Below are 41,180 nucleotides of genomic sequence, written 5' to 3' on the forward strand. Positions count from 1 at the left end.
GAGCAGCGGCCCGACCAGCATCGACAGCGCCATGCCGGCCGGCATGAACGTGCTCCACAGCCCGAACGCGAGATTACGCCGCTCGGGCGGCGTCACGCGATTCAGCACGGCCGGCGCGGCGACCACCACGATCACGAAACCGAGCCCCTCGGCGAAGCGCGTGGCGAGCAGCAGCGCGAAACTGCCGGCCGATGCGCCGGCGACACTCGACAGGCCGAGGATCACCAGGCCCGCGATCAGCATCCGCCGGTCGCCCCAGCGCCGTACCAGCAGCCCGGCCGCGATGCCGCCGAACACGCCGACGAACGGAAACACCGACATGATCCCGCTCAGCGAAGCGAGCGAGCCGCCGAACTCGTGCTGCAGCGACGGCAACGCGATCGTCGCCTTGCCGACGTGCAGCGCGGACACGATGCTCGCCAGCACGACGTTCGCGACGGCGGCCCGGTAGCTGCGCGACGGCAGCGTCGCGGCATCGGCCGCGACAGGCGATTCGGTCATCTCCACCTCCGTTGGAGCGGCCGCGTGCAACGGGGTGCGTCACGCGTCCGCGATCGGACTGGCGCACATGATACAAATTGAAGTTAACTTCAAGTAAAGGGGTATCGCGCGCAACGATCCGTTTCGCCGATCGCGGCAATGGCCCCGCGCGGCGGCGAGCGGCCGCCTGATTTAAGCTGTCGGCTTCGCCCCGACCACGTTGCGCCCGCATGCCGACCGCCTATCCCGCTCCCGACGCTCCGCTTCCGCTCGACGCAGCCTGGTCGACCTTCCCCCGCCGCAAGGCCGCCGTGCGCATCTTCGTCGCCGGCTACTGCGCCGCACGCGACCGGCGCGATGCGCCGCTGCACGACGGCCCGGACGGCCAGGTCGTGCGGTTCGACGCCGGCATGGGGCGGCCTTTCGAGCACTTCGTGATCGAGGGCGCGCCCGCGTATGGCGACGGCCCGTTCACCGTCGGCGCGTGGATCACGCGCTACGGCGCCGCGCCGCTGCCGCCCGCACTGGAAGGCAGGACACGCCAGTTGTCGGACGAGCATTTCATGGCTGCGAACATCGACACGCTGTCCGGCGACGATGCACTCGCGCAGGCGCTCGGATGCCACACGCCGCGCGACATCGAAGCGTTCAATGCGGACGCCCCGTTCCCCCCATTCCAGCCGAATCCGGCCGCGTTCCTGTTCGCGCATCGCCTGGACGGGCAGATCGCCGCCACCGCACGCTACGGATTTGCGTCGGCGCACGATATCGTCGTCGACCGCGTCGCGACGGCAGATGCGTACCGCCGCCGGGGGCTCGCGATGCAGTTGCTCGCCGCGATCGTCGCGCACGCACGGCAGCGCGGCGCACAGCGCGTGTGGCTCGTGTCGACCGAGGCCGGGCTGCCGCTGTACCGCGCCGCCGGATTCACGCGGCTCGCACCGGTCGCCGTGGACGAAATCGTCGCCTGACCGCGCGTCGAACGGCGCCGCGCGTCTCGGGATTCGTCTCATTGCACTGAGACGAACGTCCCAGCGTCTCACCGGCGTGCCGTTCAGCAGTTGCAGCAAATTTCTGCGCATTTCCCCCGTCGAATCGTTTTCTGTCAACGGAACAAGCGAATGGTGCATCGCATCACGCGCGATTCGTTGAATCGCCATCAGGCGTACCCGCTCGAGCTGGCCCCGTTCCTGCATACCGGTCGATCGCGCAATCGCGCAACGGGCGCACCGGCCAATCATGCCGCGTGCCCGACGACAACCTGACGGAGACAGCAACGTGAGTACACCGGCATCGACCACCGCCCCCAGCATGAAGGCCGCCGTCTGGCACGGCCGCCACGACATCCGCGTCGAACAGGTTCCCGTTCCGGCGCGCCCGCCGGCCGGCTGGGTCACGATTCGCGTGCACTGGTGCGGGATCTGCGGCTCCGACCTGCACGAATACGTCGCCGGCCCCGTCTTCATCCCGGTCGACGCGCCACATCCGCTGACGGGCCTGAAGGGCCAGTGCATCCTCGGCCACGAGTTCAGCGGCGAGATCGCCGAGCTCGGCGCGGGCGTGACCGGCTTCGCGGTCGGCGACCGCGTGACGGCCGACGCATGCCAGCATTGCGGCACCTGCTGGTATTGCCGGCACGGGCTGTACAACATCTGCGAGAACCTCGCGTTCACCGGGCTGATGAACAACGGTGCGTTCGCCGAATACGTGAACGTGCCGGCCGAGTTGCTGTACAAGCTGCCCGACGGTTTCCCGACCGAGGCCGGCGCGCTGATCGAGCCGCTCGCGGTCGGGCTGCATGCGGTCAAGAAGGCCGGCAACATCGTCGGGCAGACCGTCGTCGTGGTCGGCGCGGGCACGATCGGCCTGTGCACGATCATGTGCGCGAAGGCCGCGGGCGCCGGGCGCGTGATCGCGCTGGAGATGTCGGCCGCGCGCAAGCAGAAGGCGCTTGAGGTCGGCGCGAGCGTCGTCATCGATCCGAAGACGTCCGACGCGATCGCCGAAGTCAAGGCGCTGACCGACGGCTACGGCGCCGACGTGTCCTTCGAGTGCATCGGGCACACGGCCACGGCGAAGCTCGCGATCGACGTGATCCGCAAGGCCGGCAAGTCGGTGATGGTCGGCATCTTCGAGGAGCCGGCACCGTTCAACTTCTTCGACATCGTGTCGACCGAAAAGGAAGTGATCGGCTCGCTCGCGTACAACGGCGAGTTCGCAGACGTGATCCGCTTCATCGCGGACGGCCGCATCGACGTGCAGCCGCTCATCACCGGGCGCATCGCGCTCGGCGACATCGTCTCGCACGGCTTCGAGGAACTGGTCAATCACAAGGACCGTAATGTGAAGATCATCGTTCGGCCCGCCGTCGCCTGACCGCTCGCGCGGCCGCGGCACCGATTCGCGCCGCGGCACGCCTGCTGCAGCATCGTCCTGAAGCGTCGCCCGTACACGGGCGGCGCACCTGCCTGCCATTCCCGTCCAGCCCCCTCTTTGCCGCCGTCGTCCGAAGCGGACTTGATGCCGCACTTCACGACAGACGCGCGGATCAAGAATATTCGTAATCCAAACCATCTGCCGTAGCGCGCCACGGGTTCGATACGCGATCAGGGTTTCTCCGGATCAAGCGCGATTCGCCCGATGTCGACAGGGCACTGACGCAAGGCGATCCTGTGCAACGCGAGATCCGGCCTCCCGGCCGGGATCGCGGCCGCCCCGTGAAGGTGGCCGCCCCCCCACAAAACCTTACGGCGTCACGGCGCCGACAGGCCGAGAATACGGGCCCACCCGGGACAGCTTGCAAACATGGTGTGTCATGAATCGTTCATTCTCGTTTAGCCGGGACCACGCATACAACATTCGATCGCTGACGATCCTGCAGAAGACGCATATCGGCTTCGCGCTCGTCACCACGCTGCTGGCCTTGCTCTGCGGCACCATCATCTGGGGGAGTTTCCGGCAATACAGGCAGGAAAACGCCGACCTGCAGAGCTTCGAATTCGTCCGCGGCGCGATGAGCGCCGCCAACGTGATCTCGGCCGAACGCGGCCCGACGAACGACCTGCTGGTACGCCTGCAGGACGACGGCGCCGCCGAGATCCGCAACCTGCTCGCCGCGCGCGCGCGTTCCGACAACGCGCTCGAACGTTTTCGCGCCGGCATCGCGCAGGCGGCCGTGCTCGACGACCGCGAGCGCGGCAACCTGCTGCATGCACTCGACTCCGTCCGGATGACGCTTGCCGATGCGCGTGCCGAAGTCGATGCGCTCGACGCGCGGCCGCTCGCGTCACGCAGCGTTCACGATATCCAGCACGCGCAGGCGCGCCTGTTCCGGATTGTCGACACGCTGTCGCTGCTGATCGACGGCGCGATGACCGACACGGCGATGCGCGACCCGCGCACGTCCGGTGCGATCCTGCTCGCGCGGCTCCTCGGCGATCTCCGGGAATACGCGGGGCGCACGGGTTCGCTGCTGATCGCGCCGATGTTCGCGCGGCAAGCGCTCGATCGCGCGCAGCTCGCGGACATCATGCGGATGCGCGGCCGCATCGAGCAATTGCGTGCGCTGATCGACGGCGCGATCGGCACGCAGCTCGACGCCCCCGACGTCGCACGCGAATATGCGCAGCTCAACGCGGCCTTCGACGCGAACATCCTGCCGCTCGTCGACGCGACCGTCGCCGGCGGCCGGGACGGCGCGTATGCCATGAGCGCCGCCGATTTTTCCCGCGCGATCGTGCCGCATTTCCGGCCGAGCGAGCTGCTGCGCGACCGCGTGATCGACCTTGCCCGGCATCGCGCGATCGGCGACCGGAACGCCGCCCGGATCAGGGTCGGGGTGTCGGCGTTCGCCACGACGCTGTGCATCGCGATCCTGGCCTCGCTCGCGCGCGGCATGCAGCGGCTGCTGTCGAAGCCGCTCGATGTGCTCGGCCGCCGGATCGTCGCGCTCAGCGAAGGCGATACATCGCACGTCGCGTTGCCGCGCGGCGTCGGGCCCGAGATCGCGCGGATCCACGCGTCGCTGGAAACGTTGCGCAACGCGACCGTCCGCCGCGACATGCTCGAGCGCCAGCGCAACGACATGCTGACGCTGTTTTCGCACGACATGCGCGCCCCGCTGACATCGCTGATCATCCTGATCGACACGCAGGCGCAGCGGGCGGGCGACGCGCAGATGAAGCAGCAGTTCGCGAGAATCGCCAGGCTGGCGCGGCACACGCTGGCGATGGCCGACGGTTTCGCGCAGCTGTCGCGTGCGGAGGCGAGCGAATACGAACGCGTGCCGGTCAACCTCGCCGACCTGATGAACGAGGCACGCGATGCGGTGTGGCCGCTCGCGCACCGGAAATCCATGTCGATCGACGACGTGCCGCGGCGCGACGACACGATCGTGCCGGGCGACCCGGCGCTGCTGTCGCGCGCGCTGATCAACCTGCTGGACAACGCCGTCAAGTACAGCGCGCCGCTGACGAGCGTCGAATGCAAGGTCGAGCCGGGCGCCGACGGCAAGACCGTTCGCTGCACGATCCGCGACAGCGGGTGCGGAATCAGCAGCGCGGACCAGACGCGGCTGTTCGAGCGCTACCGGCGCTTCCGCACCGCCGGCCAGCCGGAAACCAGCGGCGTCGGGCTCGGCATGGCGTTCGTCAAGGCCGTCGTCGAACGGCACGGAGGCCACATCCACGTGCACAGCGTCGTGCTGCAGGGCACCACCATCACGATCACGCTGCCGGCCGCGGCGGCGCCGTGACGATGGTGCCGCCGCGGCCGGCGGAAAGCGGCCGAAGCCGTGCCGCAACCCCGCGCGATTCTTCGATATACTGGACCGAACCCTTTTCGGGGCAACCGGTGGCCACCACACCCATTGCGCGTTCGCCCCAACCTGCGTGGAATTGCTCACCGTGAAACCGCGAGCCGGACTCATTCTCGAACTCTTCGTCAACCTGGTGCTGCCCTGGGTTGCCTACCGGGCCGCGCAGCCGTATTTCGGCGAAACCGGCGCGCTGTACGCGTCGGCGGTCCCGCCGGTCATCTGGTCGATCGTCGAATTCATTCGCTCGCGCCGCGTCGATGCAGTGGCGGCCATCGTGCTGCTCGGCATCGCGCTGTCGATCATCGGGATGGCGTTCGGCGGCAGCGCACGCACGCTGCTGATGCGCGAATCGCTCGCGTCGGGCACGATCGGCGTCGTGTTCCTGCTGTCGCTGTTCCGCGAACGCCCGCTGATCTTCTATCTCGCGCGCGCCACCATCGCCCGCGAGATGAATGGCGGTGCCGCGCATTTCGAAGCGGTCTGGAACGCGCAGCCGGGGCTGCGGCAGATGCTCCGGCGCATGACCTTCGTCTGGGGCGGGTTCATGACGCTGGAAATGCTGCTGCGCTGCTGGATGGTCGTGACCTGGCCGGTCGAACGCGTGCTGGTCGTGTCGCCGATCATCGGCTATACCGTGTTCGGCTGTCTGCTGACGTGGACGTTCTGGTACCGGCGGCGGATGCGCGTGCGCAACAGCGTCCACATCCCGGGCCGCGACGGCGTCACCGAAACCGCCGGCCGCTGACGGCTCCCGGCCGGCATGACCGGAAGGCTGCTGTATGATGCGCGGCGTCTCGTCCGACGAATGCCGCTCCTGTCATGTCCCTCTCGCTCCTTCCATCCGCCACGATCTGGCTCGCCCTGTTCGCGGCCGCCGCGTTTGCGTGGCATCGCCCGCAGCACGGGCTGAGCGTCGGCCTTGCCGCGCTCGCTTACGCGTGCGCGCTGGCGTTCGGCAAGCTCGCGCCGCTCGCGCTGGCGCCGCTCGCGTTGCTGGCCGCGGCCGCCTGGGGCGTGATGCCCGGGCGCCCGCGCGCGGTGCGCATCGCCGCGCACGCCGTCTTCACCGCACTCGCGATCGCGCTCAGCCTGCACCTGATTCCCGGCTTCCACAATCCCCTCGTGATCGCCCCGACGCGCTTCACGCCGGATGCCGTCCCGTTCACGATGTACCTGAACCTGGACAAGCCGCTCGTCGGCCTGTGGCTGGTGTGGGTACTGCCGTGGGTCGCCCCGGACGTCCCGCTGTCGCGCGCGCTGCGCACCGGCGCGGTGGCGGCCGTCGCCACGGCGGCCGCGTGCCTGGCCGGCGCGCTCGCGTTCGGCATGGTCGGCTGGGCGCCCAAGTGGCCGGCGTCGGGCTGGCTGTGGCTCGTCAATAACCTGCTGCTCGTGACGCTCGCCGAGGAGGCGCTGTTCCGCGGCTACGTGCAGGGCGGGCTGACGCGCGCGTTCGGTGCGTTCGCGTGGGGGCCATGGGTCGCGCTGGCGATCGGCGCGGTGCTGTTCGGCGCCGCGCATGCGGCCGGCGGCTGGTCATGGATCGTGCTCGGCACGGTGGCCGGCGTCGGCTACGGCCTCGCATGGCGGCGCGGCGGACTGCTCGCGTCCGCGCTCGCGCATGCGGGGCTCAACGTCGTCCACTTCGGACTGTTCACCTACCCGATGCTCGCCGCCGCGCGCTGACGGCCGCGCGGCGCCGCTCAGTCGAACCCGGCGACCGCGTGCGGCACGTACGGGCGTTCGAGCGTGGCGATCTCGTCGTCGGTCAGCTTCAGCTCGAGCGCGGCCAGTGCGTCGTCCAGTTGCCGCGGCTTCGAAATACCGACGATCGGCGCGGTGACCCCGGCCTTCTGCGCGACCCACGCGAGCGCCACCTGCGCACGCGGCACGTTTCGTGCGGCCGCGATCGTCGCAACGGCGTCGACGACCGCCCTGTCCGACTCCGCCGTCGCGTCGTAAAGCCGCTGGCCGACCGCGTCGCTCTGCTGCCGCTCGGTCGACTCGTCCCAGTTGCGCGTCAGGCGGCCGCGCGCGAGCGGGCTCCATGGAATCACCGCGATCCCCTCGTCTGCGCACAGCGGCAGCATTTCCCGCTCTTCTTCCCGATACAGCAGGTTCAGGTGGTTCTGCATGCTGACGAAGCGGGTCCAGCCGTGCTGCTTCGACGTATGCAGCGCCTTCGCGAATTGCCACGCGGACATCGACGACGCGCCGATATAACGCGCCTTGCCGGCCTTCACGACGTCGTGCAGCGCCTCGAGTGTCTCCTCGATCGGCGTACCGTAATCCCAGCGGTGAATCTGGTAGAGATCGACGTAATCGGTGCCGAGCCGCTTCAGGCTCTGGTCGATGTCGGTCATGATCGCCTTGCGCGACAACCCCGCGCCGTTCGGCCCCGGCCGCATCCGGTAGAACACCTTGGTCGCGATCACGATCTCGTCGCGTTTCGCGAAATCGCGCAGCGCGCGGCCGACGATCTCCTCCGACGTGCCGTCCGAATAGATGTTCGCGGTATCGAAGAAGTTGATGCCGGCTTCGACCGCCCGCTGGATGATCGGGCGGCTCTCCGCTTCCGGCAGCGTCCACGGGTGCGAGCCGCGCGACGGTTCGCCGAACGTCATGCAACCCAGCACCAGGCTGGACACTTCCAGCCCTGTCGATCCGAATTTCACGTATTCCATTGCACGCCTCGCCATTGAAGTTGAGCTGACGGCCGGATGCGCGCCGCGCATCGGCCGGACCGTCGCATGGTATCCCGGGCGGCAAAAAGACGTGCGGCGGCGTCGCATCGGACGAAGGGACGTGCGCCGCGGCGCGGGCCGCTTACTTGGCCTGGTCGGCGATCGGCTGCAGGAACGCGGAAAAGCCGGTCAGCATGATCTGCACGCCGATGCACAGCAGCAGGAACGCCGACACGCGCTTCGCGACCTTCGTGCCTTCGCTGCCGAGGTAGCGCGACAGCAGCGCGGAGCGGCTGTAGACCTGCCAGATCACGACCGCGACCAGCACGGACACGGCGATCGACACGATGCTCGACAGCATGAACTCCGACAGCTTGTGCGTGCGGTTCGCGTTCAGCGCGATCGCGGTCGCGATCGAGCCGGGGCCGACCGTCAGCGGCACGGTCAGCGGGAAGAACGCGCGCGTCATGATCGCGTTCGCGTCGATCGGCTTGACCGGCGTGTCGCCGCCGCCCGGCCCGTCGGGTTCGTTCAGCATCTGCCAGCCGGCCACGGCAACCGCGAAGCCGCCGCCGATCCGCAGCGCTTCCATCGAAATCCCGAAGAAATGCAGCACCGGCGTGCCGGCGAAAAACGCGACCAGCAGCACGATGAACGAGTTGAACGCGACCTTCCGGGCGAGCAGGTCCCGCTCGTGTTCGGTGAGCGCCTCGGTCCGTTCGAGAAACAGGAACGCGATGCCGATCGGGTTGATGATGCCGATCAGGCCGGTGAAGCCGAACAGGATCTCGGAGATAAGGCGGTTGACGATCATCGGATGAAGAATCGGTCGGGGCTGGGCCGGCGGGGCGCCGGGGGTCACGCATTGTAGAGCAAGCGCCCGCGGCGCAAAATGCGGGCTCGCCCGTTGCGCCGCCGATCGTCTCCGCTTGCGCTTATTCGGCGCCCGCCTCCCATGCCGGCGGCCGCTTCGCGAAGAACGCGGCGAAGCCTTCCTTCGCTTCCGGCGTCGCCCGCACGCGGGAGATCGTCTGCGCGGTGAACGCCGCGCGCTCGTCGGACGACGGATACTCGCCGATCGTGTCGAAGAAGCGCTTGATCTCCATCAGCGCGTTCGGGCCGTTCCGGCCGAGTTCGGCGAGCGTCCGGTCGAGCGCTTCGTCGAGCGACTCGAGCGGCACGGCCTGGTGGATCAGGCCGATCGCGACCGCCTCGCCGGCGGCGAGCTGCGTCGCGGTGAGCGCGAGCCGCCGCGCCTGGCGCTGGCCGACCGCCTCGACCAGATACGGCCCGATCACGGCCGGCAGGATCCCGAAGCGTGCCTCGCTGACCGAGAAGCGTGCGTGATCGCTCGCAATCACGATGTCGCACGCCGCGCACAGGCCGACGCCGCCGCCGAACGCGTGACCTTGCACGCGCGCCACCGTCGGCTTCGGGCATTGCCGGATCGCGCGCATCATCGCGGCGAACCGCTCCGCATCGCGCAGGTTCGCGGCCGCGTCGTTCGCGCTCGCGCGCTGCATCCACTGCAGGTCGGCGCCGGCGCAGAACGCACGGCCGTCCGAACGCAGCACGATCGCGCGCACGTCGTCGCGTGAGCCGAGCGTGGTGAACGCGCCGGTCAGTTCGGCGATCATCGTCTCGTCGAACGCGTTGAGCACGTCGCCGCGCTGCAACGCGACGGTTGCGATGCCGCGCGCATCGACCGTGACGGCCAGGGTCTTCAATCCATCCATCGAACAGGTTTCCTCGGGTAGAACGGCAAACATCGGAATTACGCGGCCTGGCGGCGGTCGATCACGCGCCGGGCCTTGCCGGTCGCGGTCGCGGGAATGCCGCCCGCCGCCAGCACCGTCACGCCGGACGACACGCCGATCATCGTCTTGATCCGGTGCTGCAGCTCGCGCGCGAGCGCCGCGCGATCGCTTTCGGTGACGGACGCGGCCGCTTCGGAGCGCAGTTCGACCGCGAGGTCGAGCCGGTCCATGTGACCGTCGCGCGACAGCGTGATCTGGAACTGGCCCGACAGCTGCGGCAGCGCGACGACGATCTCCTCGATCTGGCTCGGGAACACGTTCACGCCGCGCACGATCAGCATGTCGTCGGAGCGGCCGGTGATCTTCGCGAGACGGCGCATCGCGCGCGCGGTCGGCGGCAGCAGCGCAGTGAGGTCGCGCGTGCGGTAGCGGATCACCGGCATCGCTTCCTTCGTCAGCGACGTGAACACGAGCTCGCCCTGGCTGCCGTCGGGCAGCACTTCGCCCGTGACGGGATCGATGATCTCCGGATAGAAATGGTCTTCCCAGATTACCGGGCCGTCCTTCGTCTCGACGCATTCGCACGCGACGCCCGGGCCCATCACTTCCGACAGCCCGTAGATGTCCAGCGCGTCGATGCCCACGCGCGTCTCCACTTCCTCGCGCAGCGCCTGCGTCCACGGCTCGGCGCCAAAGATGCCGATCTTCAGCGACGACTCGGCCGGGTCCATCCCCTGCCGCACCATCTCGTCGATCAGGTTCAGCATGTACGACGGCGTGACGAGGATGATCTTCGGCTCGAAGTCGCGGATCAGTTGCACCTGCTTCTCGGTCTGCCCGCCCGACATCGGCACGACCATGCAGCCGAGCCGTTCCGCACCATAGTGAATCCCGAGGCCGCCCGTGAAGAGGCCATAGCCGAACGCGTTGTGCAGCGTGTCGCCCGGGCGGCCGCCGGCCGCGCGGATCGAGCGCGCGGTCACGTTCGCCCAGGTATCGATGTCGCGCGCGGTGTAGCCGACCACCGTCGGCTTGCCCGTCGTGCCGCTCGACGCGTGCACGCGCACGACCTGCTCGCGCGGCACCGCGAACAGCCCGAACGGATAGTTGTCGCGCAAATCGTTCTTGGTCGAGAACGGAAACTTCGCGAGATCGGCGAGCGACTTCAGGTCGTCCGGGTGCACGCCGGCCGCATCGAACGTGCGGCGATAGTGCGGGACGTTGTCGTACGCGTGGCGCAGCGACCACTTCATGCGCTCGAGCTGCAGTGCCTGCAGTTCGTCGCGGCTGGCGGTCTCGATCGGCTCGAGGGCGGCGGCGGGATGCGTCGGGTGGGTCATCGGGGTGCTCCTCCAATGGAGTGATGTCGTTATCGTGTTCGAGGTGACGAAGCCGGCGTTACGACCGGAACGTGCGGCCGGCCGCATTCAGTGCGGCGATGCGCGGCGACACGCGATAGCGGTCCTCGCCGTAGCTCGCCGCCAGGTTCGACAGCACGCGAAACACGCGGCCGATGCCGATCGCATCGGCCCACGCGAGCGGGCCGCACGGGTAGTTCACGCCCTTCTCCATCGCGAGATCGAGATCGGCGGGCGAGCACACGCCCTGGTTCACCGTGTCGGCCGCCTCGTTCGCGAGCATCGCAACGGTGCGCATCGCGACCATGCCCGGCACGTCCGCGATGCCGACGACGCGAAAACCCGCCTGCTGGAACAGGCCGACCGCGTCCGCATAGGCCGCGTCGCTGCACTGGAGCGCACGCGTCAGCGCGACGAGCCCGGCCTGCGTGTAATCGCGCGCCAGGTCGACCAGCACGAGATCGGCCACGCCCGTCTGCGCGGCGCGCGCGGTCGCGGTGCGGCCGTCGGTCAGCGCGATCGACGCGCAGCCGGCCGTCGCGAGCAGGTCGTCGGCATGCGCGCCGGCCTGCCGGGCGCCCGCGATGCGTTCGGTGAAGCGCGTATGCAGCGCGGCGGCCGGGCCGTCCTGCGCAAACAGTGCGACGTCGGCCGGCGCGGCGCGCGGGGCTTCGAGATCGGGCGCGGGCGGCGTCGCGCCGTCCGCATACGAGTAGAAACCGCGCCCCGACTTGCGCCCGAGGAAACCCGCGTTCACGAGTTCCTGCTGGATCAGCGACGGCGTGTAGCGCGGGTCGTTGAAGTACGCGCGGAACACCGATTCGGTCACCGCGAAGTTCACGTCGTGACCGATCAGGTCCATCAGCTCGAACGGCCCCATCCGGAAGCCGCCGGCCTCGCGCATCACCGCGTCGATCGACGCCGGCGCACCACCCTGTTCGTTCAGCACGCGCAGCGCCTCCGCGTAATACGGCCGCGCGACGCGGTTCACGATGAAGCCCGGCGTCGATTTGGCCATCACGGGCTGCTTGCCCCACGCGGCGGCGGTCGCAACCAGCACCTGTGCGACTTCGGGCGCGGTCGCGAGCCCGCTGACCACCTCGACGAGCGCCATCAACGGCGCCGGGTTGAAGAAATGCAGGCCGGCGACGCGCTGCGGCGCGCGCAGCCCGGCCGCGATGGACGTAATCGAAATCGACGACGTGTTGGTCGCCAGCAGGCACGCGTCGTCGACATGGCGCTCGAGCGTCGCGAAGATCTCGCGCTTCACGTCGAGCCGCTCGGCGGCCGCCTCGACGATCAGCGCGGCACCCGCGAAATCGGCCAGCGCACGCACCGCGCGGAGCCGGCTGCCTGCCGCATCGGCCTGTGCCGGTTCGAGCCGCCCCTTCTCCGCGAGCCGCGCGAACTGCGCGCGGATGCCGGCCAGTGCCTTGTCGCAAGCGGCTTCGTTCAGGTCGTACAGCAGCACCGTATGGCCGGCCGCCGCCGCGACCTGCGCAATGCCCGCGCCCATCGCGCCGGCGCCGATCACGCCGACGACTGCCGACGGCGCCAGCGCGCCCGGGTTCACCGAATGTGCAGAAGAAACAGCCATCGCTTGCGATCCGTCATGAAGTGGAAGTGCGAGCGATTATAAACCGACCGGTCGGTAGATTTATGTCAGGGCGTGCCCGAATTTGTCGTGCAAGAGACCGTTACGGAAACTGCAAAGACAAAAAATTCGAACGTTCGGGGCACTTTTTGCAAACCGAAAGGTCAATGAAAGCGTTCGAATATGAGATAGCGACCCCCGAACGCCTGATAAAATCCGGCAAACCACCGGATTTCAGGGGGAAACCGCGTGTCACGCCGCCACTGCCGTCCATTGCCGGCCGCCCTTCCGGGGTCGGAACCGAGCCTCCGGCACGCGCGTCGTCTCACGCGCCCGCCTCGCGGTTTGCGGCGGGCGCATCGAATCGTTTCATCCCGCGACGGGCTCCGGCCCGCCCGCGCCCCTCGCTGCCTCGCGGCGGCGAACCCAGGGCAACACCGTTGCGTGCTGCCATCTTTCGGTTTCATCATCCTCGTTCGGCGGATAGTACGGCCGGGCTTCGTCAACCCGTGACGGCGCGTCGCGCGCCGCCACTCGCATAAGGAAACCCTCCATGCCGCTCTCGTCCAACCAGCTCCCGCGCTGGACCCTCGTGGCCCCGCTTGCCGCATGGCTGGTCCTCGCGCTGTCGCGCGTCGTGCCGGCCGAAGGCCTCGTCATCGCGGTGTTCGCCGCCGCACTCGCCGGCGCCGTGTTCGCCGCCGTCCACCACGCCGAAGTCGTCGCCCATCGGGTCGGCGAACCGTTCGGCACGCTCGTGCTCGCAGTCGCCGTGACCGTCATCGAAGTCGCGCTGATCGTGTCGGTGATGCTCGGCGCCGGCCCCGAGAAATCGGGCCTCGCACGCGACACCGTGTTCGCCGCCGTGATGATCATCTGCAACGGTATCGTCGGCATCTGCCTGCTGGTCGGCGCATGGAAGCACGGCGAGCAGGACTTCCAGGGGCGCGGCGCGAGCAAGGCGCTCGCGGTGCTGGCTTCCCTGTCCGTGCTGTCGCTCGTGATGCCGAACTACCTGAACGCCGCACCGGGCCCGTTCTTTTCGAAATCGCAGCTCGCGTTCGCCGGCGTGTCGTCGCTCGTGCTGTACGGCGCATTCGTGTTCGTGCAGACCGTGCGTCACCGCGACTACTTCCTCACCGCGCACGACAGCGCGAACGAATCGGTTCACGCGGCGCCGCCGAGCAGCCGCACCGCGCTGATCAGCCTGCTGCTGCTGTTCGCGAGCCTCGTCGCGGTCGTGCTGCTCGCGAAGCTGCTGTCGCCGGCCGTCGAGCATGCCGTATTGCGGCTCGGTGCGCCCGAAGCCGCGGTCGGTATCGTGATCGCCGCGCTCGTGCTGCTGCCGGAAGGGCTCGCGGCCGTCACCGCCGCACGCGCGAATCGCCTGCAGACCAGCATGAACCTTGCGCTCGGGTCGGCGCTCGCGAGTATCGGGCTCACGATCCCGACCGTCGCGGCCGTGTTCATCTGGGTCGGCCAGCCGCTCACGCTCGGCATCGGCCCGATGGAAACCGTGCTGCTGGCACTGACGCTGCTCGTCAGCACGCTGACGCTCAGCCAGGGCCGCACGACGGTGCTGCACGGCGTCGTGCACCTGTCGCTGTTCGCCGCCTACCTGTTCCTGTCGATCACCCACTGACGCCCACCTGCGCGCGGCCCGGCGAATCACCTCCGCCGGGCCGCGCGCCGTCCTTCACGTCCCTTCCTTTTCGTTCACTTCACGCCGCCGTCAGCGCACCGGAATCACCAGACGCTGGCCCGCCAGGATCAGGTTCGGGTTCGCGAGGTTGTTGCGGCGTTGAATCTCGCGATAGCGCTGGCCGCTGCCGAGCTTGCTCGCCGCGATCATGTTCAGCGTGTCGCCCGCCTTCACCACGTACGTGTGTTCGCCCGACGCGGCCGCGGTCGTCACCGCCTGGTCGCTGACGAAATACTTGCGCAGCAGCTCGAGATACTGCGGCGACTGCTTGAGCTTCGCGATCGCGGCGTTCAGGTAGATCAGCAGATCCTGGTCATCCGCGCGCACGCCGATCTTGTACGCGATGTTCGAGCCGTCGAGCTTGGTCACCGCGAATTTCAGGTCGGTGCCCTTGATCGAGCTGACCGCGAACGGATAGTCGTAGATGAACGCATCGACCGTGTGGCCGTCGATGCTCTTCGCGATGAACGCCGGATCGGAATCGTCGACTTCGACGAACTTCACGTTCGGATACTGGCGCGTGACGAACGCACGCACGTCCGGGTCGCCCTTCAGGATGCCGACCGTCTTGCCCGTGAGATCGTCGATCGAGCGGATGGCGGAGCCTTGCCGCACGATCAGCGAATAGCCGAAATCGTCGACGTACGGCACCGAATAGACGACGCCTGCCGGCGTGTTGTCCGGGAACGTCAGCCCGTCCATCGCCACGTCGACCACGTGGTTTCCCTTCGCGTCCGTATCGAGCAGTTGTTTCGGCACGCCGGGGTACGTGTCGACCTCGTGGCGCGTATCGACGACGACCGGCTTGCCCCCGTGCGAGAACGACGGGTCCGCGAACAGCAGCCGCGCGAACTCGACGTTGAAGCCGTGCGGCGAGCCCTTGTCCTCGCCGAAGAACGGTTCGCTCGGGTTCTGCACCGAGATCCGCACGATGCCGTTTTCGGCGATCGATTTCAGCGTGCTGGCCTGCGGCGTGAAACCGGCCGGCAGCACGCTGGCCGACGGCGGCGTCTGCGCCGACTGGCCGCTGTCGCCGTTTTGCGCGGATGTCGAGGCCGGGGCCGCGTCATGCGCGGGAATCAGCGTCGACAGGCCGCCCTGATGAACGATCCATACGCCGACGAGCACTACCAGAAACGCGATGGCGCCAAGCAGTTTTTTCATGGTTGCGTGCCTGCAGGAAGTTATTGTTGTTTCGACGGCAGCTGCGCGGGGTTCGCCGCGTCGAGCCCGGGCGCGTGCGGGGCATTCGCCACCGCCTGCTGCTGCGCCTGCTTGACCTCGGGGTTATCCATCAGCGACGTCTCCATTTCGGAGAACGCCTTGTTGACCGAGCGCATCACCGAATCGACGGCCACGTCGGTCTTGATCTGCTCGAACGTGTCGGACGCCTGCCGGCCCGCGAGCTTGTTCATCTGCTGCGCCGCCTGCGACATGTCCCACATCGCCTTCGCGCGGTCGATCGCCGACGCGAAGTTCTTCAGCTCGGCCTGCACCTGCTTGTAGCGCCCCTCGCGGAACGAGAGCAGTTGCTTCATCGTGTCGAGCTGCTGCCTGAAGCGCGGCGCGTCGTCCGGATACTGCTTCTCGAACAGTTCCGTCTTGTTCTCGAAGTTCTTCACCTCGGTACGGAACGCGGTGATGCTGTCCGCGAATTTCTGTGCCGCCTGGCGCTTTTCCGCGAGCTGGTTGATCAGCGTCTCGATCGGATTCGCCTGCGCCTCCTCGACGATCATCTTCACCTTCTGGTTCGCGAACTTCATCGCGATGACCGGCGCCAAGTAGATCGCGCCGAGACCGATCACGCCCGCCGTGACCAGCGCGATCACTCCCTTCAGGATGAACAGCGCGGCCGGTGCCGCGATCGCGACGCCGGCGATGATGATCGCCCACTTGACCAGCTTGACCTTGCCACTCCCCGAACTGCCGTTTGCTTCTTCATTCGAAAGCTGCGACATGAGTTTTTCTCCTTGAACCTCGAACCGAACTGCTTGCGTGTGCTCTTTCAAGCTCAATCGAAATGCTTCGGACTTCGGTGCCGCCGGGCAGCCAGGTAAAGCCGGCGGCGCAATACAAGGACGGGCGCGACGGGCGTCACGAGACGCCGGTGTAGGCGCCGTTCAGGATGCGGTAATGAAGGATGGCGGACGGTGCCGCGATGCGGCGCGCCGGACGGGCGCCGTTCATCGTCGCGGCTCGCGCGCGAACGGGAAAGCGTACCGAGGCACGGTACGAAACGGGATGACGGATACGTGACGCGGCGGGCGTCGGGAGAAGCGTGGTTCCGGCGGGCCGACAGACGCGGGGCCGGTATTCCGGTACGAGTGCGTAAAGGCTCATCGTTGTTCTTCTGCATATCGCGGGTGCAGGAACCGCGCGGCCGGCGCGTCCCGCTCCAAATGCACGGACGTATCCTGCGCCGACCGGCATGCAGCGTCAAGCAGTTGTCGCAGTGCAGCGAAGCGCTGCGTTCCTCCGCTGGAACACCGGCAGCGAAACGGCTTTCAGTACGGTAAGGATTCGCAGGACTGCGACCCGTCGTGCTCGGTCAGGATTGCTTGTCATCGCATGCGCCCCCTTCCGGACTGAAAGCTTGTCACATCGCCCGGGCGGATTCCCCGGCGCATCACGTCACGCGCCGCCCTGCTCCTGCGCGAGAAACCGCTCGACCATCGCGTTGAACACCGGCAACGCAGGATTGTCGTTGTCCGTGCGCCATGCGAGATACAGCTCGGCCGCCACGTCGGTGCCCGCCAGCGGCCGGAACACCACGCCGTCGACATGCAGTTCGCGCGCCGACGCCGGCACGAGTGCGGCACCCAGGCCCGCGCGCACGAGGCCCAGGATCGTATGCGTCTGCCCGACGTAATGCAGGTAGTTCGGCAGCCGCCCCGCGTTCGCGAACAGGCCCGAGATCAGGTCGTGGAAGTATTTCCCCTCGTTCGGCGAATACGCGATGAACGGCTGCCGGTCGAGATCGTCGGGGCCGATGCGCTCGCACGCGGCGAGCGGCGCCCCCTCCGCGACCGCGACCAGCATCGGTTCGCGCTGCACGAGCCGGTATTCGAGCGGCTGGCGGGCGGCCCGCTGACGCACGAAGCCCGCGTCGAGCATCCGTGACGCCAGCGCGTCGATCTGCACGGTCGACACCATCTCTCGCAATTCGACGTCGACGTCCGGCAGCGCGTGCGCGGCATGCGCCAGCAGCATCGGGATCATCCGGTACGCGCTGACCGCCGTGAAGCCGAGCGTGATGCGGCCGGCGCCGCCATGCGCGACGCGCTGCGCGGCCTGCTCGGCCCGAGCGGAGAATTCGAGAATGTGCCGCGCGTCGCGCAGGAACCGCTCGCCGGCCGCGGTCAGGCTGACCTGCCGGCTGCTGCGTTCGAGCAGCGCGATGCCGAGCGCATGCTCGAGCAGCTGGATCTGCCGGCTGAGCGGCGGCTGGGTCATGAAGAGCCGCCGGGCCGCGCGACCGAAATGCAGCTCCTCGGCGACCGCGACGAAGCAGCGAAGCTGGTGCAGTTCAATCATGCAATTCTTGAATCGATCGATAGTCTCTGGACGTTAGACCGATATCGATACGATTTCCATACTCGATTGCACCCGATGCACGGCCCGGGCCTAGCAGGACGTCAAGCGCGCTTGCGGCCGCCGGGCGACTGTTCGGTGGTCAGCCGGTCGAGTTCGCGCAGGTCGTCCTCCAGCGCGGGCGTGAGCGTCGTGCGCAGGTGGTCGAGGAACGTGCGGATCTTCGCATCGAGATAACGACGCGTCGCGTAGACGGCATACACGCTCACCGTCTGCAGCCGATACTCGGGCAGCACGCGGATCAGCCGCCCTTCGCGGATGTCGTCGAGCACCGTATACAGCGCGACGCACGCGATCCCGCGCCCGGCGCGCACCGCGACACACAGGGCGTCCGGCACGTTGACCTGGAACGGCGCGGGCTGCAGCTCGTAAATGGCCTCCTCGCCATCGCTGCGCTCGAGCCGCCATTCGCCGGCCGGCGATGCGGGCGTGTCGAGGCGCAGGCACACGTGGTTCGGCAATTCGTCGGGCGTCTGCGGCGTGCCGTGGCGCGCCAGGTATTCGCGCGACGCGACGAGCACGCTGCAGCTCGTGCCGCAGGTCTGCGCGACGTAGCCCGAATCGGGCAGTTGCGACGCCGTCACGATCGATACGTCATAACCCTCCTCGACGAGATTCGGCATCCGCTGCGCGAGCGTCAGCTCGACCGACACGTCGGGGTTGTCCTCCTGGTAGCGGACGATCGACGACACGACATGACTCTGCCCGAGCCCCGTCATCGCGTGGATGCGCATCTTGCCGCTCGGCCGCAGCAGTGCGTTGCGCGCCTCCGCGTTCGCGTAGTCGATTTCCGCGAGGATCGATTTCGCGCGCTCGAAATAGCGTTCGCCGCTTTCGGTGAGGCCGAGATGGCGCGTCGTGCGATGCAGCAGGCGCGTCTGTACGTGCGCTTCGAGGTTCGAAACCGCGCGCGACACCTGCGCGGTGGTCGCGTCGATTTCCTTCGCGACCGCAGTAAAACTGCCGGCTTCGACAACGCGCACGAACAGGCGCATGTTTTCGAGCATGTCCATTGAATTAGCTTGGGGAGAGTCAGTGGGGAGGCGTCGGCAGCGCTCGCGTCAGGTGGGGAACGGAACGCAGCCGCGAACCACGTCGAATCGATCACCGTGCCGGGAGAAAGGCGGGAGAGCGGGCATCGCGTACGTGGTTCTGGCATGAAGGGGGGATTCAGTGGCCCGAATTGTACGCCGCTACAGACAAATTTGCGCTATTGCCACGACCATAAACTTTCATCGGATGAAAGGTTTTTGCAAGACATGCGTGTCACGCACATGCACCGCCTTGATGCGGCGCGACAATTTATATCACAACACGATATAATTCGCGGCTCGTCGCTGCGCGCGCCCGCGCTGTCATCTTTACCGCTTACCGTCCATGTCGTCAGGCTCCCCTTCGTCGCGCCGCACGTTGCGGCAATGGCTGCACAGCTTCATTCCCCAGCCGATGTCGCTGGGCTGGCGCGAGCGCCTGCGTTCGTGCACGGGCGCGCTCGTCGGCATCGCGACCGTCGGCGTGACCATGCGCGTGCTGCCTGGCGTACCGGGCCTCGTGCCGCTGCTCGTCGCGCCGATGGGCGCATCGGCCGTGCTGCTGTTCGCGGTGCCGGCGAGTCCGCTCGCGCAGCCGTGGTCGATCATCGGCGGCAATCTCGTCGCGGCGACGGTCGGTGTCGCCTGCGCACAATGGATCGCCGATCCGATCACGGCCGCCGCGGTCGCGATCGCGTGCGCGATCGGCGGCATGTTCGCGCTGCGCTGCGTGCACCCGCCGTCGGGCGCCGTCGCGCTCACGGCCGTGGTCGGCGGCCCCGCGATCCATTCGCTCGGGTTCAGCTTCGTGCTGGAGCCGATCGCGCTGCAATCGGCCATCCTGCTGTCCGCCGCACTCGCCTATCACACGCTGACCGGGCACCGCTACCCGCACGGCGGCGTGCGCCCCGAAGCGAAACCGCAGGCGGGCGCCGCCGCACCGGCGCGCGGCCGCTTCACACGCGGCGACCTCGACGCGGTGCTCAAGCGCCGCAGCGAATGGCTCGACGTCGATCCGGACGACCTGGAAGCGCTGCTGCGCGAAACCGAGATGCAGGCCTACACACGCACGTTCGGCCAGCTCTCGTGCGCCGACCTGATGACGAAGGATGCGATCGAAGTCGCGCCGTCGACATCGGTAATGACCGCGCTCACGCTGCTCGACCGCCATCGCGTGAAGGCGCTGCCCGTCGTCGACGGCGAAGGCCGCCTGACCGGCATCGTCACGCGCGCCGACCTCACGCGCCCGCTGCGCCGCCCGACCCCGTGGTGGCAACGCCTGTCCGCGCGGCTGCCGCAATCGTTCGGCGGCCAGCCGGCGAGCGTCGCCTCGGTGATGACACGCGACGTCGCGTGCGTGCCGGAAACGATGCCGATCACCGCGCTCGTCCCGCTGTTGACGCATTCGGGCCACCACCACATTCCGGTCGTCGATGAATCGCACCGGCTCGCCGGGATCATTACCCAGACGGATCTCGTCACGGGCCTTTATCGGCAGACGCAAATGCTCGAGGCTGCCTGACGTATGCCGCGCTCGTAACGCCATGTAGCGGCCGGTGCTACGAGGCGTGCATCCTATCCGCACGAATTCGGCCATTTATATCATGTTGTGATATATTTCACGCTACCGTAACCGACTGACCGACCGCCCCCGATGAACGATACCCGACGCGCGCTGACGAAAAGCGATTTCCAGCAACTGTCCGAGTTCCGCTACCAGATGCGCCGCTTCGAGCGCTTCTCCGAGCGCGCCGCGCAAAGCGAAGGCGTGACGCCGCTGCAATACCTGCTGTTGCTGCACATCAAGGGCTACCCGCATCGCGAATGGGCGACCATCGGCGAACTCGCGGAACGCCTGCAGGCGCAGCATCACGGAGTCGTCGCGCTGGTCACGCGCTGCGAAGCGCTCGGCCTCGTGAAGCGCAAGACGAGCGAAGCGGATCGCCGGCAGGTCGAGGTTCACCTCGAGCCGGCCGGCGAGACGCTGCTCGCCCGCCTCGCGGCCATGCATCGCGCCGAGCTGAAGTCGCTCAAGGACGCGTTCCAGGTTCCACAGATCGATTACTGACCCATGCTTTTTCCATGCCGATGAACGCACCACACAAACGCGATTTCTCGACCAACGAACGCCTGCCCGGGATCGCGTTGCTTGCCGCCGGGATCGGCCTGCTCGGCACGCTTGCCGCGTTCGTGCTGTTGAGCCTGATCCATCTGTTCACGAACCTGTTCTTCTTTCAGCAGTTCTCGTTCGTCGACCGCTCGCCCGCGAACAACACGCTCGGCGCGTGGGTGATCGTGGTGCCGGTGATCGGCGGGCTGATCGTGGGGTTGATGGCGCGCTTCGGTTCGGAAAAGATCCGCGGCCACGGCATTCCTGAAGCGATCGAGGCGATCCTGTTCGGCAAGAGCCGCATGTCGCTGAAGGTCGCGATCCTCAAGCCGCTGTCGTCCGGCGTCGTGATCGGCAGCGGCGGCCCGTTCGGCGCCGAAGGCCCGATCATCATGACGGGCGGCGCGCTCGGCTCGCTGATCGCGCAGTGCGTGCACGTCACTGCCGCCGAGCGCAAGACGCTGCTCGTCGCCGGTGCGGCCGCCGGCATGACGGCCGTGTTCGGCACGCCGGTCGCCGCCGTGCTGCTCGCGGTCGAACTGCTGCTGTTCGAATGGCGTCCGCGCAGTTTCCTGCCGGTCGCACTGGCATGCGCGGTGGCGGGTTTCGCCCGCGCCGTGTTCTTCGGCGTCGATCCGCTGTTTCCGCTGACGACGGCCGCGCCGACGCCCGTCGCGCTGCTGTCGTGCATCGTCGCGGGCCTGCTGTCGGGCTTGCTCGCATGCGGGCTGTCGGCCGCGCTGTACCGCGTCGAGGACACCTTCGCGAAGCTGCCGGTGCACTGGATGTGGTGGCCCGCGCTCGGCGCGATCGTGATCGGCATCGGCGGCTGGCTCGAGCCGCGCGCGCTCGGCGTCGGCTACGACGTGATCGGCGACCTGCTGCACCAGCACATCGCCTTGAAGATCGCGCTCGCGCTGCTGCTCGTGAAAGCCGTGATGTGGGTGATCGCACTCGGCTCGGGCACGTCGGGCGGCGTGCTCGCTCCGCTGCTGATGCTCGGCGCCGGCCTCGGCACCGTGCTGTCGCCGATACTGCCGGGCGGCGACCCGACACTGTGGCCGCTCGTGTGCATGGCCGCGACCCTCGGCGCAACGCTCGGCGCCCCGCTCACCGCGATCGTGTTCGCGTTCGGCCTCACGCATGACGCGAACGCGTTGCTGCCGCTGCTCGCGGCGACGCTCGTCGCGCACGGCTTCGCGACCATCGCGATGAAACGCTCGATCATGACGGAAAAGATCGCACGCCGCGGCTATCACATCTATCGCGAATACGGCGTCGATCCGCTCGAGCGGCACGACATCGGCGAAGTGATGACGTCCGCCGACTTGCTCGTCACGATCGACGGCGCGGCGACGCTCGATGCCGTCGAATCGCGGTACTTCTGCGCGAAGCAGACGCACCGTGCGTACCCGGTCGTGCAGAACGGGCGCCTGCTCGGTCTCGTCGATCGCGCGACGCTCGATGCACAGCGCGCACAGGCTGCACCCGACACGCCGATCTCGCGCGCGTTCGCCAATCGTGCGCCGGCGGTTGCCCAAGCGCACGAATCGTGCCGCGTCGTCGCATCGCGACTCGCGATGCTCGGGCTCGAGCGCCTGCCCGTCGTCGCCGACGAGCAATCGATGCGCATCACGGGCATCGTATCGCGCAGCGACCTCATCAAGCCCGCGTTGCAGCACTTCGACGACGAACAGAAACGCGAGCGCTTCCGCCCGATCGTCCCGGCCAACCTGCGCGACATCGGCACGCGCAAGGCCGGCTGACCCATCGCGCCGCGCGGCACCCTCGCCGCGCACGACCCGCTCGCGTCACCTCTGCGCACGACGCGGCACGCCCGTCGCGTGCCGCCTCGCATTCCGTCGCTTTCCCTGTTTAAAGTTGGTTAACAATTCGACGGCCGAAAGTTTGTCATCATGGTGCTCATGCGACGGGGCCATCAATCAGCCATTCCACTGCGCGATCAAATAAAGAGTTGCGGCACGGCATGCACATGCATGCCGCTCGCCGCGACCATCACTTCACCACACGACCGGGCAGCGCGCCGACCACGCCGCGCATGACGTCGAACCGCACACGATGCATGCCGTGCCGCAGCAAAGTGCACAGCATCGGAGTCGCCATTTGGCAAGCGCGTTAACAACTTGTTTCGGAATAGCCGGAACCGTGCTTGTTCGATGCGATCTCACTTGCACGCAGTCCTGCTGCGCATCCCACTCAATCAATCACGACTCGAGGGAGATAACGTGAACGCGAAATACTTACCGCTCATCGCATTGACCGTGGCATTTTCTGCTCATGCAGCCGATTCTGCCCTCCAAAACGTGGGACAAAGCCAGAAGCCCGCCGACCAGGTCGCGCAATGCATCGCCAAGACCTGGGCCGACAAGTCGCAGCAACAAGTGACGTCGCAGTATGAACTCGCGAACGGCCTCGCCATGGCCGTGTATGCGCCGGGCCAGCAGCCGCCGAACGGCGCCGCGGCCGTCGTGCGCCCGGCCAACGCCGCGAATGCAAAGACGTGGGTTGGCTTCCGCGGCGGAGACGCATCGTCGGCCGGCGACATCAACGCCTGCCTGTAAGAGAACAGGCGCTCCGGATGGCCTTGCGCCATCCGCTTGTGACAGGCCCCGCTTCGGCGGGGCTTTTCTTTTACTGCGCGCGTCTTACAGGTAGCTGCAGACGTAATCGAGCGTCTCGAGCACTTCGATGTCGAAACGGCTCTTGCCCGGCACCGAGAACGATTCGCCGGCGCCGTAGGTCTGCCATTCGCTGCTGCCGTCGAGCTTCACGCGGCACTTGCCGGCCTGCACTTCCATCAATTCGGGCGCATCGGTGCCGAAGTTGAGCGCGCACGGCAGGATCACGCCGAGCGTCTTGCGCGTGCCGTCCGGGAAGAGCACGGTATGCGACACGCACTTGCCGTCGAAATAGACGTTCGCGCGCTTGACGACCGATACGTTGTCGAATTGGGTTGCACTGGTCATGAAATGCCTCTGATTGCTGGATGCCGGATGGCGATGTGGTTGGAGGCCGGCCGGAGCGGCGGGCCGGCCGCTATGATACCGGCTCGCGCGGCAGACGCCGCAATGACGTGGCCGCTGCGCAAGCCACGTACCCGCCGGGCGACGGCAACGCCGCACGCCAGATCATCAGGATAACGACGCAACGACGGTCGCTGCCCGCGGGTGCAGGTTCACATCAGCCCCTTGCGCCTCGCGGAATCGCGCAGGCAATCGAGCAACATCGCCGCTGCCGGCGTCAGCGGGCTGTCGCGACGCGTGATGACCTGCACCGAGACGGCCGGCAACCGCTCGCGGATCGGCAGGACCGCGAACTGGTCGCGCGCCCACTCGCCCTGCAGCAGCTGCTCGGGCATCGAGGCAATCAGGTCGCAGCCCATCATCAGGCTGCGCGCGAGCCCGAAGCTCGGGCATTCGACGACGCGCGCCGGCACCGGCAACCCGTAGGCGACGAACGAATTGAACAACACCTGCGTCGAACTTTCGGGCGACGGATTCATCAGCCAGTCGGCTTCGACGAGATCGGCGAGCGACGTGGCCGATGCGAGCGGATGCCCCTTGCGCGCGACGATCAGCGAACGGCTCGAATACAGTTCGGCGTGATCGAACTCGGCGGCCAGCAGTTCGGGCACGACGACGGCCACCGCGAAATCGAGCGAGCCGTCGTGCAGCCGCGGCAGCGCGACGCCCGGAAACCCTTCGACGATACTGACGCGCGCCACCGGAAAACGCCGCCGGAACGCGCGAAACGCATCGGGCAGGATCGTCACCGCGGCGGCCGGCGTGACCGCCGCCGCGACGGAGCCCGTCATCGCCCCTTGCGCCTGCTCGATGTCGTCGCGGGCGCGCTGCATTTCGGCGACGATCAGCCGCGCGCGCACCTGCAACTGCTGGCCGAACGCGGTGAGCTGGACGCCGCGCGCGGTGCGCACGACGAGCGACACGCCGAGCGCGATCTCCAGCTCCTTGACCGCCTTCGTCAGTGCCGCCGGCGACACGTTCAGGCGCCGCGCGGCCGCGCGAATGCTCCCCTCTTCCGCGACGGTGACGAACGCTTTCAGCTGATGGTATTTCATGGCGGCGACGCATGATCCGTGGAAACCCTGTGCTGCACGGCACACACCGGCTCAGGGTATTCCCGAGCGGCAACCGGTGGTGAGCACCAAAGCAATTTATCAGCTTCTGGTACGCAAAAGAAATTTATATGCTTGCTCGTCATATGTGCGTCAAACGCCCCAGCCGCCCCACAGGAGAGACCATGCTGCAAGCCGTGAACCCCGTCATCCCCGGTATCGCCGCGATCGCGCCCGAGCTGGTCGAGGTGCGTCGTCGCATCCACGCTCACCCCGAACTCGCATTCGAGGAAACGCTCACGAGCGACCTCGTCGCCGAGCTGCTCGCCGGCTGGGGTTACGACGTGCATCGCGGCATCGGCAAGACGGGCGTGGTCGGCGTGCTGCGCGAAGGGCAAGGCATACGCACGGTCGGGCTGCGTGCCGACATGGATGCACTGCCGCTCGCGGAAGCCACCGGCCTGCCGTACGCGAGCCGCCATGCGAACAAGATGCATGCATGCGGCCACGACGGCCACACCGCGATGCTGCTGTGCGCGGCGCGCCACCTCGCGGCAACGCGCCAGTTCTCCGGCACGCTGAACCTGATCTTCCAGCCGGCCGAGGAAAACTTCGGCGGCGCGAAGGCGATGATGGACGACGGCCTGTTCGACCGTTTCCCGTGCGACGCGATCTTCGCGATCCACAACATGCCGGGCCGCGCGGCCGGCGACATGGCCTTCCGCACCGGCGCCGCGATGGCATCGGCCGACCGCGTGACGATCACGCTGCGCGGTGTCGGCGGCCACGGCGCGATGCCGCATTTCGCGCGCGATCCGATGTCGGCCGCGGGCAGCATCATGGTCGCGCTGCAGACGATCGTCGCGCGCGAGGTCGATGCGCAGCATGCGGCCGTGATCACGGTCGGCAGCGTGCAGGCCGGCGAGACCTTCAACATCATTCCCGAAACCGTCGTGATGAAGCTGTCGGTGCGCGCACTGAACGCCGACGTGCGCGCACTGCTCGCGCGCCGCATCGAAGGGCTCGCGAAAGGCCAGGCGGAGAGCTTCGGCGTCACGGCGGAAGTCGACTACGACTACGGCTACCCGGTGCTCGTCAATCACGCGGAGCCGACTGCATTCGCGGCCGACATCGCACGCCAGATGCTCGGCGCCGAGCGTGTCGAAACCGACGCCGCGCCGCTGATGGGCAGCGAGGATTTCGCGTTCATGCTCGAAGCGCGCCCCGGCTGCTACGCATTCATCGGCAACGGGACCGGCAGCAAGGGCGGCTGCATGGTGCACAACCCCGGCTACGACTTCAACGACGACATTCTCGCGATCGGCGCGAGCTACTGGGTTCGCATCGCCGAAGCCTGGCTCGCGGCCTGACGGCCCTTCATCCCATCGTTTCGCGCCAACCGGGGGAACCCCACATGGAAACGTCCGCCCTTTCGCTCGCCGGCACGCCGGTCGATGCTCGCGCCGCCGCGAAGAAACGCCGGCTGATCGCGGCCGCCGCCGTCGGCAACGCGCTCGAGTTCTACGACTTCACGGTCTACAGCTTCTTCGCGATCCTGATCGGCAAGCTGTTCTTTCCCGTGCATTCGTCGTTCGGGCAATTGATGCTCGCGGTCGCGAGCTTCGGTGTCGGCTTCGTCACGCGCCCGCTCGGCGGGCTCGTGATCGGCATGTATGCCGACCGCGCCGGCCGCAAGAAGGCGATGATCCTCACGCTGTTGCTGATGGCGCTCGGCACCGCGACGATCGCCGTCGCGCCGACCTTCGCGCAGATCGGCCTCGCCGCCCCGCTGCTGCTCGTGCTCGCGCGCCTGCTGCAAGGGTTCGCGTCGGGCGGCGAAGTCGGCGCGTCGACCACGCTGCTGCTCGAACAGGCGCCGCAGCATCGTCGCGGTTTCTACGCATCGTTCCAATTCTCGAGCCAGGGACTCGCCGCGCTCGCCGGTGCGCTGACCGGCGTCGCGCTGACGTCGACGCTCAATGCCGCGCAGCTCGAAAGCTGGGGCTGGCGCGTCCCGTTCATCATCGGCACGCTGTTCGTGCCGCTCGGCTACTGGCTGCGCCGCACCGTCGAGGAAGTGCCGGCCGCCGCGCCCGCCGCCACGCATGACGAGCCGGTCGCATCGCTGCCGCTCGCCGACGTGCTGCGCCATCACGGCAAGGCCGTGTTCGCGGGCCTCGGCGTAACGATCGGCGGCACGTCGATCCACTACATCATCGTGTTCTACATGGCGATCTACGGCGTGCAGGTGTTGCATCTGCCGACCTGGCTGTCGATGACGGCCGGCTGCGTCGCGGGCGCGATCCTGATGCTCGTGACGCCGATCGGCGGCCACCTGTCCGACGTCTACGGGCGCAACCGGATCGTCTGGTGGACGCGCATCGCGCTGATGGCCGCGATCTACCCGGCGTTCATCGCGCTGAACCGCTGGCCGGGCGCCGCATCGCTACTGTCGATCATCGCCGCGCTGTCGATCGTGCACGCGATCAACATCGGCGCGACGGGTGCGATGCTCGGCGAGCTGTTCCCGCGTGCGGTGCGTGCGACGGGCGGCGCACTCGTGTACAGCGTGGGCGTCGCGATCTTCGGCGGCTTCGCGCAGTTTTTCGTCACGTGGCTGATCGCGGCAACCGGGAATCCGAATGCGCCGGCGTGGTATGCGATTGGTTGCGGTGCTTTCACGCTGCTCGCGATTCGCTGCATGGACGAAAAAGCAGGGAAGGCACTCGACTGACCGGTGGGCGATGCCGGATGCACGATTGACGCATTGCGTGCGTATCGGGCATGATCGCTCCATGCGCCACACCACGACCACCTCCTCGACCACGACACGCACGACCGCCTTCGGCTGGCTCGTGCGGCGAGTGCGCGCAAGGTCGTAGCGCCACGATTCCTCACAGGCCCCGCCGGTTCCGGACGGGGTCTTGTCGTTTCTCCGTCCATATCGGTCACTCAGGAGAAACGCCATGCCCGAAGTCTCTTCCCCGAAACGCGCCCTGCTCGTCGTCGACATGCAGGTCGGCCTGTATCACGGCCCCGAGCGTCCGTACGACGGCGAACGCGTGCTCGCGAACATCAACCGGTTGATCAATCGCGCGCATGAAGCCGGTGCACCGGTATTCGCGGTGCGGCACACCGGCCCCGCCGGTTCGCCGATCGCGCCCGACTCGCCGCTGACCGCACTGCTGCCTGAACTCGCAATCGATGCCGCACGCGATACCGTGTTCGCCAAGACGCAGTCGAGCTGCTTCACCGGCACGCCGCTCGCCGCATGGCTGCATGCGGCCGGCATCGGCGAGATCGTGATTGCGGGGATGAAGACGCAGTACTGCGTCGATACGACGTGTCGCGCGGCCGGCGATCTCGGTTTTCGCGCGGTGCTCGTGACCGATGCGCACACCTGCATGGATACGCCCGAACTGCCGGCCGAGCGGATCATTGCGCATCACAATGCGACGCTTGGGGGCCCGTTCGCGACGCTCACCACGACCGACGCATGCGTGTTCTGACCGGCACCGGTCACACCGTCAACGCAACAACGCAACAACGCAACAACGCACGGACGGCAACCGCCCGTGCGTTGTTGCGTGCAAGGCGTCTACCTTCGCCGCTCAGAACGTATGCATCATCCCCACATACGCCCCTGTCTGCGACTCGCCCGTCATCGGGCTCGTACCCGACGTCGCGTCGCGCGGCGTCGCGAGCAGCGAGAAGTTCGAGTTGCCGCCGTTGCGCACATACGCGACCGTGCCGTACAGGAACGTGCGCTTCGACAGGTTGTACGTGGTGCCGAGCACGTACATCATCGCGTGCCCCGACGGATCGTGCGACGCGTCGCCGCCGCCGTCGCCCACCTTCACGTAGTAACCGCCGCCCGTCACGGCCCATTGCGGCGTCGCAGTGTAGGTCGCACCGAGCCAATAGTGATCGGCGCGATCGGCCACCCCGGCCGGGCTGTCCGGCGCCTGGTAGTGCGTATACGCGCCCTGGATCTTGAACTTCGACACCTTGACGTTCGCACCGACGAAATATTCGCGCGACGCGGTGAAGATGTTGCTGAACTTGCCGTTGTTGTCGCGCAGTTCATCGTAGATGCCACGTACGTCGAGCAACGGCGAGTGGTACGAGATCATGATCCCGTCCGAGCGGCCGAAGTCGTCGGCCGCTCCATAGTTGAAGCCGCGCGACTGGTTGCCGAACGCATATTGCGCCTGCACGTCGAAGCCGCCGATCACGGGGCTGTGATATTCGATGTTGTTGCTGGTCTGCTGCCAGTTGCGGCCGCGCACGAGCGATGCCGACGAAAACGCCTGCTGGACGAACGGGTCGAATTCCCACACCCCGTCGCTGTCGATGAACAGGTTTCGGCCGGCCTGCAGCTGGCCCCACGTGTCGCTCTTCAGCCCGACATACGCGCGCCGCGACCACATGCGCCCGCCGCCCGTCGTGCCGTTCATCACCTGGAACGCGGTCTCCAGGTTGAAGACCGTCGACAGCCCGCCGCCGAGATCCTCGAAGCCCTTCAAGCCGAACATGCTGGTGCCCCAGTCGCCGCCTTCGGCACTCCAGCGGGTCGCGCTGCCGCCGTTCGGCTGCGCGATGTGGTTCAGGTATTCGATGCCGCCGTCGATGCGGCCGTACAGCATCACGCTCGTCTGAGCAAAAGCGGCCGCCGGTGTGGCGGCCGCGATCAGCCATGCGAAATGTTTGAGTCGCAAAATGATGCCCCCTCGGAGTCTCGACCTTCCAGCGCGCGCCCCATGCGCGCGCCCCGGGTCCGTTTATCCGCGATCGATCGAGAAACGTCCGGGGCCCGCCGCGCAAAGCGCCAGCAGGCCGCCGGAGATCGCGATGTTCTTGTAGAAATGAATCATGTTGTTGATCTGCTCGCCGCCCGTCATCGTCCAGTAGTGATGGCCGATGATGCCGGTGCCGATCGTATAGAGCGCCAGCAGCAGCGCGAGCGCGCGCGTCTGGAAGCCGACCAGGATCGCGACCCCGACGAACAGCTCCATCACGACGGAGATCGCGGCGGAAATGATCGGCGCGGGCGCGCCTTCCGAACCCATGAACGCGATGGTACCGGGGAAGTCGACGATCTTCTTCCAGCCGAACATCACGAACAGGATCACGAGCAGGATCCGGGCAAGCAGCAGCAGCACATCGCGCTGGGACGCGAGAAACGGTTGATTCGGTGTCATGGTGTCGATCAACGAAAGCGATGCGCAAGGCGCAAATACGCCCGGCGCACCGGATTGCGAATGAACCAGGACGGGCGGCCGCCTGCGCCGCCCGTCCCGCTCTGCAACAACCGGCATCGGGCAACAACCCGATGTGCTGTGCTCCTCCTCTTGTCAGTTATCGCCCTGCTTCGTCGCGCGCCGCATCAGCGCAGCTTCGCGACGTCCTGCTCGGTCACCTTCGCGGCCGGATTGCCGAACTGCCCGGTCAGGTAGTTCGTCAGCGCGGCGATCTGCGCATCCGACAACTCGTGGCGGAACGCCGGCATCCCGACGTCCTCGCTGCCGGCCTTGCGCTGCACGCCGTTCAGGATCACCTGCACGAGGTTGGTCGGATTCGGTGCGCCCACCGTCGAGTTGTGGAACAGCGGCGGGTAATAACCGTCCGGCGTGCCCTTGCCCTGCATCTGGTGGCAAGTCGCGCAGTTGCCGAGATACAGCCGCGCCGGATCGATGCCCGACGACGCGAGTGCGGCGCCGCGCAGCGTCAGGCCGTCCTCGGCCGGCTTGCCCCACGACGAGCGCGACTGCTTCGCGTCGCCGCTGGCAACCGCCGGCACCGTGCGAATGTACGTCGAGATCGCACCGATGTCGGCTTCGGTCATCTTCGAGAAGCTGTGCTCGATCGCCTCGGCCATCGGCCCGGCCGCCTGCGCGAGACCCGGCACGGTGCCGGTGCGCAGGTACTGGACGAGCTGCTGCTGCGTCCAGCCGCCGATCCCCGCGTTCGGGTCGGACGTGATGTTGTAGCCGTCCCAGCCCGCCAGCACCGAACCCGACAGGAAGCTGCCGCCCGTCTCGTCGAGCGACTTCTCCTGCATCGCGATGCCGCGCGGCGTGTGGCACGTGCTGCAGTGCGCGAGGCCCTGCACGAGATACGCGCCGCGGTTCCACTCGGCGCTCTGCGCCGGCTTCGGCTCGTACGCGCCGTCCTTCAGGAACAGCCAGTTCCAGATCTTCAGCGGCCAGCGCATGCTCAGCAGCGCGGGAATCTCGTTCTTCGGCGGCGCCTGCTTGACCGGCTCGACGCCGTGCATGAAGTACGCATACAGCGCCTGCACGTCGTCGTCGTTGATCTTCGCGTACGACACGTACGGCATCGCCGGATACAGGTTGTCGCCGTTCTTCGACACCCCGTGGCGCACCGCGCGCTCGAAGTCCTCGGCCGACCAGTTGCCGATGCCCGTCTCGGGATCGGGCGTGATGTTGCTCGTATAGATCTTGCCGAGCATCGGGATCGGCATGCCGAGACCGCCCGCGAACGGCTTGCCGCCCTTCGCGGTGTGGCAGGCCATGCAGTCGCCCGCGACCGCGAGGTATTCGCCGCGCTTGACCAGCGCCGGATCGGCCGCATCGGCCGCGCTTGCGAGGCCCGGCAGCGCGAGGCAGCCGGCGAGGAGGAAGGTGAGAGTAGATTTCCGCACGGTCAGACTTCCTTCTTCAGCGTGTCCGACATCCGCAGCGCAAGCGCCGCGATCGTCAGCGTCACGTTCACCGTACCGACGGTCGGCATCGTCGAGCTGCTCGAGATGAACAGGTTCGGATGGTCGAACGTGCGGCAGTCCTTGTCGACGACCGAGTCGCGTGCATCCGCGCCCATGATCGTCGCGCCCGTGATGTGGTTGTTCGGCGCGAACTCGTCGTTGAAGACGACTTCGGTGCCGCCCAGCACCTTCGCGGCCGTCGCGTAGACTTCGCGCGTGTGGACGGCGCCGCGCTTCACGTAGTCGTCGATCGCATAGGTGATCTCCGGGCGCGGGATGCCGACCGCGTCGGTGGCCGTCTTGCTCGGCACGATGCGGTTCTCGGGCTGCGGCAGGATTTCGTGGAAGCAGTCGAACTGCACGTAGCGCGCGGAACGATCGCGGATCTGCGCGTCGAGCTCCTCGGGCTTCATCAGCTTGCCGGCCTTGAAGATCTTCTGCGTCTCCTGGTTGATGCGCGACATGTTCGACAGGTGGATCTTCTTCGCGGCTTCGGTCGCGCGGAACGGGCCGTCGCGGAAGCCGATCAGCGACGTCATCTCCTGCGGGCCGCGGCCCGGCCACAGCTTCTCGTTCGCGTAGAACGACACGCCGGTGCCCGGGTGGTCCATCAGGTTGCGGCCGACCATGTCCGAGCTGTTCGCGACACCGTTCGGGAAATCGCGGTTCGCGGACATCAGCAGGATCTTCGGCGTCTCGATGCCGTTCGCGGCAATCACGAAGTACTTGCCTTCGACGCGATGGTCGGCACCGGTCTTGTCCTTGTAGACCGCGGCGGTGATGCGCTTGTCCGGCCCGGTCTCGAGCTTGTAGACGACCGCGCTGTCGATCAGCTTCGCGCCGGCCTGCTCGGCCTTCTCGACGTGCACGATGCCGTTGTACATCGCGCCGATCGGGCAGATCGGCATGCAGTTGTTGTTCCCGCAACAAGTGGGCCGGCCGTCGTACGGGCGGCTGTTGCGCGCGACCGGCTCGGTCACCACGTGGAACTTCGGGTCATAGCCGTTGAGCGCGCTCTTGATCGTCTGCTCGTTGAACGACAACGGCAGCGGCGGCATCGGGTACGGCTCCTTGCGCGGCGAGTACAGGTCTTCCTCGGGGCCCGGGCCCCACACGCCGAGTTCCTCCTCGGCGCGCTGGTACCAATGCTCGATGTCGTCGTACTGGATCGGCCAGTCGCGGCCGACACCGTACACGGTCTTCATCTTGAAGTCGTTCGGGATGAAGCGCCACGCCGACGCGGCCCAGTGCCACGTCGTGCCGCCCACCGCACGGATGTACTGCGAGTTGAACTTGTGCTCGCCCTTCAGGATCAGGTAGTCGTTCGGCGGGCCGTATTCCGGATGCGGCGCCCACGCGCTCGACGGGTACGGGGCCATGAAGTCGGTCTTGTCGACCTGGTTGCGGAAGCGCTCGACGATTTCCCAGCGCGGCATGCGCGGGCCGGCTTCCAGCAGGATCACGGACTTGCCCGCCATCGCGAGCTGGTGCGCGACGATCGCGCCTGCGACACCCGAGCCGACGACGACGACGTCGGCCTTTTGCGTATCGGTATCGGCCATCAGGCTTGCCTCTCGATCGGTTTGTCGGCCCAGAAGCCGGGTTTGTTGGGGCAATACGACGGGATCACGAGCGTATCGGACACGACGCTGAACATTAATGCTTCTTCGTAGGTAATCACGACGTTGTCGACGATGCCGAGATACCACGCTTCAAGAATCTTCAGCGCGAGTGTTTCCTGGTCGGGATTCAGCGAACCGGACGCGAGTGCGCCGGCGAGTTGCGGCAGGCTGTCGGCGGTCTTGAACGAACCCTTCTGCAAGGCCTGCAGGAAGCGCTGGCCGAGCACGCGGCTCAGCCCCTTCTTGCCTGTCAATGCTTCGGAGAGCGTCATGAACGTATCGAGCGGCGCGGTGCCGGGATCGTCGGCGAGGGCCCGCAACGCCAGCGAGCCCGTGAGGCCCGCCGCCGTCAGCGCCAGTGCGCCCTGCAGCCATTGACGCCGAGTGATGCCTGTTACGGCTGCGTCGCCAGTGCGACGCGAGTGGGGAGTGTTGTCGTTGTGCATGTTTCCTTTTCTCTCGAACACCGGATTCGGGAAAACCACGCTTGATATTTCTCAAACATTGGCGCGGACCTGAAATGTACGCGCACAAATCGGATCGAACAATCTTTTTATAGTCCATTAAATGTTCCGCAATCCGAGACAATCGACATTTCGCTGCTTTTTTGTATCGTCGGCGCGACAAAGTTGCGGCCGACGCACCCATGTCGTACACCGGCGACACACTGACTGCGCGCGACGATGCAGGCGCATGTCGGTCGGTTAGAATCGCGTGCAATCAAACAGAAAGCTTCCCTCCGAGGGCGATCGAGCGATGAAGCAGCACGACAAACAGAACAAAACGGAACGCATCCACCACACCACCCGGCTGCTCTGGCGCCTTGGCGCCGTCGCGGCGCTCGGCGGCGCCACGGCACTGTCGCTGCATGCCGGCGCGGCCCGCACGGTGAGCGTCTCGCCGCAAGGCACCGTCACCGAAGTCCGGCAGAGCGTCGTCAAGTTCGACGAACCGATGGTCGCGTTCGGCTCGGCGTCCGCGCCGAATCCCGCGCGCGTCACCTGCAACGATTCCGCGGCCGCGCGCGGCCAGGGTCACTGGCTCGACGACAAGACCTGGGTTTACGATTTCGAAAACGACCTGCCGCCCGGCGTGCGCTGCTCGGTCGCGCTCAACGACGCGTTGCGTTCGGTCGCCGGCAATGCGGCCAGCGGCCCGCGCCGCTTCACGTTCCAGACGGGCGGCCCGTTCCCGGTGAACGTCCGCCCCGGCTCGCGCGAGATCGAGGAACACCAGGTATTCGTGCTGAAGCTGAACGGCCCGGCCGAACCGCGTTCGGCGCTCGCGAACATCTGGTGCGAAGCGGCCGGCATCGGCAACCGCATTCCCGTCACGGCCGCCGACGACGATGCGCGCAACGCGCTGCTCGATCACTTCGGGCTGAAGAAGGATGCCGCGCGCGTGCTGACGCTGTCGTGCGCGCAGGCGCTGCCCGCGAGCGCGAAGATGCAGCTCGTGTACGGCAAGGGCGTCACGAGCCCGAGCGGGATCCCGAACGAAACGGAACGGCGCTTCGATTTCACCGTGCGCGCACCGTTCGCCGCGAGCTTCTCGTGCGAACGCGAGAACGCGAAGGCGCCCTGCACGCCGCTGCGCCCGCTCACGCTGTCGTTCAACGCGCCGATCTCGCGCAAGAACGCCGAGGCGATCAAGCTGCGCGGCCCTGACGGTTCGCTGTCGCCGACCTTCGCGGCCGACGACAAGAGCGAGGAAGTCACCACTGTCACGTTCAACCCGCCGCTGCCCGAGCAGGCCGGCCTGACGGTCGAATTGCCGTCGGGCCTGCGCGACGTGACCGACCGGCCGCTGTCGAACGCCGACCTGTTCCCGCTCGCGACGCGCACCGCGCCGATGCCGCCGCTCGCGAAGTTCTCGTCGGGCACCTTCGGGATCGTCGAGCGCTTCGCCGAACCCGATACGCCCGCGCTCGTGCCCGTCACGCTGCGCAACGTCGAGGCCGACCTGCATATCGACGGCCTCAACACCCAGGGCGCGCAGTTCTCGAACCTGAAGGTCGACGACGACACCTCGATTCGTCAGTGGATGCGCACCGTCGACCGCTTCGACAACTGGTCGATGACGGCCGGCTCGATCGACAGCCAGATTCCCGGCCTGCTCGAACGCAAGGGCCAGCACCCCGTCTACGTGCCGCGCGAGGCCGGCGAGAAGGCGCCGGCACCGAAGGATCGCCGCATCGACGTGCGCTCGCTGACCCTGCTCAAGGGCCAGCCCGGCGTGCAGGCGCTGACGCTGCCGAAGGCGGATCCGAAGGCGCTGCGCCCGTTCGAGGTCGTCGGCGTGCCGATCGACAAGCCCGGCTTCTACGTGCTCGAACTCGCGTCGCCCGCGCTCGGCCGCTCGCTGCTCGCGAAGCCGTCGAGCATGTACGTGCGCACCACGGTGCTCGTCACCAACCTCGGCGTGCACCTGAAACAGGGCCGCGAAAACAACCTCGTATGGGTCACGACGCTCGACAAGGGCAAGCCCGTGCCGAACGCGCAGATCCGCGTGTCGGACTGCAACGGCGACGAAATCGCATCCGGCACGACCGACGCGCAGGGGCTGCTGAAGATCGACGGCGCGTTCGAATCGAAGCGCGCATGCAACTCGTCCGACTCGGAGCAGCGCTTCGACGACTACTTCGTGTCGGCCCGCGTGAACGATCCGAAGACGGGCCCCGACATGGCGTTCGTCAGTTCGGGCTGGAACCGCGGGATCGAATCGTGGCGCTTCAACGTGCCGACCGATACCGACAGCGCACGGACCGTGCGCGCGCATACGGTGTTCGACCGCACGCTGCTGCGCGCGGGCGAAACCGTGTCGATGAAGCACTTCATCCGGTCCGAGACGCTGCAGAGCCTCGCGTTCCCGTCGCAATACCCGACCCGCGTGACGATCCGCCATCTCGGCACGGGCCAGACCTACAAGCTGCCGCTCACATGGGCGGCCGACCACAGCGCGGACTCGCAGTTCACGCTGCCGGCCGCCGCGAAGCTCGGTGAATACAGCGTCGAGCTCGAAGGCGGCCCGGAAGACTCGCCCACGTCCACCTACTACAGCGGCAGCTTCCGCGTCGAGGCGTTCCGCCTGCCGGTCCTGAAGGGATCGATCGGCGCGCGCGACGCGCAGAAGAGCCCGCTCGTCGCCGTGAAGGAGGCGCCGCTCGCGGTGCAGATCGACTACGTGTCGGGCGGTGGCGCATCGAACCTGCCCGTGCAGGTGTCGGCGCTGATGAAGTGGGCATCGCCGCCGTTCGCCGATCGCTTCGAGGATTTCAGCTTCACGCCGTATCGCCCCGACACGAGCGACGGCAATGCCGACGACGATTCGCAGGACGGCGACAACGCGTCGTCGTCGAACAACGATCCCGACGCGACGAAGCTGATCGCCGACAAGCTGCCGCTGACGCTCGACCGCAACGGTGCGGGCTCGGTCACGCTGAAGGGCCTGCCCGACGTCGACGCGCCGAAGCGCATCGCGCTCGAAGCGACGTTCGCGGACCCGAACGGCGAAGTGCAGACGATTCGCGGCGACACGATCCTGTGGCCGGCCGCGGTGGTGGCCGGCATCAAGGCGGGCCGCTGGGTATCCGTCGGCCAGCGCGTGCCCGTGCAGGCGCTGGCGGTCGACCTGCAAGGCAAGCCGCGCGCGTCGGTGCCGATCGAGATCAAGGGCGTCGCGCGCATCACGACGTCGTCGCGCAAGCGGATGGTCGGCGGCTTCTATGCGTACGACAACAAGAGCGACACCCGCGACCTCGGCGTGCTGTGCTCGGGCAAGACCGACGACAAGGGCCGCATGGCCTGCGACGCGACGCTCGAACAGGCCGGCAACGTGCAGCTGATCGCGGTGGCCAAGGACGGCGACGGCCGCACGTCGAACGCGTCGACCTCGGTATGGGTCACGCGCGAAGACGAACTCTGGTTCGGCGGCGACAACACCGACCGGATCGACGTGATCCCCGAGAAAACCTCGTACGAACCGGGCGAAACCGCCCGCTTCCAGGTGCGCATGCCGTTCCGCTACGCGACCGCGCTGGTGGCGGTCGAGCGCGGCGGCGTGATGGAAACCCACATCGTCGAACTGAACGGCAAGAACCCGACGGTCGACCTGAAGGTCGGCGACACGTGGGGGCCGAACGTCTATGTGTCGGTGCTCGCGCTGCGCGGCCGGATTCGCGAGGTGCCGTGGTATTCGTTCTTCACGTGGGGCTGGAAGGCACCGGTCGAATGGGCACGCGCATTCTGGCGCGAGGGCCGTCACTATGAGGCGCCGACCGCGTTCGTCGACCTGTCGAAACCCGCGTTCCGCTATGGCCTCGGCGAGATCAAGGTCGGCACCGGCGTGCACCGTCTCGGCGTGACCGTGACGACCGACGCGACGCGCTACACCGTGCGCAGCAAGGCGCAGGCGCACGTGAAGGTCACGCTGCCGAACGGCCAGCCCGCGCCGGCCGGCACGCAGATCGCGGTCGCGGCCGTCGACGAGGCGTTGCTCGAACTGATGCCGAACAACAGCTGGGACCTGCTCGACGCGATGCTGCGGCGACGCGCGTACGGCGTCGAGACGGCCACCGCGCAGATGGAAATCGTCGGCCGCCGCCACTTCGGCCGCAAGGCCGTGCCGGCCGGCGGCGGCGGCGGCAGCGCGCCGACGCGCGAGCTGTTCGACACGCTGCTGCTGTGGAATCCGCGCGTGACGCTGGACGCCAACGGCAGCGCGACCGTCGAGGTGCCGCTGAACGACGCGCTCACGCGCTTCCGGATCGTCGCGATCGCGGCGGTCGGCCCCGACCGCTTCGGCACCGGCAGCACGTCGATCCGCAGTACGCAGGATCTGCAGCTGATCTCCGGCCTGCCGCCGCTCGTGCGCGAAGGCGATGCGTTCCGCGCGCAAGTCACGCTGCGCAACACGACCGACCGCGCGATGCAGGTCGTCGTGACGCCGCGCGTGACGGGCCTCGATGTCGCACCGCAAACCATCTCGCTGGCGGCCAATACGGCAACCGAAGTCGCATGGACGATCACCGTGCCCGAGCAGGCGCTCGACGCGGCCGGTGCGCTGAACTGGCGCATCGAAGCGGCCGAACAAGGCGGCAAGCGCGCGTCCGACGCGCTGGCGGTCGCGCAGAAGGTCGTGCCCGCGCTGCCGGTCACGGTACAGCAGGCGACGCTCGCGCAGGTCGACGGCACGCTGACGGTGCCGGTGGCCTCCCCGGCCGGCGCCGCGAACAACGCGCAAGGCTTGCCGCGCGGCGGCATCGCCGTGTCGCTGCAGTCGAAACTCGCCGACGGACTGCCCGGCGTGAAGCGCTGGTTCGAGCGCTATCCGTACCGCTGCCTCGAACAGCAGACGTCGCGCGCGATCGGCCTGCGCGATCCCGCGCAATGGCAGGCGCTGATCGCCCGCATGCCCGTCTATCTCGACAGCGACGGGCTCGCGAGCTACTTCCCGCCGTCGTCCGACGATTCGCACGCCGGCAGCGCGACGCTGTCGTCGTACCTGCTCGTGGTGTCCGACGAGGCGAGCCGTCTCGACCCGCGCTTCGCGCTGCCGGAAGACCTTCGCACGCAGCTCGAAGCCGGGCTCGCGCGCTTCGTCGACGGCCGCCTCGAGCGCAACACGTGGGCGCCGCGCCAGGATCGCGACCTCCGCAAGCTCGCCGCGATCGAAGCGCTGTCGCGCTACGGCGCCGCGCAGGGCCGCATGCTCGGCTCGATCGAGATCGCGCCGAACCAGTGGCCGACGTCGGCGGTGATCGACTATCACGCGATCCTCACGCGCGTGAAGGACATCCCGCAACGCGACGAGAAACGCGCGCAGGTCGAGCAGATCCTGCGGGCACGCCTCACGTACCAGGGCACGCAGCTCGTGTTCTCGACCGCGCGCGACGACGACCTGTGGTGGCTGATGACCAGCAACGAGACCAACGCGGCCCGCCTCGCGCTGGAATTCGCCGGCGATCCGGCGTGGAAGGACGAGATGCCGCGCGTGACGGCCGGCCTGCTCGCCCTGCAGCGCCAGGGCGCATGGCAGACGACGACGTCGAACGCGCTCGGCCTGCTCGCGGTCGAGCGCTTCTCGCGCACTTACGAGAGCACGCCGGTTGCCGGCGCGACGAAGGTCGCGCTCGGCGGCGACGAACGCACGATCTCGTGGTCGCAGGCGCCGGCACCCGCGCCCGCCGACCCGGCTGCATCGACCACCCCAGCCACCCCGGCCACCCGCGCCGCCGCGGCCCGCAGCGTGATGCTGCCGTGGCCGCGCGCGTCGCAGGCACCGGCCACGCTGTCCGTCACGCAAGACGGCACCGGCCGCCCGTGGGCCACGATCGAAAGCCTCGCGGCCGTGCCGCTGCGTTCGCCGTTCGCGGCCGGCTACCGGATCACGAAGACCGTCACGCCGGTGTCGCCCGCCGTCAAGGGCGTGCTGACGCGCGGCGACGTCGTGCGCGTGCATCTCGACATCGACGCGCAGAGCGACATGACGTGGGTCGTCGTCAACGATCCGGTTCCGGCCGGTTCGACGATCCTCGGTTCGGGCCTCGGCCGCGACTCCGAAGCCGCGACGCAGGGCGAGAAGACGCCGGACGGCGCCTGGCCGGCGTTCATCGAACGCGACTTCGACGGCTACCGTGCGTACTACGACTATCTGCCGAAGGGCAAATTCTCGGTCGAGTACACGGTGCGGCTGAACAACGTCGGCACGTTCGGGCTGCCGCCGACGCGTGTCGAGGCGCTGTACGCGCCGTCCGTGTACGGCCTGTGGCCGAACCCGCCGATGACCGTGAAGCCGGCTGACGCGGGCAAGTAACGAGTACGCGATGATCGATCAGGTATTGCCGCGGCCGGCGCGTTTCGCCGGCCGCGTATTCGTCGCCGTCGTGCTGGCCGCGCCGCTCGTCGCGCATGCGCTGCCGGGCTACGACGAAGTGCGCCGCAACTGGCGCAGTTCCGACTGGGTGCTGCTCGCGCGCGACGGCACGCCGCTGCAGCGCACGCGCGTCGACCTCACCGAACGGCGCGGCGACTGGGTGTCGCTCGCGGACGTGTCGCCCGCGTTTCGCGAGGCGATCGTCGTATCGGAAGACAAGCGCTTTTACGAACACAGCGGCGTCGACTGGCGCGGCATCGCCGGCGCCGCGTGGGGCAACCTGTGGAACGAACGCACGCGCGGCGCGTCGACCGTCACGATGCAGCTCGCCGGGCTGCTCAGCGATTCGCCGCGCCGGTCGGGCCAGCGCTCACTGCCGCAGAAGGCCTCGCAGGCCGTCAACGCGCTGCTGCTCGAACGCGGCTGGCGCAAGGACCAGGTGCTCGAGGCATACCTGAACCTCGTGCCGTTCCGCGGCGAGACGATCGGCCTCGCCGCGCTGTCTCAGGTGCTGTTCGGCAAGGCACCGTCGGGCCTCGACGCACGCGAAGCCGCGATCGCGGCCGCGCTCGTGCGTGCGCCCAACGCCACGCCCGCGAAGGTTGCCGAGCGCGCGTGCCGGATCCTGCGCGACATGCACGCGGAGCCGGCCTGTGCTTCGCTCGACGGCTACGTGCAGCTGGTCACCGCGCGGCCGGCCAGCGCCGCGCGCGACGACGGCGCCGCCCTCGCCCCGCACTTC

33 protein-coding genes are annotated in these 41,180 nt (G+C 67.7%); 15 read left to right on the top strand and 18 right to left on the bottom strand.

Going from position 1 to position 41,180, the window contains the following annotated elements; all coding sequences use genetic code 11:
* On the bottom strand, positions 1-501 hold a 501-nt coding region (locus ABY44_RS19475), incomplete at its 3' end, for an MFS transporter (RefSeq protein WP_431641616.1).
* A gap of 209 nt (positions 502-710) precedes the next feature.
* On the opposite strand from ABY44_RS19475, the gene ABY44_RS19480 reads away from it, so the two are divergent.
* The 5 genes from ABY44_RS19480 to ABY44_RS19500 all read left to right on the top strand — a co-directional run bounded on the left by ABY44_RS19480 (position 711) and on the right by ABY44_RS19500 (position 6,982).
* Positions 711-1,451 (top strand): GNAT family N-acetyltransferase, encoded by a 741-nt coding sequence (locus ABY44_RS19480; RefSeq protein WP_060170583.1) that lies wholly within the window; start codon positions 711-713, stop codon positions 1,449-1,451.
* Between the two features lie 340 nt (positions 1,452-1,791).
* Positions 1,792-2,856: a 2,3-butanediol dehydrogenase gene (locus ABY44_RS19485; protein ID WP_042978224.1), complete on the top strand. Its 1,065-nt coding sequence runs from the start codon at positions 1,792-1,794 to the stop codon at positions 2,854-2,856.
* 439 nt (positions 2,857-3,295) lie between these two features.
* Positions 3,296-5,233 carry a sensor histidine kinase gene (locus tag ABY44_RS19490; RefSeq protein ID WP_060170581.1) on the top strand — a complete coding sequence of 646 codons (1,938 nt, stop codon included), beginning with the start codon at positions 3,296-3,298 and terminating at the stop codon, positions 5,231-5,233.
* 151 nt (positions 5,234-5,384) lie between these two features.
* Positions 5,385-6,041, top strand: coding sequence for a VC0807 family protein (locus ABY44_RS19495; RefSeq protein WP_060171226.1), 657 nt, complete (start codon positions 5,385-5,387; stop codon positions 6,039-6,041).
* 74 nt (positions 6,042-6,115) lie between these two features.
* A complete protein-coding gene (locus tag ABY44_RS19500; RefSeq protein ID WP_060170579.1) occupies positions 6,116-6,982 on the top strand; it encodes a CPBP family intramembrane glutamic endopeptidase in 867 nt (288 codons plus the stop codon).
* A 17-nt stretch (positions 6,983-6,999) separates the two neighbouring features.
* Here ABY44_RS19500 and ABY44_RS19505 read toward each other — a convergent pair whose 3' ends face one another.
* From ABY44_RS19505 to ABY44_RS19525, 5 genes are all read right to left on the bottom strand, one after another.
* Entirely contained in the window at positions 7,000-7,980 is a 981-nt protein-coding gene (locus ABY44_RS19505) for an aldo/keto reductase (RefSeq protein ID WP_027791832.1), read from the bottom strand.
* A gap of 142 nt (positions 7,981-8,122) precedes the next feature.
* Positions 8,123-8,794 carry a MarC family protein gene (locus ABY44_RS19510; protein ID WP_021162011.1) on the bottom strand — a complete coding sequence of 224 codons (672 nt, stop codon included), beginning with the start codon at positions 8,792-8,794 and terminating at the stop codon, positions 8,123-8,125.
* 121 nt (positions 8,795-8,915) lie between these two features.
* The gene (locus ABY44_RS19515) at positions 8,916-9,716 is read right to left on the bottom strand and encodes an enoyl-CoA hydratase-related protein (protein ID WP_059697388.1); all 801 of its coding nucleotides are present in this window, start codon (positions 9,714-9,716) and stop codon (positions 8,916-8,918) included.
* 38 nt (positions 9,717-9,754) lie between these two features.
* Entirely contained in the window at positions 9,755-11,077 is a 1,323-nt protein-coding gene (gene paaK, locus ABY44_RS19520; protein ID WP_060170577.1) for a phenylacetate--CoA ligase PaaK, read from the bottom strand.
* A 58-nt stretch (positions 11,078-11,135) separates the two neighbouring features.
* A complete protein-coding gene (locus ABY44_RS19525) occupies positions 11,136-12,692 on the bottom strand; it encodes a 3-hydroxyacyl-CoA dehydrogenase (protein ID WP_060170575.1) in 1,557 nt (518 codons plus the stop codon).
* Between the two features lie 550 nt (positions 12,693-13,242).
* On the opposite strand from ABY44_RS19525, the gene ABY44_RS19530 reads away from it, so the two are divergent.
* Positions 13,243-14,331, top strand: coding sequence for a calcium:proton antiporter (locus ABY44_RS19530; RefSeq protein ID WP_021162015.1), 1,089 nt, complete (start codon positions 13,243-13,245; stop codon positions 14,329-14,331).
* A 90-nt stretch (positions 14,332-14,421) separates the two neighbouring features.
* Here the strand turns inward: ABY44_RS19530 and ABY44_RS19535 are convergent, their stop codons facing one another.
* The 5 genes from ABY44_RS19535 to ABY44_RS19555 all read right to left on the bottom strand — a co-directional run bounded on the left by ABY44_RS19535 (position 14,422) and on the right by ABY44_RS19555 (position 18,995).
* Positions 14,422-15,555 carry a transporter substrate-binding and LysM peptidoglycan-binding domain-containing protein gene (locus tag ABY44_RS19535; RefSeq protein WP_060173392.1) on the bottom strand — a complete coding sequence of 378 codons (1,134 nt, stop codon included), beginning with the start codon at positions 15,553-15,555 and terminating at the stop codon, positions 14,422-14,424.
* Positions 15,556-15,575: 20 nt separating this feature from the next.
* Complete coding sequence (locus tag ABY44_RS19540) at positions 15,576-16,349, bottom strand: hypothetical protein (RefSeq protein ID WP_059650445.1); 774 nt, start codon at positions 16,347-16,349, stop codon at positions 15,576-15,578.
* Between the two features lie 136 nt (positions 16,350-16,485).
* A complete protein-coding gene (locus ABY44_RS19545) occupies positions 16,486-16,731 on the bottom strand; it encodes a hypothetical protein (protein WP_124839794.1) in 246 nt (81 codons plus the stop codon).
* 291 nt (positions 16,732-17,022) lie between these two features.
* Positions 17,023-17,925 (bottom strand): LysR substrate-binding domain-containing protein, encoded by a 903-nt coding sequence (locus ABY44_RS19550; RefSeq protein ID WP_060173393.1) that lies wholly within the window; start codon positions 17,923-17,925, stop codon positions 17,023-17,025.
* A 101-nt stretch (positions 17,926-18,026) separates the two neighbouring features.
* On the bottom strand, positions 18,027-18,995 hold the full coding sequence (locus ABY44_RS19555) for a LysR family transcriptional regulator (RefSeq protein WP_027791840.1): 969 nt from the start codon (positions 18,993-18,995) through the stop codon (positions 18,027-18,029).
* Positions 18,996-19,359: 364 nt separating this feature from the next.
* Between ABY44_RS19555 and ABY44_RS19560 the strand changes: the two genes are divergently transcribed.
* The 4 genes from ABY44_RS19560 to ABY44_RS19575 all read left to right on the top strand — a co-directional run bounded on the left by ABY44_RS19560 (position 19,360) and on the right by ABY44_RS19575 (position 23,705).
* Positions 19,360-20,535: an HPP family protein gene (locus ABY44_RS19560; protein ID WP_060173394.1), complete on the top strand. Its 1,176-nt coding sequence runs from the start codon at positions 19,360-19,362 to the stop codon at positions 20,533-20,535.
* Between the two features lie 132 nt (positions 20,536-20,667).
* Positions 20,668-21,081 (top strand): MarR family winged helix-turn-helix transcriptional regulator, encoded by a 414-nt coding sequence (locus ABY44_RS19565; RefSeq protein ID WP_027791842.1) that lies wholly within the window; start codon positions 20,668-20,670, stop codon positions 21,079-21,081.
* Positions 21,082-21,101: 20 nt separating this feature from the next.
* Positions 21,102-22,889 carry a chloride channel protein gene (locus tag ABY44_RS19570; protein WP_060173520.1) on the top strand — a complete coding sequence of 596 codons (1,788 nt, stop codon included), beginning with the start codon at positions 21,102-21,104 and terminating at the stop codon, positions 22,887-22,889.
* 480 nt (positions 22,890-23,369) lie between these two features.
* Positions 23,370-23,705: a hypothetical protein gene (locus ABY44_RS19575; protein ID WP_021162025.1), complete on the top strand. Its 336-nt coding sequence runs from the start codon at positions 23,370-23,372 to the stop codon at positions 23,703-23,705.
* Positions 23,706-23,789: 84 nt separating this feature from the next.
* Here the strand turns inward: ABY44_RS19575 and ABY44_RS19580 are convergent, their stop codons facing one another.
* The gene (locus tag ABY44_RS19580) at positions 23,790-24,110 is read right to left on the bottom strand and encodes a pyrimidine/purine nucleoside phosphorylase (RefSeq protein ID WP_006478890.1); all 321 of its coding nucleotides are present in this window, start codon (positions 24,108-24,110) and stop codon (positions 23,790-23,792) included.
* Between the two features lie 209 nt (positions 24,111-24,319).
* A complete protein-coding gene (locus tag ABY44_RS19585; protein WP_059697393.1) occupies positions 24,320-25,222 on the bottom strand; it encodes a LysR substrate-binding domain-containing protein in 903 nt (300 codons plus the stop codon).
* A 182-nt stretch (positions 25,223-25,404) separates the two neighbouring features.
* On the opposite strand from ABY44_RS19585, the gene ABY44_RS19590 reads away from it, so the two are divergent.
* From ABY44_RS19590 to ABY44_RS19600, 3 genes are all read left to right on the top strand, one after another.
* Entirely contained in the window at positions 25,405-26,589 is a 1,185-nt protein-coding gene (locus tag ABY44_RS19590; protein ID WP_060173395.1) for a M20 aminoacylase family protein, read from the top strand.
* A gap of 44 nt (positions 26,590-26,633) precedes the next feature.
* On the top strand, positions 26,634-27,953 hold the full coding sequence (locus ABY44_RS19595; protein WP_059697395.1) for an MFS transporter: 1,320 nt from the start codon (positions 26,634-26,636) through the stop codon (positions 27,951-27,953).
* Between the two features lie 232 nt (positions 27,954-28,185).
* Positions 28,186-28,728: a cysteine hydrolase family protein gene (locus tag ABY44_RS19600; protein ID WP_060173396.1), complete on the top strand. Its 543-nt coding sequence runs from the start codon at positions 28,186-28,188 to the stop codon at positions 28,726-28,728.
* A gap of 102 nt (positions 28,729-28,830) precedes the next feature.
* On the opposite strand, the gene ABY44_RS19605 is transcribed toward ABY44_RS19600, so the two are convergent.
* The 5 genes from ABY44_RS19605 to ABY44_RS19625 all read right to left on the bottom strand — a co-directional run bounded on the left by ABY44_RS19605 (position 28,831) and on the right by ABY44_RS19625 (position 34,011).
* Positions 28,831-29,937 (bottom strand): porin, encoded by a 1,107-nt coding sequence (locus ABY44_RS19605; RefSeq protein ID WP_059622741.1) that lies wholly within the window; start codon positions 29,935-29,937, stop codon positions 28,831-28,833.
* A 63-nt stretch (positions 29,938-30,000) separates the two neighbouring features.
* Entirely contained in the window at positions 30,001-30,420 is a 420-nt protein-coding gene (locus ABY44_RS19610) for a DoxX family protein (RefSeq protein ID WP_027791849.1), read from the bottom strand.
* A gap of 185 nt (positions 30,421-30,605) precedes the next feature.
* The gene (locus ABY44_RS19615) at positions 30,606-31,883 is read right to left on the bottom strand and encodes a cytochrome c (protein WP_059697397.1); all 1,278 of its coding nucleotides are present in this window, start codon (positions 31,881-31,883) and stop codon (positions 30,606-30,608) included.
* Between the two features lie 2 nt (positions 31,884-31,885).
* Positions 31,886-33,505 (bottom strand): GMC family oxidoreductase, encoded by a 1,620-nt coding sequence (locus ABY44_RS19620; protein ID WP_027791851.1) that lies wholly within the window; start codon positions 33,503-33,505, stop codon positions 31,886-31,888.
* Positions 33,505-34,011: a sugar dehydrogenase complex small subunit gene (locus ABY44_RS19625; protein WP_027791852.1), complete on the bottom strand. Its 507-nt coding sequence runs from the start codon at positions 34,009-34,011 to the stop codon at positions 33,505-33,507. The genes ABY44_RS19620 and ABY44_RS19625 overlap by 1 nt, the downstream gene beginning before the upstream one ends.
* A gap of 310 nt (positions 34,012-34,321) precedes the next feature.
* On the opposite strand from ABY44_RS19625, the gene ABY44_RS19630 reads away from it, so the two are divergent.
* The gene (locus tag ABY44_RS19630; RefSeq protein WP_060173397.1) at positions 34,322-40,378 is read left to right on the top strand and encodes an alpha-2-macroglobulin family protein; all 6,057 of its coding nucleotides are present in this window, start codon (positions 34,322-34,324) and stop codon (positions 40,376-40,378) included.
* Between the two features lie 10 nt (positions 40,379-40,388).
* Positions 40,389-41,180: biosynthetic peptidoglycan transglycosylase (locus tag ABY44_RS19635; RefSeq protein ID WP_431641623.1), on the top strand; the 792-nt coding region annotated here is incomplete at its 3' end.

This window comes from Burkholderia sp. ZZQ-2, from assembly GCF_050768715.1.
Lineage (GTDB): Bacteria > Pseudomonadota > Gammaproteobacteria > Burkholderiales > Burkholderiaceae > Burkholderia > Burkholderia cepacia.

Excerpts from the sequence above, each read along its gene's own strand:
- ABY44_RS19620 (WP_027791851.1), bottom strand. The coding sequence starts at position 33,505 with ATGGCCGATACCGATACGCAAAAGGCCGACGTCGTCGTCGTCGGCTCG.
- ABY44_RS19505 (WP_027791832.1), bottom strand. The coding sequence starts at position 7,980 with ATGGAATACGTGAAATTCGGATCGACAGGGCTGGAAGTGTCCAGCCTG.
- ABY44_RS19510 (WP_021162011.1), bottom strand. The coding sequence starts at position 8,794 with ATGATCGTCAACCGCCTTATCTCCGAGATCCTGTTCGGCTTCACCGGC.
- ABY44_RS19625 (WP_027791852.1), bottom strand. The coding sequence starts at position 34,011 with ATGCACAACGACAACACTCCCCACTCGCGTCGCACTGGCGACGCAGCC.
- ABY44_RS19585 (WP_059697393.1), bottom strand. The coding sequence starts at position 25,222 with ATGAAATACCATCAGCTGAAAGCGTTCGTCACCGTCGCGGAAGAGGGG.
- ABY44_RS19480 (WP_060170583.1), top strand. The coding sequence starts at position 711 with ATGCCGACCGCCTATCCCGCTCCCGACGCTCCGCTTCCGCTCGACGCA.
- ABY44_RS19530 (WP_021162015.1), top strand. The coding sequence starts at position 13,243 with ATGCCGCTCTCGTCCAACCAGCTCCCGCGCTGGACCCTCGTGGCCCCG.
- ABY44_RS19500 (WP_060170579.1), top strand. The coding sequence starts at position 6,116 with ATGTCCCTCTCGCTCCTTCCATCCGCCACGATCTGGCTCGCCCTGTTC.
- ABY44_RS19560 (WP_060173394.1), top strand. The coding sequence starts at position 19,360 with ATGTCGTCAGGCTCCCCTTCGTCGCGCCGCACGTTGCGGCAATGGCTG.
- ABY44_RS19630 (WP_060173397.1), top strand. The coding sequence starts at position 34,322 with ATGAAGCAGCACGACAAACAGAACAAAACGGAACGCATCCACCACACC.
- ABY44_RS19610 (WP_027791849.1), bottom strand. The coding sequence starts at position 30,420 with ATGACACCGAATCAACCGTTTCTCGCGTCCCAGCGCGATGTGCTGCTG.
- ABY44_RS19595 (WP_059697395.1), top strand. The coding sequence starts at position 26,634 with ATGGAAACGTCCGCCCTTTCGCTCGCCGGCACGCCGGTCGATGCTCGC.
- ABY44_RS19515 (WP_059697388.1), bottom strand. The coding sequence starts at position 9,716 with ATGGATGGATTGAAGACCCTGGCCGTCACGGTCGATGCGCGCGGCATC.
- paaK (WP_060170577.1), bottom strand. The coding sequence starts at position 11,077 with ATGACCCACCCGACGCATCCCGCCGCCGCCCTCGAGCCGATCGAGACC.
- ABY44_RS19540 (WP_059650445.1), bottom strand. The coding sequence starts at position 16,349 with ATGTCGCAGCTTTCGAATGAAGAAGCAAACGGCAGTTCGGGGAGTGGC.
- ABY44_RS19570 (WP_060173520.1), top strand. The coding sequence starts at position 21,102 with ATGAACGCACCACACAAACGCGATTTCTCGACCAACGAACGCCTGCCC.
- ABY44_RS19555 (WP_027791840.1), bottom strand. The coding sequence starts at position 18,995 with ATGGACATGCTCGAAAACATGCGCCTGTTCGTGCGCGTTGTCGAAGCC.
- ABY44_RS19590 (WP_060173395.1), top strand. The coding sequence starts at position 25,405 with ATGCTGCAAGCCGTGAACCCCGTCATCCCCGGTATCGCCGCGATCGCG.
- ABY44_RS19535 (WP_060173392.1), bottom strand. The coding sequence starts at position 15,555 with ATGAAAAAACTGCTTGGCGCCATCGCGTTTCTGGTAGTGCTCGTCGGC.
- ABY44_RS19580 (WP_006478890.1), bottom strand. The coding sequence starts at position 24,110 with ATGACCAGTGCAACCCAATTCGACAACGTATCGGTCGTCAAGCGCGCG.
- ABY44_RS19490 (WP_060170581.1), top strand. The coding sequence starts at position 3,296 with ATGAATCGTTCATTCTCGTTTAGCCGGGACCACGCATACAACATTCGA.
- ABY44_RS19525 (WP_060170575.1), bottom strand. The coding sequence starts at position 12,692 with ATGGCTGTTTCTTCTGCACATTCGGTGAACCCGGGCGCGCTGGCGCCG.
- ABY44_RS19565 (WP_027791842.1), top strand. The coding sequence starts at position 20,668 with ATGAACGATACCCGACGCGCGCTGACGAAAAGCGATTTCCAGCAACTG.
- ABY44_RS19600 (WP_060173396.1), top strand. The coding sequence starts at position 28,186 with ATGCCCGAAGTCTCTTCCCCGAAACGCGCCCTGCTCGTCGTCGACATG.
- ABY44_RS19550 (WP_060173393.1), bottom strand. The coding sequence starts at position 17,925 with ATGATTGAACTGCACCAGCTTCGCTGCTTCGTCGCGGTCGCCGAGGAG.
- ABY44_RS19485 (WP_042978224.1), top strand. The coding sequence starts at position 1,792 with ATGAAGGCCGCCGTCTGGCACGGCCGCCACGACATCCGCGTCGAACAG.
- ABY44_RS19545 (WP_124839794.1), bottom strand. The coding sequence starts at position 16,731 with ATGAGCCTTTACGCACTCGTACCGGAATACCGGCCCCGCGTCTGTCGG.